47 protein-coding genes, 1 pseudogene and 1 riboswitch (1 of these 49 cut by a window edge) are annotated in these 44,371 nt (G+C 61.1%); of the genes and pseudogenes, 31 read left to right on the top strand and 17 right to left on the bottom strand.

Translation table 11 applies throughout. The features are described from left to right. Positions 1-378 precede the first annotated feature (378 nt). On the top strand, positions 379-1,011 hold the full coding sequence (gene fhuF, locus H8S56_RS10185; RefSeq protein WP_235986764.1) for a siderophore-iron reductase FhuF: 633 nt from the start codon (positions 379-381) through the stop codon (positions 1,009-1,011). Here the strand turns inward: fhuF and H8S56_RS10180 are convergent, their stop codons facing one another. Continuing rightward, the gene (locus tag H8S56_RS10180) at positions 1,012-1,737 is read right to left on the bottom strand and encodes a 4'-phosphopantetheinyl transferase family protein (protein ID WP_214654043.1); all 726 of its coding nucleotides are present in this window, start codon (positions 1,735-1,737) and stop codon (positions 1,012-1,014) included. Positions 1,738-1,835: 98 nt separating this feature from the next. Further along, positions 1,836-2,624, bottom strand: coding sequence for a dienelactone hydrolase family protein (locus tag H8S56_RS10175; RefSeq protein WP_187518549.1), 789 nt, complete (start codon positions 2,622-2,624; stop codon positions 1,836-1,838). Positions 2,625-2,802: 178 nt separating this feature from the next. Between H8S56_RS10175 and H8S56_RS10170 the strand changes: the two genes are divergently transcribed. From H8S56_RS10170 to H8S56_RS10155, 4 genes are all read left to right on the top strand, one after another. Beyond that, positions 2,803-3,153 (top strand): hypothetical protein, encoded by a 351-nt coding sequence (locus H8S56_RS10170; protein WP_024685584.1) that lies wholly within the window; start codon positions 2,803-2,805, stop codon positions 3,151-3,153. A gap of 27 nt (positions 3,154-3,180) precedes the next feature. Next, complete coding sequence (locus H8S56_RS10165; RefSeq protein ID WP_024685585.1) at positions 3,181-3,858, top strand: response regulator; 678 nt, start codon at positions 3,181-3,183, stop codon at positions 3,856-3,858. Next, positions 3,855-5,201 carry an ATP-binding protein gene (locus H8S56_RS10160; RefSeq protein WP_024685586.1) on the top strand — a complete coding sequence of 449 codons (1,347 nt, stop codon included), beginning with the start codon at positions 3,855-3,857 and terminating at the stop codon, positions 5,199-5,201. The genes H8S56_RS10165 and H8S56_RS10160 overlap by 4 nt, the downstream gene beginning before the upstream one ends. A 511-nt stretch (positions 5,202-5,712) precedes the next feature. Further along, complete coding sequence (locus H8S56_RS10155; RefSeq protein ID WP_187518548.1) at positions 5,713-7,065, top strand: dicarboxylate/amino acid:cation symporter; 1,353 nt, start codon at positions 5,713-5,715, stop codon at positions 7,063-7,065. A gap of 66 nt (positions 7,066-7,131) precedes the next feature. Here the strand turns inward: H8S56_RS10155 and H8S56_RS10150 are convergent, their stop codons facing one another. Both H8S56_RS10150 and H8S56_RS10145 read right to left on the bottom strand, forming a co-directional pair. Next, on the bottom strand, positions 7,132-7,626 hold the full coding sequence (locus H8S56_RS10150; RefSeq protein ID WP_024685979.1) for a SprT family zinc-dependent metalloprotease: 495 nt from the start codon (positions 7,624-7,626) through the stop codon (positions 7,132-7,134). Positions 7,627-7,747: 121 nt separating this feature from the next. Continuing rightward, a complete protein-coding gene (locus H8S56_RS10145) occupies positions 7,748-8,347 on the bottom strand; it encodes a Yip1 family protein (protein ID WP_024685980.1) in 600 nt (199 codons plus the stop codon). A gap of 218 nt (positions 8,348-8,565) precedes the next feature. Here H8S56_RS10145 and ttcA point away from each other — a divergent pair, with 218 nt between their 5' ends. Beyond that, positions 8,566-9,390 carry a tRNA 2-thiocytidine(32) synthetase TtcA gene (gene ttcA, locus H8S56_RS10140; protein ID WP_187518547.1) on the top strand — a complete coding sequence of 275 codons (825 nt, stop codon included), beginning with the start codon at positions 8,566-8,568 and terminating at the stop codon, positions 9,388-9,390. 6 nt (positions 9,391-9,396) lie between these two features. Here ttcA and H8S56_RS10135 read toward each other — a convergent pair whose 3' ends face one another. The 4 genes and pseudogenes from H8S56_RS10135 to arsC all read right to left on the bottom strand — a co-directional run bounded on the left by H8S56_RS10135 (position 9,397) and on the right by arsC (position 11,243). After that, positions 9,397-10,068 carry a DNA-3-methyladenine glycosylase I gene (locus H8S56_RS10135; protein WP_187518546.1) on the bottom strand — a complete coding sequence of 224 codons (672 nt, stop codon included), beginning with the start codon at positions 10,066-10,068 and terminating at the stop codon, positions 9,397-9,399. 89 nt (positions 10,069-10,157) lie between these two features. Continuing rightward, positions 10,158-10,295: pseudogene (locus H8S56_RS10130) on the bottom strand (DUF2069 domain-containing protein); the annotation flags it as partial. Further along, positions 10,288-10,893 carry an NAD(P)H:quinone oxidoreductase gene (wrbA, locus tag H8S56_RS10125; protein WP_187518544.1) on the bottom strand — a complete coding sequence of 202 codons (606 nt, stop codon included), beginning with the start codon at positions 10,891-10,893 and terminating at the stop codon, positions 10,288-10,290. The gene wrbA and the pseudogene H8S56_RS10130, both read right to left, overlap by 8 nt. After that, positions 10,890-11,243, bottom strand: coding sequence for an arsenate reductase (glutaredoxin) (arsC, locus tag H8S56_RS10120; protein ID WP_024685984.1), 354 nt, complete (start codon positions 11,241-11,243; stop codon positions 10,890-10,892). Before arsC ends, wrbA begins: the two co-directional genes overlap by 4 nt. Before the next feature lie 132 nt (positions 11,244-11,375). On the opposite strand from arsC, the gene H8S56_RS10115 reads away from it, so the two are divergent. Beyond that, positions 11,376-11,843, top strand: coding sequence for a TlpA disulfide reductase family protein (locus H8S56_RS10115; protein WP_187518543.1), 468 nt, complete (start codon positions 11,376-11,378; stop codon positions 11,841-11,843). A gap of 200 nt (positions 11,844-12,043) precedes the next feature. Here H8S56_RS10115 and H8S56_RS10110 read toward each other — a convergent pair whose 3' ends face one another. The 4 genes from H8S56_RS10110 to H8S56_RS10095 form a co-directional block, all read right to left on the bottom strand. Beyond that, positions 12,044-12,451: an META domain-containing protein gene (locus tag H8S56_RS10110; protein WP_024688940.1), complete on the bottom strand. Its 408-nt coding sequence runs from the start codon at positions 12,449-12,451 to the stop codon at positions 12,044-12,046. Continuing rightward, entirely contained in the window at positions 12,448-12,885 is a 438-nt protein-coding gene (locus H8S56_RS10105) for a hypothetical protein (protein WP_187518542.1), read from the bottom strand. The genes H8S56_RS10110 and H8S56_RS10105 overlap by 4 nt, the downstream gene beginning before the upstream one ends. 45 nt (positions 12,886-12,930) lie before the next feature. Further along, complete coding sequence (locus H8S56_RS10100) at positions 12,931-13,920, bottom strand: 2-hydroxyacid dehydrogenase (RefSeq protein ID WP_187518541.1); 990 nt, start codon at positions 13,918-13,920, stop codon at positions 12,931-12,933. 237 nt (positions 13,921-14,157) lie between these two features. Continuing rightward, the gene (locus tag H8S56_RS10095) at positions 14,158-16,911 is read right to left on the bottom strand and encodes a response regulator (RefSeq protein WP_024688943.1); all 2,754 of its coding nucleotides are present in this window, start codon (positions 16,909-16,911) and stop codon (positions 14,158-14,160) included. A gap of 248 nt (positions 16,912-17,159) precedes the next feature. Here H8S56_RS10095 and cysM point away from each other — a divergent pair, with 248 nt between their 5' ends. The 5 genes from cysM (at position 17,160) to H8S56_RS10070 (ending at position 23,297) form a co-directional block, all read left to right on the top strand. Continuing rightward, on the top strand, positions 17,160-18,062 hold the full coding sequence (cysM, locus tag H8S56_RS10090; RefSeq protein WP_024688944.1) for a cysteine synthase CysM: 903 nt from the start codon (positions 17,160-17,162) through the stop codon (positions 18,060-18,062). Continuing rightward, complete coding sequence (rlmD, locus tag H8S56_RS10085; protein ID WP_024694958.1) at positions 18,062-19,417, top strand: 23S rRNA (uracil(1939)-C(5))-methyltransferase RlmD; 1,356 nt, start codon at positions 18,062-18,064, stop codon at positions 19,415-19,417. Before cysM ends, rlmD begins: the two co-directional genes overlap by 1 nt. A gap of 157 nt (positions 19,418-19,574) precedes the next feature. Then, positions 19,575-21,818: a GTP diphosphokinase gene (gene relA / locus H8S56_RS10080; protein ID WP_187518540.1), complete on the top strand. Its 2,244-nt coding sequence runs from the start codon at positions 19,575-19,577 to the stop codon at positions 21,816-21,818. Between the two features lie 76 nt (positions 21,819-21,894). Continuing rightward, a complete protein-coding gene (gene mazG, locus H8S56_RS10075; protein ID WP_187518539.1) occupies positions 21,895-22,728 on the top strand; it encodes a nucleoside triphosphate pyrophosphohydrolase in 834 nt (277 codons plus the stop codon). A 26-nt stretch (positions 22,729-22,754) separates the two neighbouring features. Further along, positions 22,755-23,297: a DUF2058 domain-containing protein gene (locus H8S56_RS10070; protein WP_024688948.1), complete on the top strand. Its 543-nt coding sequence runs from the start codon at positions 22,755-22,757 to the stop codon at positions 23,295-23,297. Positions 23,298-23,363: 66 nt separating this feature from the next. On the opposite strand, the gene H8S56_RS10065 is transcribed toward H8S56_RS10070, so the two are convergent. From H8S56_RS10065 to purM, 4 genes are all read right to left on the bottom strand, one after another. Next, positions 23,364-23,543 carry a hypothetical protein gene (locus tag H8S56_RS10065; protein ID WP_024688949.1) on the bottom strand — a complete coding sequence of 60 codons (180 nt, stop codon included), beginning with the start codon at positions 23,541-23,543 and terminating at the stop codon, positions 23,364-23,366. A gap of 357 nt (positions 23,544-23,900) precedes the next feature. Further along, entirely contained in the window at positions 23,901-24,614 is a 714-nt protein-coding gene (locus H8S56_RS10060) for a DUF3108 domain-containing protein (protein WP_024688950.1), read from the bottom strand. A gap of 8 nt (positions 24,615-24,622) precedes the next feature. After that, on the bottom strand, positions 24,623-25,273 hold the full coding sequence (gene purN, locus H8S56_RS10055) for a phosphoribosylglycinamide formyltransferase (protein WP_187518538.1): 651 nt from the start codon (positions 25,271-25,273) through the stop codon (positions 24,623-24,625). Next, entirely contained in the window at positions 25,273-26,331 is a 1,059-nt protein-coding gene (purM, locus tag H8S56_RS10050; protein ID WP_187518537.1) for a phosphoribosylformylglycinamidine cyclo-ligase, read from the bottom strand. Before purM ends, purN begins: the two co-directional genes overlap by 1 nt. A gap of 353 nt (positions 26,332-26,684) precedes the next feature. Here purM and H8S56_RS10045 point away from each other — a divergent pair, with 353 nt between their 5' ends. The 6 genes from H8S56_RS10045 to H8S56_RS10020 all read left to right on the top strand — a co-directional run bounded on the left by H8S56_RS10045 (position 26,685) and on the right by H8S56_RS10020 (position 31,998). Then, a complete protein-coding gene (locus H8S56_RS10045; RefSeq protein WP_187518536.1) occupies positions 26,685-27,776 on the top strand; it encodes a DUF2066 domain-containing protein in 1,092 nt (363 codons plus the stop codon). Positions 27,777-27,814: 38 nt separating this feature from the next. Then, positions 27,815-28,888, top strand: coding sequence for an AI-2E family transporter (locus H8S56_RS10040; RefSeq protein ID WP_024688954.1), 1,074 nt, complete (start codon positions 27,815-27,817; stop codon positions 28,886-28,888). A 217-nt stretch (positions 28,889-29,105) separates the two neighbouring features. After that, positions 29,106-29,810 carry a DnaA regulatory inactivator Hda gene (gene hda, locus H8S56_RS10035; RefSeq protein WP_004884162.1) on the top strand — a complete coding sequence of 235 codons (705 nt, stop codon included), beginning with the start codon at positions 29,106-29,108 and terminating at the stop codon, positions 29,808-29,810. Next, complete coding sequence (locus H8S56_RS10030) at positions 29,804-30,568, top strand: NAD-dependent deacylase (protein WP_187518535.1); 765 nt, start codon at positions 29,804-29,806, stop codon at positions 30,566-30,568. The genes hda and H8S56_RS10030 overlap by 7 nt, the downstream gene beginning before the upstream one ends. A gap of 75 nt (positions 30,569-30,643) precedes the next feature. Further along, complete coding sequence (locus H8S56_RS10025; protein WP_024688956.1) at positions 30,644-31,366, top strand: C40 family peptidase; 723 nt, start codon at positions 30,644-30,646, stop codon at positions 31,364-31,366. 86 nt (positions 31,367-31,452) lie between these two features. Then, positions 31,453-31,998: a C40 family peptidase gene (locus H8S56_RS10020; protein ID WP_024688957.1), complete on the top strand. Its 546-nt coding sequence runs from the start codon at positions 31,453-31,455 to the stop codon at positions 31,996-31,998. A 171-nt stretch (positions 31,999-32,169) separates the two neighbouring features. Here the strand turns inward: H8S56_RS10020 and H8S56_RS10015 are convergent, their stop codons facing one another. Next, positions 32,170-33,498 carry a PQQ-dependent sugar dehydrogenase gene (locus H8S56_RS10015; RefSeq protein WP_024688958.1) on the bottom strand — a complete coding sequence of 443 codons (1,329 nt, stop codon included), beginning with the start codon at positions 33,496-33,498 and terminating at the stop codon, positions 32,170-32,172. Positions 33,499-33,656: 158 nt separating this feature from the next. Then, positions 33,657-33,872, top strand: a riboswitch (cobalamin riboswitch). A gap of 93 nt (positions 33,873-33,965) precedes the next feature. Between H8S56_RS10015 and cobO the strand changes: the two genes are divergently transcribed. The 13 genes from cobO to H8S56_RS09955 all read left to right on the top strand — a co-directional run. Further along, positions 33,966-34,577, top strand: coding sequence for a cob(I)yrinic acid a,c-diamide adenosyltransferase (gene cobO, locus H8S56_RS10010; RefSeq protein WP_024688959.1), 612 nt, complete (start codon positions 33,966-33,968; stop codon positions 34,575-34,577). Positions 34,578-34,587: 10 nt separating this feature from the next. After that, positions 34,588-35,883, top strand: coding sequence for a cobyrinate a,c-diamide synthase (locus H8S56_RS10005; RefSeq protein ID WP_187518534.1), 1,296 nt, complete (start codon positions 34,588-34,590; stop codon positions 35,881-35,883). After that, complete coding sequence (gene bluB / locus H8S56_RS10000; RefSeq protein ID WP_187518533.1) at positions 35,880-36,530, top strand: 5,6-dimethylbenzimidazole synthase; 651 nt, start codon at positions 35,880-35,882, stop codon at positions 36,528-36,530. The genes H8S56_RS10005 and bluB overlap by 4 nt, the downstream gene beginning before the upstream one ends. Continuing rightward, positions 36,527-37,435: an adenosylcobinamide-phosphate synthase CbiB gene (cbiB, locus tag H8S56_RS09995; protein WP_187518532.1), complete on the top strand. Its 909-nt coding sequence runs from the start codon at positions 36,527-36,529 to the stop codon at positions 37,433-37,435. The genes bluB and cbiB overlap by 4 nt, the downstream gene beginning before the upstream one ends. Then, a complete protein-coding gene (cobD, locus tag H8S56_RS09990) occupies positions 37,428-38,441 on the top strand; it encodes a threonine-phosphate decarboxylase CobD (RefSeq protein ID WP_187518531.1) in 1,014 nt (337 codons plus the stop codon). The genes cbiB and cobD overlap by 8 nt, the downstream gene beginning before the upstream one ends. Continuing rightward, positions 38,429-39,889 (top strand): cobyric acid synthase, encoded by a 1,461-nt coding sequence (locus H8S56_RS09985; protein WP_024688964.1) that lies wholly within the window; start codon positions 38,429-38,431, stop codon positions 39,887-39,889. Before cobD ends, H8S56_RS09985 begins: the two co-directional genes overlap by 13 nt. A 1-nt stretch (position 39,890) precedes the next feature. Then, a complete protein-coding gene (cobU, locus tag H8S56_RS09980) occupies positions 39,891-40,412 on the top strand; it encodes a bifunctional adenosylcobinamide kinase/adenosylcobinamide-phosphate guanylyltransferase (protein ID WP_187518530.1) in 522 nt (173 codons plus the stop codon). Continuing rightward, on the top strand, positions 40,409-41,461 hold the full coding sequence (gene cobT, locus H8S56_RS09975) for a nicotinate-nucleotide--dimethylbenzimidazole phosphoribosyltransferase (RefSeq protein WP_024688966.1): 1,053 nt from the start codon (positions 40,409-40,411) through the stop codon (positions 41,459-41,461). The genes cobU and cobT overlap by 4 nt, the downstream gene beginning before the upstream one ends. Continuing rightward, a complete protein-coding gene (gene cobC / locus H8S56_RS09970) occupies positions 41,458-42,030 on the top strand; it encodes an alpha-ribazole phosphatase family protein (protein ID WP_187518529.1) in 573 nt (190 codons plus the stop codon). Before cobT ends, cobC begins: the two co-directional genes overlap by 4 nt. 1 nt (position 42,031) lies before the next feature. Continuing rightward, positions 42,032-42,763: an adenosylcobinamide-GDP ribazoletransferase gene (locus H8S56_RS09965; RefSeq protein WP_024696408.1), complete on the top strand. Its 732-nt coding sequence runs from the start codon at positions 42,032-42,034 to the stop codon at positions 42,761-42,763. A gap of 105 nt (positions 42,764-42,868) precedes the next feature. Continuing rightward, the gene (locus H8S56_RS09960) at positions 42,869-44,077 is read left to right on the top strand and encodes an MFS transporter (RefSeq protein ID WP_187518528.1); all 1,209 of its coding nucleotides are present in this window, start codon (positions 42,869-42,871) and stop codon (positions 44,075-44,077) included. Continuing rightward, entirely contained in the window at positions 44,074-44,196 is a 123-nt protein-coding gene (locus H8S56_RS24635; protein WP_032610919.1) for a hypothetical protein, read from the top strand. The genes H8S56_RS09960 and H8S56_RS24635 overlap by 4 nt, the downstream gene beginning before the upstream one ends. 61 nt (positions 44,197-44,257) lie before the next feature. After that, positions 44,258-44,371: the 5' end (the start) of a glutathione peroxidase gene (locus tag H8S56_RS09955; RefSeq protein WP_187518527.1), read on the top strand. Its footprint extends 438 nt past the window's final position; 114 of the gene's 552 nt are visible here — the first part of the coding sequence; it begins with the start codon at positions 44,258-44,260; its stop codon lies beyond the right edge, outside the window.

Raw genomic sequence — 44,371 nt, 5'->3', positions numbered from 1 at the left:
AGCTGCTTGAGAGGGTTCGCTTGAAACATCGTCTTCGCGAACATGATGTAGCGCCGTCCGACCTGCTATCGAATTGTGGGAGGCGGCTTACTGGCGATGGCGTCAGGTCAGTCAATGACAGGTCGTCTGAGAAGCCGAATCGCCGGCAAGCCGCCTCCCACCAAAGCGTGAGCGTCATACAGCCGCTGAGAGGGTTCGCTTGAAACATCGTCTTCGTGAACATGATGTAGCGCCGTCCGACCTGCTATCGGATTGTGGGATGCGGCTTGCCGGCGATGGCGTCAGGTCAGTCAGTGACAGGTCGCCTGAGAAACCGGATCGCCGGCAAGCCGCCTCCCACCAAAGCGTGAACGTCATACAGCCGCTGAGAGGGTCCGTTTGAAACGTAGTCTTGGCGAGCAGTCTGTAGCGCTGCCCGACCTGCTGCGTCCCGAGCGACTGGACGCGTTGTTGTTGAATCTCTATGGCGCAGAGCTGATGCCCAGCCAGTTGCCGGTGCTGGTCTCGCAATGGGCCAAGTATTACTTCATGCAGCTTATTCCCGCGGTGCTGTCGGCCAGCCTTGTGCACAACCGTCACTATCCATTGCAGCTTGCATACATCGCGCTTGAGCTGGATGAGCGCGGTATCCCGGTGGGCATTCAGTTCGCGGGAGACGGCGAAGAGTGTCAGCAGGATCAGCACGATCCGTTTCAGCGTTTTGCAGGCTTGCTCGACGATAACCTGCAGCCTTTTATCAAGACACTGAGCCGCTACGGCGGGCTGGCGAGCCGTGTGTTGTGGAGCAGCGCCGGGGACACGCTGGAAAGCTGCGTGACTGAACCGGGCGACGTGTGTGCGCTATTGACCGAGCGCAAGCGCCCGGATGGCCGGATCAATCCCTTGTTTCAGACGGTGACGTACAGACAGCAGGCAGATGGCGAAGCGCCGCGCAGGCAGCGCAAGGTTTGTTGCCTGAGTTACCGGGTGGAGTGGGTCGGGCGCTGTCATCACTGCCCATTGCCTGATTGATTAAACAGCGACGGCGATCAGGCTCAGCAGGTTGTCGCCTTGCAGACTGAACTGGCCATCCAGTTCCTTGCCGTGGTGCCATTCACTGGACAGGTCCATCAGCAGGCGCAGGCGGGCGCTACCGTCATCAGACCATTCCAGCAACTCGGCGTCCTCGAAGTAGAAGCGTTTTTGCACAAGGGGATACAGCGCCTTGAACAGCGCCTCCTTGATCGAGAACGTCAGGGTGACACGAAAGGCGATTTGATCTTCCGGCCCTTTGGCCATGTCTGCCAGCTCATTGGCGGTCAGGATCTCCCCGGCCAGACGCGAGGCGCGGTCGTGGCTCAGCAGGTTTTCGGTATCCAGCCCCAGCCCTCGCCACTGTTGCTTGTGCGCGACGACGGCTGACGCCCAGCCCTTGCTGTGCGTGATGGAGCCACAGATATCGGCAGGCCATACCGGCGCGCGATCTTCACCAATTTCCGGGACGCATTGACGTTCGTCCAGCCTGCGCAGCGCTTCTCGGGCACACAGGCGACCGGCAAGAAACTCGGCCTGACGCTTGGCAACCGAACGCTGAATGCTGGCAGGCGTGTCGACCGCACAGCGCAGAAAGTCGCCGTCGGCCAGTTTGAGTGGGTCGAAATGGCCACTGACCAGCACCGCGCCTGGCACCGCCTGAGGCAGCGGCCAGTGCTGGATGAGTTCGGGGCAGCAGGCGGGGAGAGGCGGGAATCGAGTCATGAGCGGCATTTTGCCGGGGGATCAGGCTTGAGGGAAGGCTGGCGTTTGCGTCCGATCATCGTTCCCACGCCACTGCGACGTGGGAACGATCATGTTCATTACCCGAATATCTTCTTGAAGAATACCTGCATGTCCGACCACGAGCTCTGGTCGGCAGCCTTGTCGTAGCCGATGTCCGGGCCACCGTGTTCGCCGTGGCTCAGACGGTCGGCGTCGGGGTTGGTAAAGCCGTGTTTGGCACCTTCGATGCTGACGAACTTGTAGTCGGCTTTGGCGTCGTCCATTTCCTTCTTGAAGGCCGCCACGTTCTCAGGCGTGACCATGCTGTCCTTGGCACCGTGCTCGACCAGCATCGGCACCTTGATGCCAGGTTTGGCCGGACTGTTGGTGACCAGCGCGCCGTGGAAGCTCACCACGCCCAGCAGCGGCTCACCGCGACGGGCTGCGTCCAGGACAATCTTGCCGCCGAAGCAATAACCAATGGCGGCAATTCTGGCCGGGTCGGTCTGCGGCTGGTTCTTCAGTTGCTCAAGGCCTGCATCAAAACGCTTGTCGGCCGCATCGCTGTCCTTGAGGGCTGCCTGCATGAACGCCATGGCATCGTTCGGGTGTTCGGTGTTCTTGCCCTCGCCGTACATGTCGATGGCCATGGCGCTGTAGCCCAGCGCAGCCAGGTCGCGGGCGCGGCGTTTGGCGTAGTCGTTCAGGCCCCACCACTCGTGAACCACCAGTACGCCGGGGCGTGGGCCTTTTATGGCATCGTCGTAGGCGTAGTAACCCACCAGTTTAGTGCCGTCGGCACTTTTGTAATCAACCTGTTCGGTCTTGATCGCGGCCTGGGCGAGCCCGGTTAGGCCCATCATGATCATTGCCATCCACACGCGCATGTTCAGCTCCTTCTTGAGTGGGGGTGTCGTATTGAACGGCAACGATAGCCGATTCTGCCGCGCGAGGCCTCAAACACTGTTCAGCGCAGGTTCATGCAACGTTCAGTCGGGGTTCAGGCCGGCCGGATTACTGTTGAGTCGTACCTTGATGGCGTCCCCGAGCGCAAAAGGAGTCCTTATGTTGAGCATCAACAAGTTTTTCCTGGCCTTGGCTTTTCTGGGTGGCAGTGCAGCGGCACAGGCTGGTGACGGCAGGCTTGACCTGACGCGCATCGAGTTCGGCAAGACCAGTGAGCGGCACGACGATGCCAGCGGCTGGAGTCACGGGCTCGGTCAGCAGAACCAACTGAATGTGTCTGCGGGGACGCTCTATTCGCCGCCGGTTTACGGCAATCTGTCAGGCACTCACAATGGTGTGCCCGTCAGCCGTGAAATCCTGCTCGGCCGCTATGATGTAAAACAGCGTGTGCCTGTCAGCGCCCGGCTGTTGAGTACCGATGCGACGATGTCGTTTCATTCCTTGTCTTGAGGTTGGGGCTGTGCCTGGGAGGGCTGCATGAAGTTGTTGGTGGTCGAGGATGAAGCACTGTTGCGTCATCACCTGCGCACGCGTCTGACCGAGGCGGGGCATGTGGTGGAAGCGGTGGCCAATGCCGAAGAGGCGCTGTATCAGGTCGCGCAGTTCAACCACGACCTGGCGGTGATCGACCTGGGGCTGCCGGGTATCGGCGGGCTGGACCTGATCCGTCAGTTGCGTGCGTTGGGCAAATCGTTTCCGATCCTGATCCTGACCGCGCGCGGCAACTGGCAGGACAAGGTCGAAGGGCTGGCTGCAGGTGCCGATGACTATGTGGTCAAGCCGTTTCAGTTCGAAGAGCTGGAGGCGCGTCTGAATGCGTTGTTGCGCCGCTCCAGTGGTTTCATTCAGTCCACGATCACGGCCGGGCCGCTGCTACTGGACCTCAATCGCAAACAGGCCGCGCTGTCTGAGCAGCCGCTGGCACTGACCGCGTACGAATACCGCATCCTCGAATACCTGATGCTCCATCACCAGCAGGTGGTGCCCAAGGAACGTCTGATGGAGCAGCTGTACCCTGACGATGACGAGCGCGATCCGAACGTGATCGAGGTGCTGGTCGGCCGTTTGCGTCGCAAACTGGACAGCAGCGTGGCCTTCAAACCGATCGAGACCGTGCGCGGCATGGGCTATCTGTTTACTGAGCGCTGTACGTGATTCGTTCGCTGCGCCTGCGCCTGATGCTGGGCGCTGTGACCCTTGCAGTCATTTTCATGCTGCTGATGCTGCCTGCGCTGCAGAGCGGTTTCAGCCTGGCGTTGCGGGGCGCGATCGAACAGCGGCTGGCGTCGGATGTGACCACGATGATCTCGGCGGCGCGCGTTGAAGACGATCACCTGTTGATGCCGTCGTTGTTGCCGGGCGAACAGTTCAACCTGCCCGGCAGCCGTCTGATGGGCTACATCTATAACCGTCAGGGGCAGATGGTCTGGCGTTCGCTGTCCACCGAAGCGATGGACATCGATTACCACCCAAGTTACGACGGGCAGGGCAGTCAGTTCACCAAGATCAAGGAAATCAACGGCGACGAGTACTTCGTCTATGACGTCGAGATTCGCCTGCTGGGTGGTCGCAACGCCGCCTTCAGTATCGTCGCGGTTCAGCCGTTGCGCGGCTATCAGGAAACCATCAATGGTTTGCGTCAGAAGCTCTATCTGGGCTTCGGCACGGCCTTGGTGGTGTTGCTGGGCCTGTTGTGGGGCGGCCTCACCTGGGGGTTGCGAGCACTTCGTGGCCTGAGTCAGGAACTCGATGACGTGGAAACCGGTGCGCGTGACAGCCTGAGCGAAAAGCATCCCAGCGAGCTGCTGCGCCTGACCGACTCGCTCAACCGCCTGCTGCGCAGTGAGCGCGAGCAGCGCGCCCGCTATCGTGACTCGCTGGGCGACCTTGCGCACAGCCTGAAAACTCCGCTGGCGGTGTTGCAAGGCGTCAGCGAAAACATCGCCAAACGTCCTGAAGATGTCGAGCAGGCGCGGGTGCTGCAATCGCAGATCGAGCGCATGAGCCAGCAGATCGGTTACCAGTTGCAACGTGCGAGCCTGCGCAAGAGCGGGCTGGTGCGCCATCACGTGATGCTGCGGCCGGTGGTCGAAAGCCTGTGTAATACGCTGGACAAGGTGTACCGCGACAAGCAGGTCAAGGTCACGCTGGACCTGTCGGCGCATTGCCAGGTGCACATGGAAGAGGGCGCGTTGCTGGAAATGCTCGGCAACCTTCTGGAAAACGCCTATCGCCTGTGCCTGAGCGAGGTGCGCGTCAGCTTCGCCGAGTCGGCTTCAGGCGATGAACTGTGCATCGAAGACGATGGGCCTGGCGTCCCGCAGCACCAGCGGGCACGCATTCTAGAGCGCGGCGAACGGCTCGATCGCCAGAACCCCGGGCAGGGCATTGGCCTGGCCGTGGTCAAGGACATCATCGAAAGCTACAGCGCCCGACTGACGCTGGATGATTCGTCACTGGGAGGGGCCGCGTTCAGGATTCATTTCATGCCGGAGTAGCGGCGGTGATTGTTCCAGAAGGCAAGTAAAACGGGGGCCCAAACGAAAGTATCTGGATGAATGCATACCCCGTGGGAGGCGGCTTGCTGACGATGGCTTCAGTTCAGTCACTGATTAGGTCGCCTCAGAAACAGCATCGTCGGCAAGCCGCCCGCCACAGCCCGTTGGTTGCAGCAAGACTTGCGTATAACAACGAGTACTTTGCGTGGGCATGTTGCTCATAAAGCTCTGCACAAGGCGGATACCCGCCACTGCAGCCGGGTTTTTAGCTCAATACGGCGGAAAACCGCCATCGCTTTTTTCCGTTTCCGGCTATCGTCAGCCTGTCGCCCTTGTAATCCGTGGTGCTGATGTCCTTTTGCCTTCGTGGCACGCCTATTGCTATATATCCAGTAGAGGTCTGCCTTGCGCAGCTCGACAAAACAAATCCCTCCAATGCAGGAGGGTTAGCGCTTTATAGGCTCGCGCGCATCCGGTGAAGATGCCGACGACGCCCTTGAGGATAACTGCAATGACGACTCGTCAGCCCATCTACAAATCTCTCTATTTTCAGGTAATCGTAGCGATTGTTATCGGTATCCTGATCGGCCACTTCTACCCTGACACCGGCAAGGCCCTCAAGCCGCTGGGTGACGGGTTCATCAAGCTGATCAAGATGGTGATCGCCCCCATCATCTTCTGTACGGTCGTGAGCGGTATCGCCGGCATGCAGAACATGAAGTCGGTCGGCAAGACCGGTGGCTACGCACTGCTGTACTTCGAAATCGTTTCGACCATCGCCCTGTTGATCGGCCTGATCGTTGTGAACGTGGTTCAGCCGGGCGCCGGCATGAACATCGACGTCAGCACCCTGGACGCCTCCAAGATCGCGGCTTATGTAACCGCCAGTAAAGACCAGAGCATCGTCGGCTTTATCCTCAACGTGATTCCGAACACCATCGTCGGCGCGTTCGCCAACGGCGATATCCTGCAAGTCCTGATGTTCTCGGTGATCTTCGGTTTCGCCCTGCATCGCCTGGGTGCTTACGGCAAGCCGGTTCTGGACTTCATCGATCGTTTCGCTCACGTGATGTTCAACATCATCAACATGATCATGAAGCTGGCACCCGTCGGTGCGTTCGGTGCCATGGCCTTCACCATCGGTGCCTACGGCGTGAGCTCGCTGGTGCAGTTGGGTCAGTTGATGATCTGCTTCTACATCACCTGCTTCCTGTTCGTGGTGATCATACTGGGCGGCATCTGCCGTGCGCACGGTTTCAGCGTCTTCAAACTGGTTCGCTACATCCGTGAAGAGCTGTTGATCGTACTGGGTACGTCCTCGTCGGAATCGGCTCTGCCACGCATGCTGATCAAGATGGAGCGTCTGGGTGCCCAGAAGTCTGTCGTAGGTCTGGTTATCCCGACTGGCTACTCGTTCAACCTGGACGGTACGTCGATCTACCTGACCATGGCGGCCGTGTTCATCGCTCAGGCGACCAACACCCACATGGACATCACTCACCAGATCACCCTGCTGCTGGTTCTGCTGCTGTCGTCCAAGGGTGCTGCAGGCGTGACCGGTAGCGGCTTCATCGTTCTGGCTGCAACCCTGTCGGCCGTTGGCCACCTGCCGGTTGCCGGTCTGGCGCTGATCCTGGGTATCGACCGCTTCATGTCTGAAGCTCGCGCCCTGACCAACCTGGTGGGTAACGCTGTTGCCACCGTCGTGGTTGCCAAGTGGGTTGGCGAGCTGGACACCGACAAGCTGCAGTCCGAGCTGGCTTCTGGCGGTTCCGCGATTCTGGAAACCCGTCCTGAAGACGACCTGGGCGTCGCTGAAGGCCCGACTCCAGCCAATGTTGTGAACACCGGTAAAACAGTCTGATCCTCATCAGGCCATGAAAAAACCCATCTTCGGATGGGTTTTTTTATGCCTGCGGTTCAGCGGCCGCTACTCGGTTCTCGTTTCGCCACTGAACACCAGCGTCTGACGGCAGCGTCTGCACAGATAGCGCCGGCCTTTGCGCACCATGCTGTGGCGCTGGGCGGTGAAGGGGAAGTCGCTGTCGGCGCACGGGCAGCGATAGATGTAGCGCGTCACGCTGCGACGCTTGACGGCGTAGGTATGGCAGCGGTTGGGCGGCAGTTCGTACACGCCGCGCATGATCAACTGCCACTCTTCGCCGTGCGGTTGAATGCTGCCACCGAACAGCTGATGAGCGATTAGGTGCGCGACTTCATGCGGCACCGTCTGGCGCAGGAAGTCTTCGGCGTTTTCCTGATAAAGCTGCGGATTGAAGCGCAGCAGGTTCTCGTGCAAATGGGCAACGCCCGCTTTCTGACCGCGTAGCTTGAAGCTCACGACCGGCCGTTTGAACGTGCGTTTGAAGAAGGCTTCGGCTTGTTGATAGCAGGTTTCGACGCGGGAATTGAGTTGATCGGGCATGCTGTGTGGCTCTCCAATGCGCCAAGTATGCCGTAATGTGGGGGGCAGCTGAAAATGTAAGCCGCCAGGTGGTCATTTATATCGCCAGGCCTGCGCCTCGGCAGACCCGTTCAGCGCATGCTCATTGTGTGTATTGCGGACCTATTCCGATGCCCCACAGCACGACGGTAAACGCCATGATCGCAACCAGTACCACCAGACCGACCGCGAGTACGGAACTTGAGAACATGAAACCCTCTTCAGAGGGCAGATTCATGAAGGTCGGCAGGCCGACGTATAGCAGGTAGACCGTGTAACAGACTGCTGCTGTCCCGACCAGCATGCCCAGCCATACGTGTGGATAGAGCGCCGCCAGCCCGCCGAAGAACAGCGGTGTGGCGGTGTAGGTCGCGAACGCGATGCAGCGTGCAAGCGAGGGTGTTGCGTCATAGGTGCGCGCCATCCAGTGAATGAAGCTGCCCATGACTCCCACGCCTGCCAACATGGAAGCATATGACATGACTGCCATCCAGATGGCGCTGCCATGGGTGAGCATGACCGGCGGACGTTCGCCGATCACCCAGCCCACCTGCGTGGTGCCTATGTAAGCTGAAACGATTGGAATGGCGGCTAGAATCAGCGTATGCGTGAGGTACAGGTGGCCGATGGTCTCTTCCTCGCCACGGATCTGCTTCCATTCCTGATCGGGGTGCGTGAACAGCCCCCAGACGTGATGGATCATGAGCGTACTCCTCGATAGTCGGATTCGCCTTCATCGATCAGTATAGAAACCTCGTCCGCCGGTATCACCGAAGGCTTAGAGCGATTGGTCATGTACAGGTCGCTGTTGATAGCTCACGGCACTGAGTTGCCGCACAAGCGTCTTGTTTAACCCGCTCGCGGTTTTGCGTAAAATGGCCGCCTTTTCTCACTGTCATCGTCAGCGGATACCACCAGTACATGGGCACCCTTTCAGTCAATCAGAACAAACTGCAGAAACGCCTGCGTCGGCTGGCCGGCGAAGCGGTTGCCGACTTCAACATGATTGAGGAGGGTGACAAGGTCATGGTCTGCCTGTCTGGTGGCAAAGACAGCTACACCATGCTGGACGTGCTGATGCACTTGCAGAAAGTCGCGCCGATCAAATTCGACATTGTCGCGGTGAACATGGACCAGAAACAGCCCGGCTTTCCCGAGCATGTGCTGCCGGCGTACCTCAAAGCGCTGGGCGTCGAATACCACATCGTTGAGAAAGACACTTACTCAGTGGTCAAGGAATTGATTCCTGAAGGCAAGACCACCTGCTCGCTGTGCTCGCGCCTGCGCCGCGGCACGCTATACACCTTCGCCGACGAGATCGGCGCCACCAAGATGGCGCTGGGTCATCACCGCGATGACATCGTCGAGACCTTCTTCCTCAATCTGTTCTTCAACGGTTCGCTTAAGGCCATGCCTCCCAAATTGCGGGCTGACGATGGCCGCAATGTGGTGATCCGTCCGCTGGCGTACTGCCACGAGCGTGACATTCAACGCTATTCGGATTTCAAGGCGTTCCCGATCATCCCGTGCAACCTGTGCGGCTCGCAGGAAAACCTGCAGCGCCAAGTGGTCAAGGACATGCTTCAGGACTGGGAACGCAAAACGCCTGGCCGTACCGAAAGCATCTTCCGCGCCCTGCAGAATGTGCAGCCGTCGCAACTGGCCGACCGCAACCTGTTCGATTTCACCCACCTGCGCATCGACGAAACCGCTGCCTCGCGGTTCGTCAACGTGGTCAATATTTGAGCGTAATCAGTGGTTGACGGTGAACGCCAGCATGGCTGACAGCTGGCACATCGGCCTGCCGCTTTCGGCGTGCCACTGATTGAACGCGTCCTGCACAATGGCCTGATCGCGCTTGCTGGTCGGCACCTTGTCGACGATGTTCTGCGCGTTCAGCGCTGCCACCACGTCATAGCTGGGAATGAAGGTGTCTTTGCCAACCATGCGCAGGAAGCGCGGCGCGGACAGCCCGCCCATCTGGTTGCCATGCTTGGCCAGGTATTGCCACAGCCCGGTGATGTTATCGATCGGCCACTCGGCGATGAACTGGCCGAAACTGCCGTGCTCCTGCTCGATGTCCAGAATCAGCTGCGCGTTGCGGGGCACGCTCTTGAGCTTGCCCAGATGGCGAATGATGCGCGCATCCTGCATCAGGCGCTCCAGGTGGTCGGCACCCATCAAGACGACTTTTTCCGGGTCGAAGCGAAAGAATACCTCTTCGAACGCGGGCCATTTGGAGTCCACCAGGCTGTGCTTGAGACCGGCCCGAAACACGCGCAGGGCAAGGGTGGATAAATAGCGGTCAGCGCTGATGGCTTGCAGCTGTTTAGGCGTTTTCGGGGTGGGCAGGTGGGCTTCCAGTGCTTTGGCGGAGCCGAAACGGTTCAGGCAATACTCGTTCAGCCATTTGTAATCGTGCATCGGTTCTCCAAAGGACAGTCAAAAGGCAGGTCGAGGGTTCAGACCTGCCCGATCGCCGCAAGTTTGCGATTTAGCTGATAGCGCCAACGCAGGTCGGCAAACAGCAGGTAATACACCGACAGCAGCGCGATCATGCCCAGAAAACAGATCAGGCTGACGACCCGGCTGACACGCACCCGAGGTTCCAGCCATTCCCTGGCTGGCAGCGCCTTGGGCGTTTTAGCCACGCGGAGCTTCCAGTTGCAGCGCGGTCTTCGCCAGACGCTGACCCTGGGCGCGACACAGGTCGGTTTCGTGACGGTCCAGCGGGCGCTTGCCGTCTGCACCTGCGTGGTGGCTTGCGCCGTAAGGCGTGCCGCCGCCAGTGGTTTCCAGCAGCGCCGATTCACTGTACGGCAGCCCCATGATCAGCATGCCGTGGTGCAACAGCGGCAGCAGCATCGACATCAAGGTGGTTTCCTGACCGCCGTGCAGGCTGGCGGTGGAGGTGAACACGCAGGCAGGCTTGCCGACCAATGCGCCGGTCAGCCACAGGTTGCTGGTGCCGTCGAGAAAGTACTTGAGTGGCGCGGCCATGTTGCCAAACCGGGTCGGGCTGCCCAGCGCCAGGCCGGAGCAGTGCTTGAGGTCATCGAGGCTGGCGTACAGCGCGCCGTTTTCCGGGATGCTGGGCGCGGTCGCTTCACAGTCGGCGGAGATGGCGGGCACGGTGCGCAGTCGCGCTTCCATGCCGCCCAGTTCGATACCCCGGGCGATCTGGCGGGCCATTTCGCTGGTGGAACCGTTTCGGCTGTAATACAGAACCAGAATGTAAGGCGTGCTCATGGCAATAGCTCCAGAACGTTCTCGGGTGGACGGCCAATGATGGCCTTGTCGCCAACCACCAGTATCGGTCGTTCGATCAGTTTCGGATGGGCAGCCATGGCGGCGATCAATTGCTCATCGTTCAGGCTCGGGTCAGCCAGGTTTAATTGTTTGTAGTCGTCTTCGCCCGTGCGCAGCAGTTGCCGTGCAGTCATGCCCAGCTTGCCCAGCAGCTGGCGTATTTGTTCGGCATCCGGCGGTGTTTCCAGATACAGGACGACGTCGGGAGTCAGGCCGCGGGCCTGAAGCAGTTCCAGCGCGCCGCGGGATTTGCTGCAGCGCGGGTTGTGATACAGCGTCAGATCGGTCATTTGCAGGTCGCATCTTGCTGGGAGTGGCGCGTATTCTACCCACGCGAGGGCACTGTTCGACATATTGAGTGGTCAATAGTCGCATTCGCGGTCATAAGTAACCGGTCATCAGAGTCGAGGAAGGAAGCACAGATGGTAAGGCGATTGGCAGCAGCGGTGACGCTTATCGGCAGTTTGCTGCTCAGCGGGTGTGGCGTGGATCTGGGCGCGGACCAGAACGGTCAGAAGGTGTCCAGCGAGCGCATTGACGGCCACTGGCTGGTGGTGAACTACTGGGCCGAATGGTGCGGGCCGTGCCGGACGGAGATCCCTGAATTCAATGCTTTGTCCGAGCAGTTGAAGGACAAGAAAGTCACCGTGTTGGGGGTCAACTTCGACAACCTGCAGGGCGACGAGCTGAAAAAGGCCGCCGACGCGCTGGGTATCAAGTTCACGGTGCTGGCGCAGGACCCGGCCGAGCGCTACGAGCTGCCGCCGTCCGAGGCGCTGCCGGTGACGTACATCATCGACGACAAGGGCAAGATGCGCGAGCAGTTGCTGGGCGAGCAGTCCGCCGCGACGGTGATTCAGAAGCTCAAGACGTTGCGCGGGGAAGGGTGATTCAAGGCTAACGATCTGAACGCAGACGGTTTGAGGTGCCACAACGTCTTCGATCACGTTTCTTTAGTGAGTGACAGGTTGTCTGATAAGAGGCGGCTTGCCGGCGATCCGGTTTTTCAGGCGACCTGTCATCGTCTGAATTGACGCTATCGCCGGCAAGCCGCCTCCCACAAAGAATGCGTTTGTTCAGCAGTTTTGTATCAGCTCTCTTCTAGCCAGAACCGCAGCGGCTTGCCTTCAGCTGGCCACAAGCGCAATTGCTGGATCGGCGAGATGTCCCAGCGCTGCACGGTGGACATGGACTTCAGGAAGCGCTGTTCCTGCTCCATCAGCGCCGGTGCGCACATCTTGCGGGTCTTGCCTAATGCGCCGAAGCTGATGGTGCCGTCGCGCAAGCTGTACGGCGCAAACCAGTGGTTGCAGCCTGCGTTGCCATAAGCGCGACCGTCGGCACCGAGTGTCATGGTCAGGCGGCTGTTGTCGATCAGCGGGCGTTCGCCGATCCATTCCATCACGTAGCTTCGATCCTGCTCAATGGTCGGCGTTTGCGTCGCGCAGCCGGCCACCAGCGCGCTACCGATCAGGCTTGCCAGCAACAACTGTCTCATGCCGCCGGCCCCTGGCACTTCTTGCAGAAATGCTTCTCGCCTTCGGTTGTCCAGCCCAGTTCCGCAATGCGGGCGGTGGCGGCAGGTTTCTGCGCCTTGATGCCCAGCTTGCTCTCGACCATGAACTCGAACTTCAGCTCAGCGTTGCAGCTGTCGCAGTGGACCTGCCACTCATGGATCGCCAGTTCGTCGAAGACCGGACCGTGGGCAACCGCCACCCATTGCCCGGGCGGGTTGATCAGGTGCCGGACTTTTTCGACCGACAGACGCATGTAAAGGCTTTTGCTGCCCTTGATGGTCACCAGCAATTGATCGTTGTTGTGGATCGAGCCGCCGTTGCCGGTGACCTGATAGCGACCAGGCCCCAGGGTGCGGCATTCGGTCAGCGTGTGTTGCGGGTTGAGCATGCTGTAGCGGAAATCGTGTTCGGCCATGGGTCCTCCAAAATTGCGCGCATCCTAACATGCACAGGCGCGAGGTTAACCCTCTACCCGGTTCTGCGGCGTGCCCGCCGACCAGGCGACAATGTTGTCCAGCGTCGTGCGGGCGATGGCACCCAATGCCTCTTTGGTCAGGAAGGCCTGGTGTGCCGTCACGATGACGTTGGGGAAGGTCAGCAGACGCGCCAGCACGTCGTCCTGCAACGGCAGGTCGGAACGGTCCGCGAAAAACAGTTGGGCTTCCTCTTCGTACACGTCCAGCCCCAGATAGCCCAGTTGACCGGTTTTCAGCGCGTTGATCAGCGCGGGCGTTTCCACCAGTGCGCCGCGTCCGGTATTGATCAGCATGGCGCCGGGTTGCAGGGTCGCCAGCGATTGTTCGTTGATCAGGTGGCGGGTCTGCTCGGTCAACGGGCAGTGCAGGCTGATGATCTGCGCCTGAGCCAGCAGGTCGGGCAAGCTCATGTACTGCGCGCCCAGTGCTTCAACGTCGGGAGCGGGGAAGGGGTCATGGGCGATCAATTTGCAGCCGAACCCGGTCATGATTTTTGCGAACGTCGCGCCGATCTGACCAGTACCGACCACGCCGACGGTCTTGCCCACTAGATCGAACCCCGTCAGGCCATGCAGGCTGAAATCGCCATCGCGGGTCCGGTTGCAGGCGCGGTGCAGGTGGCGGTTGAGCGACAGGATCAGTGCCACCGCATGTTCGGCCACGGCATGCGGCGAATACGCCGGCACCCGTACCACACTCAATCTCAGGCGCTGCGCCGTGGGAAGGTCCACATGGTTGAAACCGGCCGAGCGCAGCGCGATCAGGCGTGTACCGCCTGCGGCCAGCCGTTCGAGTATCGGGGCACTGAGCTCGTCATTGATGAACGCACAGACCACCTCGAAGCCGTCCGCCAGGGCCACGGTTTCGAGGGTCAGACGCGCGGGCTGGAAGGTCAGCTCCAACCCGTCTGGCAGTTGTTCGGCGAGAAAACTGGCGCGGTCGTATTCCTGACTGCTGTAGATGAGTACACGCATGGGGGAGGGTCCTTTTGCGGAATCAAAAATTGATCGTGCCAATGCTTAGCGTTCGCATGCCGCCCGGGACGCGTAGCGTTGTACACAAATTTGCGGCAACCAACGGACTGTGGGAGGCGGTTTGCCGGCGATGCTTTTTCTGAAGCGACTTTTCGGTGACTGAACCGACGCCATCGCCGGCAAGCCGCCTCCCACAGGGTATGCATCAGTCCGGCGCTTAAAAAGAGCTCTTTAAGATCACGCCGTCACCCGCGCTTCGGCCGCCAGTCGGGTAATGGCCTTGTCCAGGTCATCCAGCGCCTGTTCGGTATGTGGCGCGTCCTGTTTGAGCAGGGTTTCGGTGCGCTGGCAGGCCGCGCGCAGTTGCGGAACGCCGCAGTAACGGGTTGCGCCGTGCAGGCGATGAACACGTTCGATGATGCTTTGCGTGTCCTCGCTGGCTCGTGCGGCACGAATGGCCTCGCGGTCGGCGTCCAGCGAGGCCAGCAGCATGGCCAGCATGTCGGCTGCCAGATCGGCTTTGCCCGCTGCCAGTCGCAGTCCTTCTTCATGGTCCAGCACCAGCGGACCGACGTGCGCCTCAATGCTCTCGGCCTGACGTTCGGGTATCGGGTTGCGCAGCGCCAGACCGGTCCACTTGAGCACCACCTGCCCCAACTGCCGTTCACTGATGGGCTTGGTCAGGTAGTCGTCCATGCCGCTTTGCAGCAGCGAGCGTTTTTCGTTGGCCATGGCGTGCGCCGTGAGGGCGACAATCGGCAGTGAGGACTGATTGCGTTCGGTTTCCCAGGCGCGAATCGCCTCAGTGGCCTGGCAGCCGTCCATGCCCGGCATCTGCACGTCCATCAGCACCAGATCGAACGCCTCCTGCTGCACGGCGCTGACGGCAGCGTAGCCCCCGTCCACCGCCACGACTTCGGCACCCATGTCCTCGAGCAGGGTCTGCACCAGCAACAGGTTGGCCGGGTTGTCATCCACGCACAGTACACGGGGTGGCCGGCTTGAGAGTGGCAGGCTGATGTCGGTGCGCACGGCCCTTGGAGCGATCAGCTCGGACAGCGCTTTCTGCAATTTTCGGGTACAGGCGGGCTTGGCTTGTAACTGGGTGTACACGTCATGTACCGCCAGCTGGAACAGCGCGTGCTCGGTGGTCGGGCACAGCACCATGACTTTGCAGTTGAGGTTTTCCAGGTCCCAGATGTGCTGGCGCAAGCGCTCGGGCGAGATTTCCAGCGCGGTCACGCCCAGCACGGCAAGGTCGATAGCCAGTGGCGTCTGATGCGCGGCCGTTACACCGTTGAGCAGGTTTTCGAGGTTATTGAAAACCACTGTCTGCAGTCCGCAGTCCTCCAGTTGATGTTCCAGTGCCTGACGCGCCAGGTCATGGTGTTCAAGCACGGCAGCGCGCAGCCCGTCGAGGGGCTGATTGGCGGTTTCTTCCTTATCCTCGCGAGCCTTGGGCAGGCTCAGGCTGATCCAGAACTCCGAGCCTTCGCCGGGTGTGCTGTCCACACCGATCTCGCCACCCATCTGCTCGATCAGACGCTTGGAAATCACCAGCCCAAGACCTGTGCCGCCCGGTTGTCGGGACAGGGAGTTGTCGGCCTGACTGAACGCCTGGAACAGTGCCCGCACATCCTGACTGGACAGGCCGATACCGGTGTCCTGCACGCTGATGCGCAGTTGTGCGGTGTCCTCGGTTTCATCCTCAAGCATGGCGCGGGCGACGATGGTGCCTTCGCGGGTGAACTTGATCGCGTTGCTGACAAGATTGGTCAGGATCTGCCGCAGGCGCAGCGGATCGCCCGACAGCGCCAGTGGCGTGTCGCGGTACACGAGACTGACCAGCTCAAGCTGTTTGGCGTGGGCGGCCGGGGCGAGGATGGTCAGCGTGTCTTGCAACAGGTCGCGCAGGTTGAACGGAATATTGTCCAGCACCAGTTTGCCGGCCTCGATTTTCGAGAAGTCGAGAATTTCGTTGATGATGGCCAGCAGGTTGTCCGCCGACTTTTCGATGGTGCCCAGGTAGTCGTACTGACGCGGGGTCAGTTCGCTTTTTTGCAGCAAGTGGGTGAAGCCGAGAATGCCATTGAGCGGCGTGCGGATTTCGTGGCTCATGTTGGCCAGGAACTCGGACTTGATCCGGCTGGCTTCGAGCGCCTCCTTGCGGGCCAGGTCCAGTTCGATGTTCTGGATTTCGATGGTTTCCAGATTCTGCCTGACGTCCTCGGTCGCCTGATCAATGCTCATCTGCAGTTCTTCCTGCGCATTCTGCAGGGTCGCGGCCATGCGGTTGATGCCCGAAGCGAGTTCATCCAGTTCCCGGCTGCCCAGTGGCGGCAGGCGTGTTTCCAGGTTGCCGTCCTTGAGTTGCGACACGGCCTGTTTGATCTGGCTCAGCGGGCCGTTGATGGTGCGGCTCATGCGCACCGCCAGAATGGCCGTGACGGCCAGGCCACTGGCGATCAGCAACAGACTGGCGAACAGGCTGCGGTAGCCGCGCAGCAGCGTACCGTTGTGGGAGATTTCGAGCTCTACCCAGCCCATCAGCGTATCGGCTTCGGCAGGAATGATCGGGCTGGTGAGATGACGCTGGTGCCCGAACACTGGCAGCAGATAACGGGTCGCGTCATTGCCGGACGAATTGAGCAGTTGGGTGCTGCTGCCAATCGGCGAGGGGCTGATCATGGTGGGCCCGGCATGGGCCAGAACGCTGCGGTCGACATCCAGAAACGACACGGCGCGCACGTCTGTCTGTTCGAGTGTCTGGGTCGCGATGCGGCTCAGCAGGATCTTGTCCTTGCGGCCCAGCGCGTTGGCCGACAGCGGTGCCAGGTCCTGAGCGATCATTTCGCCGCGCTGCAGCAACTGGCTCTGCAGTTCGTGCAGTTGCATCCAGGTGAAGTAACTGCCCAGCACCGCCGCCATCAGGCTGGCAGGCAGAATCGTCAACAGTAATACGCGGCCTTTTATGCCCAGCTTGGTCAGCACGCTCTCTCTCCAGCAACCGGTATCAGTCCGTCGAAATCAGGCAGCAGTCGCTTGGCCCTATCGGCACGAGGGCATGAGTTTAGCCATTTACCGAGAGCGTGGGCAGATTAGTGTGGTGGTCGAGGCGCGCTCGACAGCGAGGGGGCTCGTTATGTCTTTTGGTTATAGGTCGCGCACTTTGCGTGATATGGGGTTTGAGCGTTTGCCGTTATGATAGGCGCCCCCGCAGTCTGGATTGCGAATACGCCATGACCCTGCAGTATAAAACCATTGCCGATTGCGTCGGCAACACCCCGCTTGTGCGTCTGCAACGCATGGCGGGTCACACCAGCAATACCCTCTTGTTGAAGCTTGAAGGTAACAACCCCGCAGGCTCGGTCAAAGACCGTCCGGCGCTGTCGATGATCACGCGCGCTGAACTTCGCGGCCAGATCAACGCCGGTGACACCCTGATCGAAGCCACTTCCGGCAACACCGGTATCGCGCTGGCCATGGCCGCCGCGATCAAAGGCTACCGCATGATCCTGATCATGCCTGACAACTCCAGCGCCGAGCGCAAGGCAGCGATGACCGCCTACGGTGCCGAACTGATCCTGGTCAGCAAGGAAGAAGGCATGGAAGGTGCCCGTGACCTGGCCGAGCGTATGCAGGCCGAAGGTCGCGGCAAGGTGCTGGATCAGTTCGCCAACGGCGACAACCCCGAGGCGCACTACACCTCCACTGGTCCGGAAATCTGGCAGCAGACCGGCGGCACCGTCACTCATTTCGTCAGTTCGATGGGCACCACCGGCACCATCATGGGCACCTCGCGCTACCTCAAGGAGCAGAATCCCGAGGTGCAGATCGTGGGTCTGCAACCGATGGAAGGCGCGTCGATTCCTGGCATCCGCCGCTGGCCATACGAGTACCTGCCGAAGATCTATCAGGCTGACCGTGTGGACCGCATCATCGACATGGGCCAGACCGAAGCCGAAGAAACCATGCGTCGTCTGGCCCGTGAAGAAGGCATTTTCTGCGGTGTCTCGTCGGGCGGTTCGGTGGCGGGCATGCTGCGCATTTCCCGCGAAGTCGAGAACGCCGTGATCGTGGCAATCATCTGTGACCGAGGCGACCGTTACCTGTCGACTGGCATTTACGACGCGCCCAACTGATGGCCAAGCATGAGAGAGGACTGCGCTTCCAGCCAACCGGCGGCGTCAAGACCGTGCAGGTGCCTGTTGGCAAAAAACAGCGCCTGACCATCGAGCGTCTGTCGGATGACGGGCGCGGCATTGCGTTTCTGGAAGGCAGAACCTGGTTCGTCGCCGGCAGCCTGGCGGGCGAAGAGGTCGAAGCGCGGGTGCTCAATGCACGCGGCAAGGTGGTCGAAGCGCGCACCGAGCGGGTCTTCACCGCCAGCGAAATGCGTCGCCCACCCGTGTGCAAGCACTTCGGGCGTTGCGGGGGGTGCAGCGTGCAACACGTGCCTCATGACGAGCAGCTTGCCCTGAAACAGCGCATGCTCGCCGAGCAATTGCTGCGTGTGGCCAATGTCGTACCGCAGGAATGGGCGGCGCCCCTGAGCGGCTCCGAACTGGCCTACCGCAGGCGCGCTCGGGTCGCGGTACGCTGGGACATCAAGGCCAAACGACTCGACGTCGGTTTTCGTGCGACGGCCAGCCAGGACATCGTCAGCATCGAGCAATGCCCGGTGCTGGTACAGGCCTTGCAACCGATCATGACGCAACTGCCTGCCATGCTGCGCAGTCTGAGCAAACCTCAGGCGCTGGGGCATGTCGAGCTGTTCAGCGGTTCTGAAACGGCTGTGCTGCTGCGCCATACCGCGCCGCTGGCCGATGCTGATCTGAACATTCTCAAGGCATTCTGTGCCGATCATGGCGCGCAGTTGTGGTTGCACGGCGAGGGCGATCCGCAACCGGCGAACGCCGGTGATGAGCTGGGCTATCGCCTGGAGCCTTGGAATCTGGAGCTGGAATGGCGTCCGGGCGATTTCATTCAGGTCAACGCAGCGGTCAACACCGCGATGATCGAACAGGCGCTGGACTGGCTGGCACCGGCGGCCGATGAACGGGTCATGGACCTGTTCTGCGGGCTTGGCAACTTTGCCTTGCCGCTGGCCGGGCTGGCGAAGGAAGTGGTGGCTGTCGAGGGCGTTGCGACCATGGTCGAACGTGCGTCGATAAACGCCATGAGTAATGATCTGCACAATGTGCAGTTTTTTCAGGCGGATCTTTCGCAGCCGCTGACGAACGCGAACTGGGCAGCCGAGGGGTTTTCTGCGGTACTCTTGGACCCACCGCGTGACGGTGCATTTGAAGTGGTTCGCCAGATCAGGAAATCAGGCGCTCAACGGTTGCTCTATGTGTCATGCAACCCGGCAACTTTGGCCCGCGATACGGTCGAACTGGTCAATCAGGGCTATCGACTGAAACGTGCCGGAATTCTCGATATGTTTCCTCAGACGGCGCATGTCGAGGCGATGGCTTTATTTGAAATGAGTAAGTGAGTGGCGGTTCATTGGATCGAGTCAGCTGCTGACAGGGAATCTCATTTAATCCGACTGGCCCGCGAATGTCGGTCCTTGCTTGCCCGGCAAGTGGCATTCGCTCAGAAGGCTGGCGACTGATGGCGCTATTCATCGCGCCGTAGGGAAGGTAAGCAGCATGGTACAGGTGAGAGCGCACCAGCCGATAAACACAGACGGCAGTATCAACCTCGACGCATGGCTTGATCATATTGTCAGCGTCGACCTGGTCCTGGACCGGGAAGTCATGAAAAAGGCCTGTGAGTTCGCCCGGCAAGCCGAGCAGAACGACAAGGCACTGAAGAATCACTGGGCAGACGGCACCTCCAGTTTTCAGACCGGTCTGGAAATAGCGGAGATTCTGGCTGACCTCAAGCTGGATCAGGATTCGCTGGTCGCAGCGGTCATTTACCGTGGCGTGCGCGAAGGCGTCATCCCTTTGCCGGACGTCGAGCAGAATTTTGGCGCGACGGTTGCCAAGCTGATCGACGGCGTGCTTCGCATGGCCGCGATCAGCGCCAGTCTCAGCCCGCGCCAGTCGCTGGTGCTGGGCAGTCAGGCTCAGGTCGAGAACCTGCGCAAGATGCTGGTGGCGATGGTCGACGATGTACGCGTCGCGCTGATCAAGCTGGCCGAGCGCACCTGCGCCATTCGTGCGGTGAAAAACGCCGACGACGAAAAGCGCAACCGTGTGGCACGCGAAGTCTTCGATATCTATGCGCCGCTGGCCCATCGTCTGGGCATCGGGCACATCAAGTGGGAGCTGGAAGACCTGTCTTTCCGTTACCTTGAGCCTGACCAGTACAAGCAGATCGCCAAGCTGTTGCACGAGCGTCGACTGGACCGCGAGCGGTTCATCAGTGACGTGATGTCCCAGCTGGAAAACGAGCTGCTGGCTACCGGCGTCAAGGCCGACATCAGCGGCCGCGCAAAGCACATCTATTCCATCTGGCGCAAAATGCAGCGCAAGGGGCTGGCGTTCAGCCAGATCTACGACGTGCGTGCAGTGCGTGTACTGGTCCCGGAAATGCGCGACTGCTATACCGCGCTGGGTATCGTGCACACCTTGTGGCGGCACATTCCCAAGGAGTTCGACGACTACATCGCCAACCCCAAGGAAAACGGCTACCGCTCGCTGCACACGGCCGTCATCGGGCCGGAAGGCAAGGTGCTGGAAGTTCAGATCCGTACCCATTCGATGCACGAAGAGGCCGAGCTGGGCGTCTGCGCGCACTGGCGTTACAAGGGTACTGACGTCAAATCCGGCTCCAATCACTACGAGGAGAAAATCTCCTGGTTGCGCCAGGTGCTCGAATGGCACGAGGAGCTGGGTGACATTGGCGGGCTGGCCGAGCAGTTGCGCGTCGACATAGAGCCCGACCGCGTCTACGTCTTCACCCCTGACGGCCATGCCATCGACCTGCCCAAGGGCGCGACGCCGCTGGACTTCGCCTACCGGGTGCACACCGAGATCGGCCACAACTGCCGTGGCGCAAAGATCAACGGCCGGATCGTACCGCTCAACTACAGCCTGCAGACTGGCGAGCAGGTCGAGATCATCACCAGCAAGCACGGTACGCCGAGCCGCGACTGGCTGAACTCGAACCTGGGTTACATCACCACCTCGCGGGCGCGGGCCAAGATTGTCCACTGGTTCAAGCTGCAGGCCCGTGATCAGAACGTCGCGGCCGGCAGAACCTTGCTCGAGCGCGAACTGGCGCGTCTGGCCCTGCCGCAAGTCGATTTCGACAAGCTCGCCGACAAGGCCAATCACAAGACCGCTGATGACATGTTCGCCGCACTGGGTGCCGGTGATTTGCGTCTGGCGCAACTGGTCAACCTGGCTCAGCAGCAGGTCGAGCCGGATCGGATGAACGAACAGCTGGAGCTGATCCCGCGCAAGGCCACGGGCTACAAGCCGGGCAAGCGTGGCGATATCCAGATCCAGGGTGTGGGCAACCTGATGACGCAGATGGCCGGTTGCTGCCAGCCGCTGCCGGGCGATGCCATTGTCGGTTACATCACTCAAGGGCGCGGTGTGAGCATTCACCGTCAGGACTGCGCCTCGGTGCTGCAGCTGGGCGGGCGCGAGCCCGAGCGGATCATTCAGGTCAGTTGGGGGCCGGTGCCGGTGCTCACCTATCCGGTGGACATCATCATTCGCGCCTACGACCGGTCGGGTCTGTTGCGTGACGTGACCCAGGTGCTGCTCAACGAGCGGATCAACGTCCTGGCGGTCAATACGCGCTCCAATAAGGAAGACAATACCGCGCTCATGTCGCTGACCATCGAAATTCCGGGTCTGGACGCGCTGGGCCGGTTGCTGGGGCGCATTTCCCAGTTGCCGAACATCATCGAAACGCGCCGTAACCGGACGCCTTGATTCAGGGCTCTCCGTAAGCCTCCACTGTCCGGTTACTGACCGGCAGGGGTGGCGCAGCGGTAAAAGAGATTTTGCAATGCACACACTTCAAGACCTGCTGCACCTCATGGCCCGATTGCGCGATCCGCAATACGGCTGTCCTTGGGATCTGAAGCAGACCTACGCCACCATCGTGCCGCACACCCTCGAAGAAGCCTACGAAGTGGCTGACGCCATTGAGCAGGGCGATTTCGATCAGCTTCAGGGTGAGCTGGGCGATTTGCTGTTTCAGGTGGTGTTCTACGCTCATCTGGCCAAGGAGGAAGGGCGTTTCGAGTTCGACGGTGTGGTTGATGGCATCGTGCGCAAGTTGCTGCGTCGTCATCCTCATGTTTTCCCGACCGGCGAGCTGTATGCGCCGATGGAAACCCCGCGTCTGAGCGACGAAGAGGTCAACCGGCGTTGGGACGAGATCAAGGCCGAGGAACGCGCAGAAAAGTCGTCCGCGCCCGAGCAGTTGTCTCTGCTCGACGACGTACCCGTCGCACTGCCTGCACTGAGCCGCGCCACCAAGTTGCAAAAGCGTGCCTCGCAGGTCGGTTTCGATTGGCCTGCCGCACTGCCGGTGATCGACAAGGTCCGCGAAGAACTCGATGAAGTGCTCGAAGCGATGGTCGATAATGACGCCGAAGGCATCGCTGAAGAGATCGGTGATCTGCTGTTTGGTGTGGTGAATCTGGCCCGACACCTTAAAGTTGACCCGGAAACTGCGTTACGCTCGGCCAACAGCAAATTCGACAGACGCTTCCGGTTTATTGAACAGGCTTTGCGCCACGCCCAGCGGCCCATCGAGGATTGCAGTCTCGAAGACATGGACGCGCTGTGGGGCGAGGCCAAACGTCAGGAAAAAAACGCACCCCGCTGCGGCTGAGTGGTTGCTTAAGAGAGAGAAAAGAGATGGCGGGTATTTCACTTCGTGACCAACTGCTCAAGGCAGGTCTGGTCAACCAGAAGCAGGCCAAGCAGGTCAGCAAGGACAAGCAGAAAGAGCAGCGCCTGGTGCACAAAGGGCAGGCTCAGGTCGACGACTCGCAGAAGCGTGCGGCTCAGGAAGCGCTGGCCGAGAAGGTCAAGCGCGATCAGGAACTCAATCGTCAGCAGCAGGAAAAGGTCGAGCAGAAAGCCCGCACTGCGCAGGTCAAGCAGCTGATCGAGGCTTCGCGCCTGCCCAAGCTGACCACCGAGGATTACTACAACTTCGTCGATGACAAGAAGGTCAAACGCATCTCGGTCAACACGCTGGTGCGCAACAAGCTCAGCAGCGGCTCGCTGGCGATCGTTCATCATGGTGGCGGTTACGAGATCATCCCGCGTGAAGCGGCCCTGAAGATTCAGGAGCGCGATCCGCGCCGGATCGTGTTGCTCAATACACCGACCGAAGCGCCGGATGCAGACGATCCGTACGCCGCCTACCAGGTGCCTGACGACCTCATGTGGTAAGTGAAGACCAGCATGACAAAACCCGCCTTGAGCGGGTTTTGTCTTTCTACAATTCTGAAAGTGCGTTTAGTGGTTGCGCTGGTTTTCCAGGGCTTCCAGTTCTTCCTTGTAGCGATAGGCCTCGGATTCTATGTGAAACATGCCGACCAGTTGATCCTGTTGATGCACGTCCCAGATCTGGATGCCGTCGGCAACGGCTTCGTGAGAGAGGTGGGCGTCGTCGCGTTCAGTAACTCTGACAGTCATAGTAGTTAGCTCCTGACTTTAATGGCCTGAATGGTTAGGCCTCTGGATACTGCGGCGATGTGTCGCAGGACTCTTTTATAGAATCTGTTAGCTGGCTAAGTAAATAGGCTGTTCAGGTTCCCGGCTGGTCAAAAACTGATCGTTGTGCGCCAGCCCTTGAAAACCGTGGGCTGCGGGTAAGTAGCGGTTAAATGAAGGATTTTTCATGTGCCTTGCTGGTTGGTACAACTGCCATAACCGCTATCGCCTGAAAGAACGGATGCGCAGCGTTCTGCAAGAAAATGCTACCCGACGCTGAGCGCCGGGCAATAAAAAGCCCCGCATTGCGGGGCTCTGTGCAGCAGGGGATTACGCCAATCAGCTGCCTTTGACAGCCTTGCCGTTCACCGTGCCGTCCTGCAGCATGATGTTGTATTCCTTGCCGTCGGTTTCGACCTGTTGCAGACGGACCAGCAGGTAGTCCCAGTCCTTGGCGAACCACAGCACGGTGATGCGCTTGCTTTGTGTCGGATCGCGCACACGCTCAACCTTGATCGCATCGACCTGGCCAGCTTTGGTGTCGACTTTCTCCGAACCCAGCACGCGGAAGTCGTAGGTGTCGACTTCATCGCCGTCTACCACCTGATAACTCATGCTCTTCTTGCCGGCAGCCACGTCATGCTGCAAGGCGAGCTGGTAAGTGGACTTGTCGAGGATGCCACGGTTGAGCGGCAGCTTGATCGCGTCGCCACGGTCGGTGCCGGTCACGAACTTGGTGTTCCAGTCGAACGCCAGATCAACTTTCTTCGACTTGCCCAGGCCACTGCGCTCGAAGGTATAGGTCTGTGGCAGCAGGGTTTCCTTGTCGACCTTCAGGGTGCTGACTTCGGTCAGGCTGGCGATCATCATCGAAGCCTTGAAGTTCAGGGTCCAGGTGCCGTTGGGGCCGGCTTCAAGGCTGCGTTCTGCCGTACCGCTCATGGGCAGTTGCTTCCAGTCGGCGGTGTAGCTGGCGGAGAAGGGTTGAAGATCTGCGGCCTGTGCAGCAGGCAAAGCGAGCAGAGCGAAAGCGAAGAGCAGAGCACGACGCATAGTATCTCCTAGGGTTGAATCAAATGGCCGCTGGCCGGGAGTAGCTCGTCGTCCAGTAATGCGCCGTTCTCGCCCAGTGTCAGTCTGCCTTCGGCAAACCAGCGTATTGCCAGTGGGTAGATACGGTGTTCCTGAACGTGCACCCGTTGCGCAAGCGTGGTGGGCGTGTCGTGTAACTGTACCGAAATAACTGCCTGTACGACCAGAGGGCCGCCATCGAGTTCCTCGGTCACGAAATGCACGCTGCAACCGTGTTCGGCATCGCCAGCCTCCAGCACCCGCTGATGGGTGTGCAGACCTTTGTAGCGCGGCAGCAGGGAAGGGTGGATGTTGAGCAGGCGACCCTGATAGTGACGGACGAAGTCAGCGCTGAGGATGCGCATGAACCCGGCCAGTACCACCAGCCGGGGCTGGAAGGCGTCGATCAGCTCGACCAGCGCGGCATCGAAGGCTTCGCGTCCTTCATACGCCTTGTGGTCCAGCACGCAGGTCTCGATGCCTGCGTCTCTGGCGCGTTGCAGGCCGAAGGCATCATCACGGTTGGAGATGACAGCGCGGATGCGGACGGGGCTGGCCCCGTCCCTGAAACTGTCGATCATCGCTTGCAGGTTGCCACCGGTGCCGGAAAGCAGCACCACGACATCGCAGGTGGCTGACATCAATGCGCCTTGAGGTTTTTCAGCTCGACTTGCGCTGCACCTTCGGTGGCAGTGGCGATCTGGCCGATCACCCATGGCTGCTCGCCTGCTTCACGCAGCACGTTCAGCGCGGTTTCGACATGTTCCTGCGCCACGCAGATCACCATGCCCACGCCGCAGTTCAGTACGCGGTGCATTTCGTTTTCTTCAACGTTGCCCTGCTGCTGCAACCAGTCGAACACGGCCGGACGCTGCCAGCTGGCGACGTCGACCACGGCCTGAGCGCCTTGTGGCAGAACGCGCGGGATGTTGTCCAGCAGGCCACCACCGGTGATGTGGGCCATGGCCTTGACGGCGCCGGTTTCCTTGATGAGCTTGAGCAACGGCTTCACGTAGATGCGGGTCGGTGCCATCAGCAGTTCGGTCAATGGCTTGCCGTCCAGCTGGATGTTCTCGATGTCGGCACCCGCCACTTCGATGATCTTGCGGATCAGTGAGTAACCGTTGGAGTGCGGGCCGGAAGACGGCAGTGCCAGCAGCGCGTCGCCAGCAGCGACCTTGGAGCCGTCGATGATTTCAGCTTTCTCGACGACGCCGACGCAGAAACCGGCCAGGTCGTAGTCTTCGCCTTCGTACATGCCTGGCATTTCAGCGGTTTCACCGCCCACCAGCGAGCAACCTGCCAGTTCGCAGCCAGCGCCGATGCCGGTCACAACCTGAGCGGCGGTGTCGACGTTCAGTTTGCCGGTGGCGTAGTAGTCGAGGAAGAACAGCGGCTCGGCACCGCAGACCACCAGGTCGTTGACGCACATGGCCACCAGGTCGATGCCGATGCTGTCGTGCTTGTTCAGGTTCAGCGCCAGACGCAGCTTGGTGCCGACGCCGTCGGTGCCGGAAACCAGCACGGGTTGCTTGTAGCCAGCCGGGATTTCGCAGAGGGCGCCGAAACCTCCCAGGCCGCCCATGACTTCCGGACGCTTGGTGCGCTTGGCCACGCTCTTGATGCGTTCGACCAATGCTTCACCGGCGTCGATGTCTACACCGGCGTCTTTGTAGCTCAGGGAGGGTTGCTTGCTCATAAAAAATCCAGGCCTTTAGGGGGGATTCGGAGGTATCGACCGCTGCGATGGGTCCTGTTCAGCAAAGCGCCAGGTGCGCAGTGCCAGGTTGGGTCATCGCGATTGCCGGTCTGCGAAGGCGCGCGATTTTATCAGGCTTGCCCTCGTGGGGCCATCCTTGCGCCGACGGTAGGAGGGGGTTCTACAAAATAAACCGCGCAGGTTGAGCCCTGTCGGTTCGTCTGCAAGCGTTTAGGGTGTACTTTAAAGGGGGATTGAATGAATGGTGGCGAACCGCTGTCCTAGGCTCATCACGCCATTTGAAACCCTCCTGAGACTGCTGTTCTTTACTTTTTTCCGTTCGGGAACTGTCCATGCGTTTTTCCAGAATTCTTTTAGTCGGCTGCCTGTCCCTGTTCAGCCTGCCGACCCTTGCCGAAACAGTGAACAATCTCTATCAGGTGCGCGAACCGGTCAGTGGCCAGTCGCCTGATGAGCGAGCCCGTGCCACTCAAGCGGCCGTCGACACGCTGGTACTGCGCCTGACCGGCGACGCCAAGGCTGCTCAAGGTTCGGCAATTGCCGCGCTGCGCAAGGACCCTCAGCAGATCATCAGCCAGTACGGCTATGAAGCCGGGCCGCCTGAAACCTTGTTGGTCGATTTCGACCCAGCCACCACTGATCGTGCACTGCGACAGGCAGGTCTGCCGATCTGGGGCAGCAACCGCCCGTCGATCCTGGGCTGGTGGCTGAATGACTCGGTCGAAGGCTCCAATCTCGTCGGCGACGGTCAGGCATCGGCCGAGCCGCTGCGCCGCGCCGCGCAGCACCGGGGGCTGCCGTTGCGTTTGCCGCTGGCTGACTTGAGCGAGCAGGGTATCGGCACCGCCAAGACACTGGAGGGTACCGACGCTGCACCGCTCAAGGACGCGTCGGAGCGCTATGGCGCCGATGCAATTCTGGCGGTCCATGCCCGCGAGGAAGCCGGGCAATGGCAAGGCAAGTGGCGTCTGTGGCTGGGTGAGCAGCGCGAGCAGGGCACCGCGACCGGGGCCAGTTCAGAGGCGTTGGCCGACGCCGTCATGCTGGCTGTCAGTCAGCGTCTGGCCCCACGCTTCGTGGCCAAGCCGGGGCAATCCACCGGCCTGCTTATGCAGGTGCAGGGCATGAACCTTGAGCGTTACGCACAATTGCTGCAATTGCTCGATCCGTTCGGCGTGCGGGTGAAGCTGGTCGAGGGGGATCGCGTGACGTTCGAAGTCAACGGCAGTGCCGATCAGCTTCGTTCGCAAATGTCGCTGGCCAAGCTTCAGGAAGTGCCGGCGAGCGAGGCAGCGGCTGCAACGGCAACACCGCCTGCGCCTGCCGCACCGATTGATGCCTCCGCACCTGCCACGGCACCTGCGTCGGCGCCAGCTCCCATGATTGTCCCGGCGGCTGCGCCACAATTGTATTTCCGCTGGTAATCCGGCAAGCGCACTTTTACTTGGGTTGAGAGACATTGATGACTGATACGCGACGTTGGTTCTGGATCGGCGGACTGGCCCTGGTGGTGGTATTCGTGGTGCTGCTGCACACGATCCTCACCCCGTTTCTGGTGGCGCTGTTGCTGGCCTACATGGGCGATCCGCTGGTGGATCGCCTGGAGCGTGCAGGGATGTCGCGCACGCTCAGCGTAGTGGCGGTCTTCGGCCTGTTCACGCTGGTACTGATGGCGCTGCTGTTGGTGCTCGTGCCGATGCTCGCCAAGCAGTTGTATCGTCTGTACGAGCTGGCCCCGCAAATGCTCGACTGGCTGCAGCACTCGGCCTTGCCGTGGGTGCAGGCCAAGTTCGGGCTGTCTGACGGGTTCTGGAAGTTCGACAAGATCAAAGCCGCGCTGTCCGAGCACATGGGGCAGGCCGGCGACATCGTTTCCATCGTTCTGTCGCAGGCCACCGCGTCGAGTCTGGCGCTGATCGGCTGGCTGACCAATCTGGTGCTGATCCCGGTGGTGTGTTTCTACCTGCTGCGCGACTGGGACGTGATGATGGGCAAGATTCGCGGTCTGTTGCCTCGTCAGCGCGAAGGGCAGATCGTCAAGCTGGCGGGTGAGTGTCATGAAGTACTGGGCGCGTTCATTCGCGGACAGTTGCTGGTCATGGTCGGCCTGGGTGTGATCTACGCAGCGGGTCTGATGCTGGTCGGGCTGGAACTGGGGTTGTTGATCGGCGTGATTGCCGGTCTTGCGGCCATCGTGCCTTATATGGGCTTCGTGATCGGGATCGGTGCGGCGCTGGTGGCCGGATTGTTCCAGTTCGGCGGCGATCTGTATCCGATGATGGGCATCGTTGCGGTGTTCATGATCGGCCAGGCGCTGGAAGGCATGGTGCTCACGCCGTTACTGGTGGGTGATCGTATCGGTCTGCACCCGGTGGCGGTGATCTTCGCGATCCTTGCCGGTGGCGAACTGTTCGGTTTTACCGGCATCCTGCTCGCCTTGCCGGTGGCGGCCGTGATCATGGTGCTGGTGCGCCACGTTCATGACGTTTATAAGGATTCGGAGATCTACGCCGGGGCCGAAGACCCCGATTTATAAGGGCTTTTGAGCCTTGATGCCATGAGCCTCCTGATGGGCAGATGCTGTGTCCATCGAGAGGCGCTAAACACCCAATACGTACCTTCGCTTTACACGGCCTGACGCAACCCTTTGATTTTGCTTGGGGTCTGTCGCATTGTGCGACCAGCGTCACGGGTATAAACTTTGCGCACTTTACACAGAGGCCCTTGGCGGTTCGCATGAACCGCTAGTCAGCATGAAACCGATTCAGCTGCCCCTGAGTGTGCGTCTGCGTGATGACGCCACTTTCGTCAATTACTATCCAGGCGCCAATGCCGCTGCACTCGGCTATGTCGAGCGGCTGTGCGAAGCCGACGCCGGGTGGACGGAAAGCCTCATCTATCTATGGGGCAAGGACGGGGTAGGGCGCACGCATTTGTTGCAGGCGGCCTGCCTGCGCTTCGAACAGATGGGCGAGCCTGCGGTTTATTTGCCATTGGCCGAAGTCATCGACGAAGGCATCGAGCTGTTCGACCATCTGGAGCAGTACGAGCTGGTGTGCCTGGACGACCTGCAGGCGGTGGTTGGCAAGCCAGAATGGGAAGAGGCCCTGTTTCACCTGTTCAACCGCCTGCGTGACAGTGGCCGACGTCTCTTGATTGCGGCTTCCAAGTCGCCACGTGAACTGCCGGTCAAGCTGCCGGACCTCAAGTCGCGCCTGACCATGGCGCTGGTGTTCCAGATGCGTGGCCTGTCCGATGAAGACAAGCTGCGTGCCTTGCAGCTGCGTGCCTCGCGCCGTGGCCTGCACCTGACCGATGAAGTCGGGCATTTCATCCTCACGCGTGGCACCCGCAGCATGAGCGCGCTGTTCGAGCTGCTGGAGCGTCTGGATCAGGCCTCGCTTCAGGAGAAGCGCAAGCTCACCATTCCCTTTCTCAAAGAGACGCTTGGGTGGTAGACGAGGCGCTGTTGATGCAAACGGCAGCCGCACTGCGCCATGCACAGCGGATCCTGATCATTACCGGTGCCGGCCTTTCGGCTGATTCGGGTTTGCCGACCTATCGCGGCGTTGGCGGGCTCTATAACGGCAGAACCGATGATGGCCTGCCGATAGAGGTGGCCTTGTCCGGGCCGATGTTGCGCCGCGATCCTGCGTTGTGCTGGAAGTACATCGCTCAACTGGGCAAGGCGTGTCTGGGTGGCCAGCCCAACTCCGCGCACTACGCGATCGCCCAATTGCAGCGCATCAAACCTGAATGCTGGGTGCTGACCCAAAACGTCGATGGCTACCATCGTGCCGCTGGCAGCCCTCCAGACAGGCTGATCGAGATCCATGGACAGATGTCGCCGCTGTTCTGTCAGTCGTGCGGCGCGCAGGATGCAGGCCTGAGTGAACACCTTGATCGCCCTTTGCCGCCGCTGTGCTCCATCTGTGATGGCGTTTTGCGACCGTCCGTCGTTCTTTTTCAGGAAATGCTCCCGGAACGAGCCCTGGAAACACTGTATGAACAACTGGCTAAAGGCTATGACGCCGTGGTGAGCATCGGCACCACGGCGAGCTTCCCGTATATCCATGAACCTGTGATCAGGACCCGGGTTTCCGGGGGTTTTACGGCTGAAATCAATCCTGAGCCAACCGATCACAGCGCGCAAATGGACGTCTTTTTGAAGTGCAGGGCGGCACATGTCATGGAAAAACTGATAAGTCACATTTAGTTCGATTGAATTTGCAAATCACTTTCATAGCGGGCATAGTCTCGCCTTCTTAACAGTTCAGCCACGGTCGTGCTCATGCAAGTTGTTCGCTTCGCACCCCTCGTGCCACTCGCACTCGTTACGTTCCTGTTCGGTTGCTCGGCCAATATGCCGGTTGCGCAGCACGATCAGGTTCAGCCAAAGCCTCGTTACCAGAACACCGTCACTGCACAGTCCGCTGCCCATCGCGCCGACGCCGCCACCCTGCAGGACGAACTGGCCACCGAAGACGAGCTGGCTCAGTTCTCTGACAACCAATCCTACAAACTGCCGGTTCTGGCCGACAGTATCCTTGAACGTGGCAAGGCCCTGATCGGTACGCGTTACCAGTTCGGCGGCACGTCGACCCGTTCGGGTTTCGATTGCAGCGGTTTCATCGGCTACCTGTTTCGTGAAGAGGCGGGCATGAACCTGCCACGCTCCACGCGCGAAATGATCAATGTCGATGCGCCTCTGGTCTCGCGCAACAATCTCAAGCCGGGCGATCTGCTTTTCTTCAGCACGCGCGGCCGTGGACGTGTCAGCCATGCAGCGATCTATGCAGGCAACGACCAGTTCATCCACTCCAGCAGCCGTCGTAGTGGCGGTGTGCGCATCGACAGCCTCGATGATGCCTACTGGAGCAAGACCTTCATCGAAGCCAAGCGTCCGCTGGCAATGGCACCTGGCACGGTCGCGGTGAAAGCCCCTGCCGAAGCCACGCAGACAACCGCCATGACCTCGACTACAGTCAAGACCGTCGTAAAACGCCGTAAATAATGGGATACGCAGACAGGCCAGTGGCCTGTCTGCGTTTTTGAGCTTCTCGGCAGCGTAAGCCGCATCCAGATCAGGTTGTTGTGGTTATGTCGATTGCTTTGCGCCTGATGGTGCTTTCCTTAGCTGCGTTGCTTGGCGCCTGTGCCAGCGCACCGCCGCCGCCTGCCTCGCCCCGGATCGTTCAGCGTCCGGTGGTCACCGCACCTCCCCAGATTCTTTCCCCGGCTGCCGAAGACGTGCTGTTTCGTGCGTTGGGTCTGGTCGGCACGCCTTATCGCTGGGGTGGCAACACGCCGGATTCGGGTTTCGATTGCAGTGGCCTGATCGGCTATGTCTATCGTGATGCGGCCGGTATCTCGCTCCCTCGTTCGACCCGAGACATGGTGGTGATGGGCGCGCCGAACGTGCGCCGCGAGCAATTGCAGTCAGGGGATCTGGTGTTCTTCGCTACTTCTGGTGGCTCGCAGGTCTCCCATGCCGGTATCTACGTCGGGGAGGGCCGCTTCGTACATGCCCCTGCCACCGGCGGCACCGTCAAGCTCGACAGCCTCGACAAACCGTATTGGCAGAAAGCCTACCTTAACGCCAAACGCGTGATCCAGCCGTCGAACCTGGCGCAGAATCGTCCCTGATTACCGCCGTTTCGATGGTGCAAGCGCCCGCCGATGTCTGGCAGTTGGCAAGGGAGTCTGGGAGGTGGCTTGTCGGCGGTTCGGTTTTTTGGTCAGCGCTCTCAGCGCCTGAAATAGCCCCATCGCCGGCAAACCGCCTCCCACAAACTTACTCCCTGAGGCGTCTTGTATCTACTGAGCCGCCTTCACCGACGTCACTCGCCAGATCTTGTTGCCCACGTCATCGGCCACCAACAGTCCGCCGTGATGGTCATTCACCACGCCTACCGGACGGCCCATGGCTTTTTCGTCGCTGTTGAGAAAGCCGGTCAGTACATCCACCGGCGCGCCATTGGGTTTGCCGCCGCTGAATGGTACGAACACCACCTTGTAGCCGCTGTGCGGTTTACGGTTCCAGGAGCCGTGCTGGCCGATGAACATCCCCTCGTTGAACGGTGCCGCCAGCGTCTTGCCATCGGCGAAGACCAGACCCAGTGAGGCGGTATGCGGGCCGACGGCGTAGTCCGGGGCGATAGCCTTGGCGACCAGTGCCGGGTTCTGCGGCTTGACGCGTTCGTCGACGTGCTGGCCGTAGTAGCTGTAAGGCCAGCCATAGAAACCGCCATCCTGCACCGAAGTCACGTAATCGGGCACCAGATCGCTGCCGATCTCGTCACGCTCGTTGACGGCTGTCCATAGCTTGCCAGTGGTGGGTTCCCAGTCCATGCCGTTGGGGTTGCGCAGCCCCGAGGCGAAGATGCGATGGCTTCCAGTGGCCGCGTCCACTTCCCAGATCGCTGCGCGGCCTTCTTCCTTGTCCATGCCGTTCTCGGCCACGTTACTGTTGGAACCGACGGTGACGTACAGCTTGCTGCCGTCCTTGCTGGCAATGACGTTCTTGGTCCAGTGGTGATTCAGCGTGCCGCCCGGCAGGTCGACCACTTTGGTTGGCTGGGCACTGATCGAGGTCTGGCCGCTTTCATAAGGGAAGCTGATCAGCCGATCGGTATCGGCCACGTACAGCTTGTTGCCGACCAGGGTCATGCCGAACGGCGAGTTGAGGTTCTGCAGAAAGACGCTGCGGGTTTCCGCCACACCGTCATGGTTGGTGTCGCGCAGCAAGGTGATACGGTTGGCGCTCGGCACGCCCGCACCGGCGCGGCCCATGACCTTTTCCATGACCCAGCCACGAATGCCTTTACCGTCATCCGGCTTGGCCGGCGAATTGGTTTCCGCGACCAGCACGTCGCCATTGGGCAGCACGTAGAGCCAGCGCGGGTGATCCAGATGTTCGGCGAAGGCACCGACCTGCGTGCCTGGCGCGGCTACCGGCTTGGCGTCTTTCTCCCAGCCGACGGCTGGGGCGATATTGACCGTGGGGATCAGCGTTTTGTTGGGTTCCGGCAATTTCGGAGAGGGTCCCGTTCCGTCCGAGACCTGCAGGGTCGAAGACTCGCCGCATGCCGCAAGGCCGCCTGCGAGCAGAAGCAGTACGGCGTACTGTGGTCTGATTTTGAACATGGTGAATCTCCATCGAGAAAGGCTTGGTCCGTAAGGGATAGAGACACCCCGTTCGCTGAGGTTCAATTGTGTGCAGGGATTGGCTGCGCCAGGCAAGTGAATGGCCTATATGCCATTACGCTGCAGTGTCGATTGACGCTCCACCCCCAACCCTCTACCCTTCGCGGTTTGTTTCAGGTGCTCTGCAATCTTCCCGATTGGCAGGGTGAAACAGGGAAGCCGGTGAGGGTCATTCGACCCGATTCCGGCGCTGCCCCCGCAACGGTAAATGAGTCAAGGCTGTGCATCGTGCCACTGTGTTTCGACATGGGAAGGCGTGCAGCCGGGATGACCCGCTCATGAGCCCGGAGACCGGCCTGAAATACTCAATGGCATCACGGAGGGTGATGCTCTGTGCAGGGCGTTGCCGTGCTGTTCAGTGCTGTCCTTCCGTCTGCTTTCGCGACCCCCCAAAGCGGAGAGCCGAGATGAACGAATCCCCCGAACGCGACGAACGCCATCTGGCGCGCATGCTGCGCAAGAAAGCCGTGATGGATGAGCGTATCGCCAGCTCTCCTAATGAATGCGGCCTGATACTGGTGCTGACCGGCAACGGCAAGGGCAAGAGCAGTTCGGCGTTCGGCATGCTCGCACGCGCCATGGGCCACGGCATGCAGTGCGGCGTGGTGCAGTTCATCAAAGGCCGGAACAGCACGGGTGAAGAGATGTTCTTTCGCCGTTTCCCCGAGCAGGTGCGTTACCACGTGATGGGCGAAGGCTTCACTTGGGAAACCCAGGATCGCCAGCGCGACATCGCCGCGGCCGAAGCCGCCTGGGCCGTGAGTGTGGAAATGCTGCGCGACCCGACTATTGGCCTGGTGGTGCTCGATGAGTTGAACATCGCCCTCAAGCATGGCTATCTGGACCTTGAGCAAGTATTGAGCGACCTGCAAGCCCGCCCGCCCATGCAGCATGTGGTGGTGACTGGTCGTGGTGCCAAACCCGAATTGATCGACCTGGCCGATACCGTTTCCGATATCGGCGTGGTCAAACACGCGTTCCAGTCCGGCATTCGGGCGCAGAAAGGTATCGAGTTATGAGTGGCCGATCATGAGAACCCCCAGGGATTGCCCCGCCGTATTGATCGCCGCACCCGCGTCTGGCCAGGGCAAGACCACCGTCACCGCGGCACTGGCCCGCCTGCATCGTAATCAAGGCCGCAAGGTCCGGGTCTTCAAGTGCGGGCCGGACTTTCTCGATCCGATGATTCTGGAGCGCGCGAGCGGCGCGCCGGTGTATCAGCTGGACCTGTGGATGATCGGCGCAGACGAGAGTCGCCGCCTGCTCTGGGAAGCGGCTGGCGAAGCCGACCTGATTCTGATTGAAGGTGTAATGGGGCTGTTCGACGGCACGCCGTCCAGCGCCGATCTGGCGCGCCACTTCGGTGTGCCGGTGCTCGGTGTGATTGACGGCACGGCCATGGCGCAGACCTTCGGTGCTTTGGCACTGGGACTGGCGCGCTACCAGCCGGACCTGCCGTTTGCCGGGGTGCTGGCCAACCGCGTCGGCACCGTGCGCCACGCGCAACTGCTGGAAAACAGCCTGACCGAAGGTTTGCGCTGGTACGGTGCTTTGTCGCGGGAAACCGGTTTCGAGCTGCCGAGCCGTCATTTGGGGCTCGTGCAGGCCAACGAGCTCAATGACCTGGACCTGCGTCTGGACATGGCAGCGGCGGCGCTGACCAGCACCTGCGAAGTGTCCTTGCCGCCAGCGGTCACCTTCACGGCTCCCGACCCGGTCGAGATCCTGCCGCTGCTCGACGGCGTACGCATAGCCGTGGCGCGCGACGAAGCCTTTGCGTTCATCTATGGCGCCAGCCTCGACCTGCTGCGCAACATGGGCGCAGAACTGACGTTTTTCTCGCCGATCCACGACAGCCATTTGCCTGAAACCGATAGCCTCTATCTACCCGGCGGCTATCCAGAGTTGCACCACGTCGAGCTGTCTGCAAACTCGACGATGCTGGCAGACATCAGGGCGCACCATGCGGCAGGCAAACCCACGCTGGCCGAGTGTGGCGGCATGCTGTACCTGCTGGATGCGCTGATCGATGTCGAGGGCGTGCGCGCCACACTGGTGGGGCTGCTGGCAGGCGAAGCGGCGATGCAGAAACGGCTGGCCGCGCTGGCCCTGCAATCAGTCGGGCTGCCCGAAGGCGAGCTGCGCGGCCACACCTATCACCACTCGCTGACCACCACCGAGCTAAAGCCGATTGCCCGAGGGGTCAGCCCCAATGGCGGGCGCGGAGCCGAAGCGGTCTACCGTGATGGCCGCCTGACCGCCTCTTACGTCCATTTCTATTTTCCGTCCTGTCCACAGGCAATTGCGGCCTTGTTCAAGCCATGACCGAGCACGCGTTCAATGATCAAGAGCGGGCAGCGGTGTATCGCGCGATAGCCGAGCGCCGCGACATGCGCCACTTCATCGGGGGCAGCGTGGCGCCCGAGGTGCTGGCCCGGTTGCTGGAGGCTGCTCATCAGGCGCCCAGCGTCGGCCTGATGCAGCCTTGGCGCTTCATTCGGATCAGCGACCCGGCCCTGCGCAGCAACATGCAGGCGCAGGTCGAAGAAGAGCGGATCCGCACCGCTGAAGCCTTGGGCGAGCGCACCGATGAGTTCATGAAACTCAAGGTCGAAGGCATCAACGACTGCGCCGAAGTGCTGGTGGCCGCGCTGATGGAAGGGCGCGAGCAACACATTTTCGGTCGCCGGACCTTACCGGAAATGGACATGGCATCGCTGTCCTGCGCGATTCAGAACCTGTGGCTGGCCGCACGGGCCGAAGGGCTTGGCATGGGCTGGGTCTCGCTGTTCGACCCGGACGCGCTGGCCGATCTGCTGGCCATGCCGGAAGGGGCCAAACCGCTGGCGATTCTGTGCTTGGGGCCGGTGAAAGAGTTTTACCCTGCGCCCATGCTGGTGCTGGAAGGCTGGGCGCGGGCGCGTCCGCTGCATGAGTTGTTGTATGAGAATCAATGGGGAGTGGGTCAATGAGTGTGGCGCTGTTGAGCGTGGCCGGGGTTGCGCTGGATGCGCTGCTGGGCGAGCCGAAACGCGGTCATCCACTGGTGGCGTTCGGGCGTTTCGCCAATCGTCTGGAGCAGCGTTTCAACAGTGGCGGTCGAGGCTGGCGCAGTCATGGCGTCACGGCCTGGTTCGTGGCGGTGATACCGCTGACGCTGTTGGCCACGCTGCTGAGCTGGGCACCCTTCTTGGGTTGGCTGATTGAAATACTGGCGCTGTATTGCGCGCTCGGCATGCGCAGCCTCGGCGAACACGTACAGCCTGTGGCTCAGGCCCTGCGCAGTGATGACCTGGAGGAGGCGCGTCGTCGGGTCAGCTATCTGGTCAGTCGCGAGACCTGCGAACTTGATGCCACCGAGGTCGCTAGTGCCGCCACCGAGTCGGTGCTGGAAAACGGCAGCGACGCAGTGTTCGCCGCGCTGTTCTGGTTTGTCGTGGCCGGTGTTCCTGGCGTGGTGCTTTATCGTTTGAGCAATACCCTTGACGCCATGTGGGGTTATCGCAATGAGCGCTTCGAGCGTTTCGGCTGGGCAGCAGCCAAAATTGACGACCTGCTCAACTACATTCCTGCGCGTCTGGTCGCGTTGACTTACGCGTTGCTGGGCAAGACCCGCCTTGCGATACGCTGCTGGCGTACTCAGGGACCCACGTGGGACAGCCCCAACGCAGGCCCGGTGATGGCCGCTGGCGCAGGTGCGCTGGGCGTCGAACTGGGCGGCGCGGCGATTTATCACGGTGAGCTGCATCAACGCCCTAAATTGGGTGAAGGTGTACCCGCTGACGCGAACTCCATTGATCGTGGCTGGGAGCTGGTGCAGCGCGGCGTCTGGCTGTGGCTGCTGGTGCTGTGCGTCGGGACCGAATTCTATGCTTGAGCACGGCGGGCGATTGCGCGCTGCGGCGCAGCATTACGGCATCGATCAGGCTGACTGGCTGGATTTGTCCACCGGTATCGCGCCGTGGTCATGGCCGGTGCCGGACATTCCCCAGCGCGCCTGGGCGCGACTGCCCGAGACCGACGATGGGCTTGAAGCCGCGGCCTGCGCCTACTATGGCGCGCCGCAGGTGCTGTCGGTGCCTGGTTCGCAGGCGGCGATTCAAGCGCTTCCGCGGGTGCGCAGTGCTGGTCGGGTCGGTGTGTTGTCTCCCTGCTACGCCGAGCACGCGCATGCCTGGCGCAAGAGTGGCTTCATGGTGCGCGAGGTTGGCGAGCATGAAGTGGATTACTTTCTCGACAGCCTCGACGTACTGGTGGTGGTCAACCCTAACAATCCGACCGGCCTGCACCTGAGCGCCGAACGTCTGCTGGAGTGGCATGCACGACTGGCGGAGCGGGGCGGCTGGCTGGTGGTGGATGAGGCGTTCATGGACAACACGCCACCGCTCAGTCTGGCGGCCGAGACCTGGCGCATCGGGCTGATCGTCCTGCGTTCGTTCGGCAAGTTCTTCGGGCTGGCCGGGGTCAGGCTCGGTTTCGTGCTGGCCGAGCCTGGCTTGCTCAGGCTGCTGGCTCAGGAAGTCGGACCCTGGGCCGTCAGCGGGCCGACGCGGATTCTGGGTCAAGCCTGCCTGCGTGATCGCGAGGGGCAGGTGCAACAGCGTTTGCGCACCGATCAGGCACGTGATCGTCTGGTGGCGTTGCTTGAGTCGTACGGTCTGGCACCCCAGGGCGGCTGTGCATTGTTCCAATGGCTGGTTACCGCCGAAGCCCAGGCCATCTATGAGTTCTGCGCCCGGCGTGGCGTGCTGTTGCGCCTGTTTGAAGGCCTGACCCCGGAAGCGTCCAGCCTGCGTTTCGGGCTGCCTCTGGATGAAGCCGACTGGCGACGCCTGCACACCGTCCTGTTTGAATACCGTAAGGAATCTCCATGGCCACGTTGATGGTACAAGGCACCACGTCCGATGCCGGTAAAAGCACGCTGGTGACGGCCCTGTGCCGCTGGCTGACGCGGCAAGGCGTCGAGGTCGTGCCGTTCAAGCCACAGAACATGGCGCTTAACAGCGCCGTAACCGCTGACGGCGGCGAGATCGGGCGAGCCCAGGCGGTTCAGGCTCAGGCCTGTAACCTGGCACCGCATACTGACATGAACCCGGTGCTGCTCAAGCCCAACAGCGACACCGGCGCGCAGGTCATCATCCACGGCCGAGCCGTCACCACCATGAATGCGGTGGCGTATCACAGCTATAAAGAGATCGCCATGCGCGCGGTGCTTGAGTCCCATGAGCGTCTTGGCCAGCGCTACCCGGTGATCATGGTCGAAGGTGCCGGGTCGCCCGCCGAGATCAATCTGCGCGCCAACGACATTGCCAATATGGGGTTCGCCGAAGCTGTCGATTGCCCGGTGTTGCTGATTGCCGACATCAACCGGGGCGGCGTCTTTGCGCATCTGGTGGGTACGCTGGAGTTGCTGTCGCCCAGCGAGCAGGCGCGGGTCAAGGGCTTCATCATCAACCGGTTTCGTGGCGACATTGCCCTGCTTCAACCGGGTCTGGACTGGCTGGAAGCGCGCACCGGCAAACCGGTGGTCGGCGTGCTGCCCTACGTCATGGACCTGCATCTGGAGGCCGAGGACGGTCTTGATCAGCGCCAGACCGACAAGGTCGAGCAGGTGCTGAATGTGGTGGTGCCGGTGTTGCCACGCATCAGCAACCACACCGATTTCGACCCGTTGCGCCTGCATCCCCAGGTCAATCTGCAATTCATCGGGCCTGGCCAGGCGATACCGCCTGCCGACCTGATCATTCTGCCTGGCTCGAAAAGCGTGCGCAGTGACCTCGCTTACCTGCGCGCCAATGGCTGGGAAGACGCCATTCAGCGCCATCTGCGCTATGGCGGCAAGCTGATGGGTATCTGTGGCGGGCTGCAGATGCTCGGCGAGCAAATGCATGACCCGCTGGGGCTGGAGGGCGTTGCGGGGTCGAGTCCGGGCCTTGGCCTGCTGGCCATGAGCACGGTGCTTGAGTCCGAGAAACAGCTGCGCAATGTGCGTGGACGCCTGACGCTGGAGGACGCAGAAGTCAGTGGCTACGAGATCCACGCAGGTGTCACCACGGGCCTGGCGCTGGAGCAGGCCGCCGTTCGGCTGGACGACGGTCGTTGCGATGGCGCGCAAAGCGCCGACGGGCAGATTCTAGGCACTTACCTGCATGGCCTGTTCGAATCGCCTGCCGCGTGCAGCGCATTGCTGCGCTGGGCGGGCTTGCACGACGTGCAGCAGGTGGATTATCACGCCCTGCGCGAGCGGGACATTGAGCGTCTGGCGGATCTGGTGGAAAAACACCTGGACGGCACATTGCTGCGTCAACTGTGCGGTCTGGAGGCGAACTGACATGCTGCAACTGATTCTGGGTGGTGCGCGCTCCGGCAAGAGCCGCCTGGCCGAGAAACTGGCCGCCGAGACGGGCCTGAGTGTGACCTACATCGCCACCAGCCAACCGCTGGACGGCGAGATGAATCAACGTGTCGCCAGCCACCGTGCCCGCCGCCCCGAGCACTGGGGATTGGTGGAAGAACCGGTCGAGCTGGCGCGCGTGCTGCGAGACCATGCAGCGCCCGACCAATGCCTGCTGGTGGATTGCCTGACCCTGTGGCTGACCAACCTGCTGATGCTTGAAAATCCCGGGCGTCTGGCGCAAGAGCGCGATGCACTGCTCGAGTGCCTGGCTGTGCTGCCGGGTGAAATCATTTTTGTCAGCAACGAAACCGGGCTGGGCGTCGTGCCTCTCGGTGAGCTGACCCGCCGCTATGTTGACGAAGCGGGCCTGTTGCACCAATCCCTGGCTGAGCGTTGCCAGCGAGTGGTGTTGACCGTGGCTGGCTTGCCCCTGACTCTGAAAGGAACCGCGCTATGAGTAACTCCTGGTGGCTTGAGCCCGCGCAGGCCATTGATGTGCCGATGCGTGAAGCGGCTCTGCTCCGTCAACAACAACTGACCAAGCCGGCCGGCTCGCTGGCGCAACTGGAGCGGCTTGCCGTGCAGCTCGCCGGTCTGCAGGGGCGCGAACGCCCCAAGGCCGATGAGGTCTGGATCGCGATTTTCGCGGGCGATCACGGAGTGGTGGCTGAAGGTGTGTCGGCCTACCCACAGGCTGTCACCGGCCAGATGCTGCATAACTTCGTCAGCGGTGGCGCGGCCATCAGCGTGCTGGCCCATCAGCTTTCGGCGCAACTGGATGTCGTGGATCTGGGCACGGTATTGCCGGTTGATCTGCCGGGCGTGCGTCATTTGCGTCTGGGGGCGGGCACCGCGAACTTTGTCCAAGGCCCGGCCATGACTGCCGAGCAAGGGCTCGCAGCCCTGCAGGCCGGACGCGACAGTGTGCTGCGCGCCAAGGCCGTCGGAACCGAACTGTTCATTGGCGGCGAAATGGGTATTGGGAATACCACCGCAGCCAGTGCGGTTGCCTGCTCAATGCTCGAATGCGCCGCGCAACTGCTGGTCGGCCCAGGCACCGGGCTGAACGCCGAAGGCATCATGCACAAGACTCAGGTCATTGAGCGTGCACTGAAGCTGCATGCCGAGCATGCAGGTGATCCGCTGCACAGCCTGTTAAGCCTTGGCGGCTTCGAGATTGCCGCGTTGGCGGGTGCTTACCTGGCGTGTGCGCAGGAAGGCATCGTGGCGCTGGTCGATGGTTTTATCTGCAGCGTGGCCGCGCTGGTGGCGGTACGCCTTAATCCGTCGTGCCGTCATTGGCTGCTGTTCGGCCATCGGGGGGCTGAAACAGGTCATCGTCATGTGCTGGAAACCCTGCAGGCCGAGCCGCTGCTGGACCTGGGTCTGCGCCTGGGCGAGGGCAGTGGGGCGGCGCTGGCCGTTCCATTGGTGCGCATGGCCTGCGCGCTGCACAACGGTATGTCGACCTTTGCTGAAGCCAGCGTGTCGGATCGCCCGGCATGACCTTGCGCCTGGACATGCTGCGTCATGGTGAAACCGAACTGGGTGGCGGTCTGCGCGGCAGCCTCGACGATGCATTGACCGAACTCGGCTGGCAACAGATGCGTGCGGCAGTGGCTGAGGCCGGGCCGTGGCAGCGAATCATCAGCTCCCCGCTGCAACGTTGCGCGCGCTTCTCTGAAGCGCTGGCTGAGCGTCTGTCGTTACCTCTGCAGCTTGAGCCAGGGCTGCAAGAACTGCACTTCGGTGAATGGGAAGGTCACAGCGCTGCGCAGTTAATGGAAACGGATGCTGAAGGGCTGGGGTTGTTCTGGAATGACCCTTACGCGTTTACACCCCCCGGCGGCGAGCCGGTGATCGACTTTTCAGCGCGCGTTGTCGGTGCTGTGCAGCGCCTGGGTGAAAGGTATGCCGGCGAGCGGGTGTTGCTGGTCAGTCACGGCGGCGTGATGCGCCTGCTGCTGGCGCAGGCGCGTAGATTGCCGCGTGAGCAACTGTTGCAAGTGGTGGTTGGCCACGGCGCGCTGCTGTCGATCAATGTTGCCGCTGATGGCGTTCTGACGGAGGCCTGACATGCTGCCATTCTGGATCGCTCTGCAATTTCTCGGCAGCTTTCCGATTCGCCTGCCTGGCATGCCGCGCCCAGAGGAAACCGGACGCTCACTGTTGTTCTATCCCTTGGTGGGTGTGCTGTTCGGCAGCGTATTGATGGGCCTGAACGCCTTGCTCAATGGCGCGCCGCCCATGCTGCACGCTGCGTTGCTGCTCTGCGCCTGGGTGTTGCTCAGCGGCGGTTTGCACCTGGACGGTCTGGCAGACAGCGCTGATGCCTGGCTGGGTGGTTTCGGGGATCGCGAGCGAACCCTGACCATCATGAAGGACCCGCGCAGCGGGCCGATTGCGGTGGTCACGCTGGTACTGGTGTTACTGCTCAAGTTCACCGCCATTCTGGCGCTGATCGAAAGCCACCACAGCATCGCATTGCTGCTGGCACCACTGATCGGGCGCAGCGCAATGCTGGGTCTGTTTCTGAGTACGCCCTATGTGCGCGCTGGCGGGCTGGGCCAGGCGCTGTCGGATCACTTGCCGCGTGGCGCTGCTCGCCAGGTGTTGCTGACCTGTGTGGTGGCCTGCGTTCTGTTCGCCGGCTGGTCGGGGCTGGCGGCCGTGATGGTCTCGATGGTCTGTTTTCTGTGGTTGCGCCAGGTGATGATCCGACGCCTGGGCGGCACGACGGGCGACACCGCGGGCGCGTTGCTTGAGTTGCTGGAAGTCGCGGTATTGCTGGCGATGGTGCTGTTCTGAGCACCACCCGATAAGCGATTGACAGGCTCCTGCACCGAGGCGTAGTTTCGCGGTTATCGATTTACGGGCATATCCACGCTTTTCTGGTCAGGGAGCACTATAACAATGACATCGGTCTGGCGTACCAGTGGCTGGATATTGCTCGGGAGTGCATTGATTCTTGCGCTTTCGCTGGGAACACGACACGGTTTCGGGCTGTTTCTGGCACCCATGAGCGCGGATTTCGGTTGGGGGCGTGAGGTGTTCGCCTTCGCCATCGCTTTGCAGAACCTGATGTGGGGCCTGGCGCAGCCGTTTGCCGGAGCGCTGGCGGACCGCTTTGGCGCGGCCAGGGTCGTGTTTGTCGGAGGCGTGCTGTATGCCGTTGGCCTTGCATGCATGAGCATGGCGGACTCGCCATTGAGTCTGTCGCTGAGCGCGGGGTTGCTGATCGGTATCGGCCTGTCCGGTACTTCATTTTCCGTCATCCTCGGCGTTGTGGGGCGAGCCTTGCCGGCCGAGAAACGCAGCATGGGTATGGGGATTGCCAGCGCGGCCGGCTCGTTCGGTCAGTTCGCCATGTTGCCCGGCACGCTGGGCCTGATCGGCTGGTTGGGTTGGTCCGGTGCCTTGCTGGTGTTGGGCGTTATGGTCGCGCTGATCCTGCCGCTGGTGGGCATGCTCAAGGACAAACCGACCGAATCGGTGGGCGTTCAGCAGACGCTGGGCGAAGCATTGCGTGAAGCCTGCTCGCACTCAGGCTTCTGGCTGCTGGCGTTGGGCTTCTTCGTCTGTGGGTTTCAGGTGGTGTTCATCGGCGTGCATCTGCCCGCCTATCTGGTCGACCAGCACTTGCCGGCCAAGGTTGGCACCACGGTGCTGGCGCTGATCGGTCTGTTCAACATTTTCGGCACCTACACGGCGGGTTGGCTGGGTGGCCGCATGTCCAAGCCACGCTTGCTGACGCTGCTGTACTTGCTGCGTGCGGTGGTGATCGTGCTGTTCCTGTGGATTCCCCTCAGCCAGACAACGGCCTATCTGTTCGGTGTGGCCATGGGGCTGCTGTGGCTGTCCACGGTGCCGCTGACCAACGGCACGGTCGCGACCCTGTTCGGGGTGCGCAACCTGTCGATGCTCGGTGGTATCGTCTTCCTGTTCCACCAGTTGGGCGCGTTTCTTGGCGGCTGGCTGGGTGGGCTGGTGTATGACCATACCGGGAGTTACGACTTGATCTGGCAGGTATCGATTCTGCTCAGTCTGTTGGCCGCTGCCCTCAACTGGCCGGTGCGCGAGCGCCCTGTGGCGCGGTTGCAGGCACAGGCGAGCGTCGTATGAACAGGCACTGGCCTCTGTGGACGGCGCTCGCTGCGGGCGTCGCAGCGCTGGCGCTGGTCTGGTGGGGCTGGCAGCATGTCGGCCTGGCTGCGTTGCAACTGGGCATGGGTGCTTGCTAGGCAGAAGGCGTCTGTTGGGGTAGCGTGTCTGCAGACAGCCACCACTTCCAGGGACGCCTTGATGAACACTCGCTTTATATCGATTCCCTTTCTGCTGCTGGCCATGAGCGGCGCCGCCATGGCTGCTGACTGCCCGGCACTGTTGCAGGGCGAGCTGCCCAAGCTGCGTTCCAAG

Source organism: Pseudomonas triticifolii (assembly GCF_014358015.1).
GTDB lineage: Bacteria > Pseudomonadota > Gammaproteobacteria > Pseudomonadales > Pseudomonadaceae > Aquipseudomonas > Aquipseudomonas triticifolii.
This window is presented reverse-complemented; position numbering and strand designations above follow the sequence as displayed.

Bases quoted from the DNA above. Each gene is read 5' to 3' on its own strand.
- H8S56_RS10180 (WP_214654043.1), bottom strand. From the start codon at position 1,737: ATGACTCGATTCCCGCCTCTCCCCGCCTGCTGCCCCGAACTCATCCAG.
- H8S56_RS10175 (WP_187518549.1), bottom strand. From the start codon at position 2,624: ATGCGCGTGTGGATGGCAATGATCATGATGGGCCTAACCGGGCTCGCC.
- H8S56_RS10170 (WP_024685584.1), top strand. From the start codon at position 2,803: ATGTTGAGCATCAACAAGTTTTTCCTGGCCTTGGCTTTTCTGGGTGGC.
- H8S56_RS10165 (WP_024685585.1), top strand. From the start codon at position 3,181: ATGAAGTTGTTGGTGGTCGAGGATGAAGCACTGTTGCGTCATCACCTG.
- H8S56_RS10155 (WP_187518548.1), top strand. From the start codon at position 5,713: ATGACGACTCGTCAGCCCATCTACAAATCTCTCTATTTTCAGGTAATC.
- H8S56_RS10150 (WP_024685979.1), bottom strand. From the start codon at position 7,626: ATGCCCGATCAACTCAATTCCCGCGTCGAAACCTGCTATCAACAAGCC.
- H8S56_RS10145 (WP_024685980.1), bottom strand. From the start codon at position 8,347: ATGATCCATCACGTCTGGGGGCTGTTCACGCACCCCGATCAGGAATGG.
- ttcA (WP_187518547.1), top strand. From the start codon at position 8,566: ATGGGCACCCTTTCAGTCAATCAGAACAAACTGCAGAAACGCCTGCGT.
- H8S56_RS10135 (WP_187518546.1), bottom strand. From the start codon at position 10,068: ATGCACGATTACAAATGGCTGAACGAGTATTGCCTGAACCGTTTCGGC.
- wrbA (WP_187518544.1), bottom strand. From the start codon at position 10,893: ATGAGCACGCCTTACATTCTGGTTCTGTATTACAGCCGAAACGGTTCC.
- arsC (WP_024685984.1), bottom strand. From the start codon at position 11,243: ATGACCGATCTGACGCTGTATCACAACCCGCGCTGCAGCAAATCCCGC.
- H8S56_RS10115 (WP_187518543.1), top strand. From the start codon at position 11,376: ATGGTAAGGCGATTGGCAGCAGCGGTGACGCTTATCGGCAGTTTGCTG.
- H8S56_RS10110 (WP_024688940.1), bottom strand. From the start codon at position 12,451: ATGAGACAGTTGTTGCTGGCAAGCCTGATCGGTAGCGCGCTGGTGGCC.
- H8S56_RS10105 (WP_187518542.1), bottom strand. From the start codon at position 12,885: ATGGCCGAACACGATTTCCGCTACAGCATGCTCAACCCGCAACACACG.
- H8S56_RS10100 (WP_187518541.1), bottom strand. From the start codon at position 13,920: ATGCGTGTACTCATCTACAGCAGTCAGGAATACGACCGCGCCAGTTTT.
- cysM (WP_024688944.1), top strand. From the start codon at position 17,160: ATGACCCTGCAGTATAAAACCATTGCCGATTGCGTCGGCAACACCCCG.
- rlmD (WP_024694958.1), top strand. From the start codon at position 18,062: ATGGCCAAGCATGAGAGAGGACTGCGCTTCCAGCCAACCGGCGGCGTC.
- relA (WP_187518540.1), top strand. From the start codon at position 19,575: ATGGTACAGGTGAGAGCGCACCAGCCGATAAACACAGACGGCAGTATC.
- mazG (WP_187518539.1), top strand. From the start codon at position 21,895: ATGCACACACTTCAAGACCTGCTGCACCTCATGGCCCGATTGCGCGAT.
- H8S56_RS10070 (WP_024688948.1), top strand. From the start codon at position 22,755: ATGGCGGGTATTTCACTTCGTGACCAACTGCTCAAGGCAGGTCTGGTC.
- H8S56_RS10065 (WP_024688949.1), bottom strand. From the start codon at position 23,543: ATGACTGTCAGAGTTACTGAACGCGACGACGCCCACCTCTCTCACGAA.
- H8S56_RS10060 (WP_024688950.1), bottom strand. From the start codon at position 24,614: ATGCGTCGTGCTCTGCTCTTCGCTTTCGCTCTGCTCGCTTTGCCTGCT.
- purN (WP_187518538.1), bottom strand. From the start codon at position 25,273: ATGTCAGCCACCTGCGATGTCGTGGTGCTGCTTTCCGGCACCGGTGGC.
- purM (WP_187518537.1), bottom strand. From the start codon at position 26,331: ATGAGCAAGCAACCCTCCCTGAGCTACAAAGACGCCGGTGTAGACATC.
- H8S56_RS10045 (WP_187518536.1), top strand. From the start codon at position 26,685: ATGCGTTTTTCCAGAATTCTTTTAGTCGGCTGCCTGTCCCTGTTCAGC.
- H8S56_RS10040 (WP_024688954.1), top strand. From the start codon at position 27,815: ATGACTGATACGCGACGTTGGTTCTGGATCGGCGGACTGGCCCTGGTG.
- hda (WP_004884162.1), top strand. From the start codon at position 29,106: ATGAAACCGATTCAGCTGCCCCTGAGTGTGCGTCTGCGTGATGACGCC.
- H8S56_RS10025 (WP_024688956.1), top strand. From the start codon at position 30,644: ATGCAAGTTGTTCGCTTCGCACCCCTCGTGCCACTCGCACTCGTTACG.
- H8S56_RS10020 (WP_024688957.1), top strand. From the start codon at position 31,453: ATGTCGATTGCTTTGCGCCTGATGGTGCTTTCCTTAGCTGCGTTGCTT.
- H8S56_RS10015 (WP_024688958.1), bottom strand. From the start codon at position 33,498: ATGTTCAAAATCAGACCACAGTACGCCGTACTGCTTCTGCTCGCAGGC.
- cobO (WP_024688959.1), top strand. From the start codon at position 33,966: ATGAACGAATCCCCCGAACGCGACGAACGCCATCTGGCGCGCATGCTG.
- H8S56_RS10005 (WP_187518534.1), top strand. From the start codon at position 34,588: ATGAGAACCCCCAGGGATTGCCCCGCCGTATTGATCGCCGCACCCGCG.
- bluB (WP_187518533.1), top strand. From the start codon at position 35,880: ATGACCGAGCACGCGTTCAATGATCAAGAGCGGGCAGCGGTGTATCGC.
- cbiB (WP_187518532.1), top strand. From the start codon at position 36,527: ATGAGTGTGGCGCTGTTGAGCGTGGCCGGGGTTGCGCTGGATGCGCTG.
- cobD (WP_187518531.1), top strand. From the start codon at position 37,428: ATGCTTGAGCACGGCGGGCGATTGCGCGCTGCGGCGCAGCATTACGGC.
- H8S56_RS09985 (WP_024688964.1), top strand. From the start codon at position 38,429: ATGGCCACGTTGATGGTACAAGGCACCACGTCCGATGCCGGTAAAAGC.
- cobU (WP_187518530.1), top strand. From the start codon at position 39,891: ATGCTGCAACTGATTCTGGGTGGTGCGCGCTCCGGCAAGAGCCGCCTG.
- cobT (WP_024688966.1), top strand. From the start codon at position 40,409: ATGAGTAACTCCTGGTGGCTTGAGCCCGCGCAGGCCATTGATGTGCCG.
- cobC (WP_187518529.1), top strand. From the start codon at position 41,458: ATGACCTTGCGCCTGGACATGCTGCGTCATGGTGAAACCGAACTGGGT.
- H8S56_RS09965 (WP_024696408.1), top strand. From the start codon at position 42,032: ATGCTGCCATTCTGGATCGCTCTGCAATTTCTCGGCAGCTTTCCGATT.
- H8S56_RS09960 (WP_187518528.1), top strand. From the start codon at position 42,869: ATGACATCGGTCTGGCGTACCAGTGGCTGGATATTGCTCGGGAGTGCA.
- H8S56_RS24635 (WP_032610919.1), top strand. From the start codon at position 44,074: ATGAACAGGCACTGGCCTCTGTGGACGGCGCTCGCTGCGGGCGTCGCA.